Below are 56,916 nucleotides of genomic sequence, written 5' to 3'. Positions count from 1 at the left end.
GGCTCAAGGCCGTCGAGTCCGACGACCTCGGTCTCGTGGACCGCGAGATCGACTGGGTCATCAAGTACAAGCTGATCGAGCGCTACCGCGCAAAGAACGGCCTCTCGCTCGGCGACCCGCGCATCGCCCAGCTCGACCTCGCCTACCACGACATCCACCGCGGTCGCGGCCTCTACTACCTGCTGGAGAAGCGCGGTGCCGTCGCCCGCGTGACGACCGACCTCAAGATCTTCGAGGCCAAGAGCGTCCCGCCGCAGAACACCCGCGCCCGGCTGCGCGGGGAGTTCATCCGCAAGGCGCAGGAGCGCCGACGGGACTTCACGGTCGACTGGGTGCACCTCAAGCTCAACGACCAGGCGCAGCGCACCGTGCTCTGCAAGGACCCGTTCAAGGCCTACGACGAGCGGGTGCAGAGGCTGATCGACGGGATGTAGGGCTCGCTGGATAGGGTGACCCGGCACCGTTCGCGAAACCACCTCGCCTTCGATGCTGTGACCTGAAGACGACTTGATGAGGTTGAACCTGTGTCCCGTGTACGTTCCGCTGCCCTGAGCGGTGTCCTCGCACTCAGCCTGCTCGGGCTCGCCGCCTGCGGCTCCGACTCGAGCGACTCCGACGAGGGGGGCGCGTCGCTGAGCTCGGTCACGATCGAGGGCGACCAGGGCGCTGCCCCGGAGGTCACCTTCGACGGCCGCCTCGACGGCACGAAGACCGAGTCCGAGGTCCTCGTCGAGGGTGACGGCGAGGAGGTCGCCGAGGGCGACACCGTCGAGGCCCAGTGGTGGATCGGCAACGGCTTCACCCAGGAGGAGACGCAGAGCACCTGGGGCGAGGACGGCAAGGGCAAGCCGCAGTCCCTCGAGGTCGGCGCAGACGTGCTCCCGTTCCTGAGCGAGACGATCGTCGGCAACCAGGTGGGCGACCGGATCGTGCTGCTCACGCCGTCGGACAAGGCGTTCGGCGAGGGTGGCGGTGCCCGCTTCAACATCGGCAACCGCGACGCCGCGCTCATCGTCGTCGACATCATGGGTCGCAAGGACACCGTCCCGGCGCTCGAGGGCCCGCAGGGCGAGGAGAAGACGCCTGCGAAGTGGGCGCCCACGTTGATCGAGAAGGACGGCGTCATCACCGGCCTCGACTTCAGCGACGCACGCAAGCCCAGCGGCAACCTGCTCGCCACCACGCTGATCAAGGGTGACGGGGCCAAGGTCACGTCCGGCCAGACCCTGACGGTCGACTACCTCGGCCAGGTCTACGACGCCGACGCGCCCTTCGACGAGTCGTACTCCAAGGAGCCGGCCGAGTTCCCGATCGGCACCGGCAGCGTCATCACGGGCTGGGACGAGCGCCTCGTCGGCCGCACCGTCGGGTCGCGGGTGATCCTCGAGATCCCGCCGGCCGACGGCTACGGCGAGGAGGGCAACGAGGCCGCAGGCATCAAGGGCACCGACACGCTCTACTTCGTGGTCGACATCCTCGGCGCGAGCTGAGTCGCACGGGCCGGTCCACGAGAGGGCAGGGGGAGAGGCATGGCGCAGCCACGGGCTGAACGGCTGATGAACCTGCACATCCTCCTGCTCGGGGCGAAGCGGTTCATCGGCAAGGACGCCATCCGCGACGCCGTCTACCCCGAGCACGCTCGGGGTCCCGCCGGCGACGAGGCCTTCGAGCGCGCCTTCGAGCGCGACAAGGACGCCTTGCGCCAGATCGGCGCGGTGATCGAGGTCGGGAGCGCGGACGCGTTCTTCGACGACGAGATCGGCTACCGCATCCCCACCGAGCAGACCTCGCTCCCCGAGATCCGCTTCGAGTCCGACGAGGCCGCCGTGCTGGGCCTCGCCGCGAAGGTGTGGCAGCAGGCGACGCTCGCGAAGGCGACCGCACGCGCGCTGGCCAAGCTCAAGGGCCAGGGCGTCGAGATCGACCCGGCCCGGCTCGAGGTGGTCGCGCCGGCGATCACCGCCGACGAACCGGCCTTCGAGCCGCTCTGGGACGCGGTCGGCAAGCGTCGTCAGGTGAGCTTCCCCTACCAGCGCGCGAGCGAGTCCGAACCGACCACCCGCCGCGTCCAGCCGTGGGGCCTGGCCCGCTCGTCCGGTCGCTGGTACGTCGTCGGCTTCGACGTCGACCGCGGCGCCGAGCGCGTCTTCCGGCTCTCGCGGATCGTCGGACCGGTGCGCGCGGGCGGCAAGTCGGGTGCGTACGACGTCCCCGCAGGCACCGACGTACGCGCCGTGGCCCGTCGTCTCTCGCCCTCGTTCCCGTCGGTGCGGGCCGAGCTCCGGGTGCGGCAGGGCACGGGCGTCGCCCTGCGTCGTCGCGCGGAGACCGTGACGCCCCATGCCGAGGCGGGCTGGGACACCGTGGTGGTCGAGGGTCCCGTGCACGAGATCTCCGACGAGGTGCTGACCTACGGTGACGGCGTGGTGGTCGAGGGACCGGAGTCGCTGCGCGACGAGGTCGTCGCGCGACTGCGGGCCGTGGCGGCCGGGGACGTCCGGTGACGACGCAGCCCGCCGACACCGCACCCGACCAGGTCGCCCGCCTGCTCGCCCTGGTGCCCTACCTGCTCGCGCGTGGCGAGGTCCGCCTCGACGACGCGGCCGCCCACTTCGGCACCGACGCCGACCAGATCGAGCGCGACCTGCGGCTGCTCTTCATGACGGGCGTCTCGCCCGGACTGCCCGGCGACCTGATCGAGGTCGACCTCGAGGCGCTCGAGGGCGACCGGATCATCCGGGTCGACAACGCCGACTACCTCGCCCGCCCGGTGCGCTTCTCGCCGGCGGAGGCGACCTCGCTGGTGGTGGCGCTCCGGACGATGGTGGAGGCCGCTCCCGAGGAGGCCCGCGACGTCATCCAGCGCACGCTCGCCAAGCTCGAGGAGGCAGCCGGCCAGGACGGCGAGGGGCTGCTCAAGCTGCACGTCGACCCGACCGCGCTCGAGGCGAGCGCCGTCGTGCCGGTGCTGGAGTCGGCGATCGCGCACGGCCACCAGGCGGAGATCGTCTACCACGTGCCGTCGCGCGACGAGGAGTCCCGTCGCGTCGTCGACCCCCGCGGCCTGGCCCGGGTCGAGGACCTGCTCTACCTCGACGCGTGGTGCCACACGGCGCAGGGAGACCGGGCGTTCCGGGTCGACCGGATCGTCGCGGCGACCGAGCTCGAGTCCACGGTCGCCGACCCGGGCGCCCGCGCCCGTGACCTCACCGGCGGCTGGTTCACCGACTCCGAGACCCGCACCGTCACGCTGCGGCTCGCCCCGCCGGCGCGCTGGGTGACCGAGTACTACCAGGTGACCGACCAACGACCCGGCCCCGACGGGACGATCGACGTCGACCTCGAGGTCGCGAGCGAGCAGTGGGTGCGGTCGCTCCTCTTCCGCCTCGCGCCGCACGCGACGCTGCTGGCGCCGGCCGACTACCGCGACGCGTTCACATCCGCAGCACGGGCAACACTCAGCCTCTACGAGGACGACCGCGTAGACTCATAGGCGTCCTTCCAAGGAACGCCTCAACCACGAAGACGGAGCGTCTCATGATCAACCCGATGATCGGCATGCCGCAGGGTGCGGAGTGGCTGGTGATCCTCGCCATCGTCGTGCTCGTCTTCGGTGCCGCGAAGCTCCCCGAGCTCGCCCGCAGCTCGGGCCAGGCCCTGCGCATCTTCAAGACCGAGACCAAGGACCTGCGCGACGGGGACAAGGCCGACAAGAAGGCCACCCCCGAGCAGCGTGAGATCGAGACGCGCAACGAGGCCACGAGCGCCACGACCGACCCCACCACCGGTGAGGTCGTCCACGAGCGGCGCGACGACACCACCGCCTGACCCGGGGTGAGGATCACCTCCCTCGTCGGCCTGTTCCGGGCCGGCCCTCAGCACGCGGTCGGCCCCGACGGGCGGATGGCACTGTCCGACCACTTCCGCGAGTTCCGTGCGCGGTTGCTGCGCTGCGTGCTGGCGTTCATCGTCGTGTTCGCGGTCGGGCTCTACTTCCACCAGCTCCTGCTCGACGTGGTCTTCGGTCCCTACGAGCAGGCGAATGCTCGACTGCCGGAGGGCACCACCGAGGCCACGACCAGTGGTGCCGGTGCCGGACTGACGCTCTGGCTCAAGCTCGCCGGCTTCGGCGCGATCGTCGTGACGGCGCCCTACTGGCTCTACCAGATCTGGGCCTTCGTCCTCCCGGGCCTGTACGCCCAGGAGCGCAAGATGACCCGCATCTTCGTGGCGATCGCCGGACCGCTGTTCCTCGTCGGAGTCGCGCTCGGCTACTACACACTGCCGGTCGCCCTCGAGGTGCTCATCGGGTTCAACCCCGACAACGTCACGAACCTCATCGACTTCGGTGACTACCTGCAGTTCTTCACCCGGACACTGCTGGTCTTCGGTCTCTCGTTCAACATCCCGGTGTTCGTGGTCCTGCTCAACTTCGCCGGCGTCGTCAAGGGCCGACAGCTGGCGGCCTACCGGCCGTGGATCGTCATCGGCACCTTCATCTTCGCGGCGGCCGCCACGCCGTCGACCGACCCCTTCTCGATGTGCCTCATGGCTGTCCCGATGATGGTGCTGTTCTTCGCCTCCGAGGTCATCGCCCGGCTCAACGACCGGCGCCGGGCCAACCGCGCGCCCAACGCCGGGCTGGGGCCCGACGACCTGTCGCCGATCTGATGCGGTCCGTCGGAGCCTGACCGCCTCTGACAGGGTGGGTCTCATGCAGGCCGCGATCACCGACGTCGACCCGTTCGACCTGCCCGAGTGGCTCGGCACCCGTGACGTGGTCTGGCGCGCCGAGGCCGGGCTCCGCACCGGACACCACGTACGGGGTCGGCTGACCACCGGGGACGACGCCGGCGAGCCGGCCGAGATCGTGTGCGACTTCCTCGCAGTCGACGAGGCCTATCCCGCACCGGTGGTCGACGACGCGACCCGGCTGCGCGTGCACCAGGCCTGGCGGCACGGGCAGGTCGTGCTCGGCAACCTGGACACCGCCGACGGTCCGCGGATGGTGCTCGCCGTGCCCGGCACCGGCTTCGGCCCGGACCTCGTCCTGGATGGCCTCGGACGCCTGGCGCGAGCCGTCGGAGCACACGCCGAGCGCTACGCCGCGCTGCTGCGCCTGAGCAGGTAGAACGGCGGGATAGGGTCGCGCCATGCACGACCCGTCAGACCCGGAGGGTTCCGTCCGGGGTCGAGAGATCGCCCTGTTGACCAACCCGACCTCGGGCCGGGGGAAGGGCGCGCGCCACCGGGACGTCGCCCTGGCCCGGCTCCGGGAGAGCGGCTTCGTCGTTCGCAACCTCCAGGGTCGTGACGGTGACGAGGCGCTCGACCTCGCCCGCGCCTGCGTGGCCGACGGCGTCGAGGCGCTCGTCCTCTGCGGTGGCGACGGGCTGGTGCACCTCGGTGTGCAGGCGGTCGCCGGCACCGGCGTACCCCTCGGGCTCATCCCCAGCGGCACCGGCAACGACGTCGCCCGCTACCTCGGCCTGCCGCGCACCGACCCGGTCGCCGCCGCCGACCGCGTGATCGCCTCGCGCCGCCGCACCATCGACCTCGCCAGGAGCGGCGACCGCTGGTTCGTCACCGTCATGGCTGCCGGGTTCGACGCCATCGTCAACGAGCGGGCCAACGCGATGACGTGGCCCAAGGGGCAGATGCGCTACAACCTCGCGACGCTGGCCGAGCTGCGCACCTTCCGGCCGCTGCCCTACACGTTGCAGCTGGACGACGGTTCCGGGCCCGAGACGGTCGAGCACGAGGCGATGCTCGTTGCGGTCGGCAACGGTCCGTCGTTCGGCGGTGGGCTCCGGATCACCGAGGGCGCCTTGCTCGATGATGGTTTGCTCGACGTCGTGGTCATCACCCGGATGAGCAAGCCCAAGCTGGTGCGCTCCTACCCCCGCCTGTTCACCGGCAAGATCGATGGTGTCGCCGAGTACGTGCACCGGCGGGTGCGCTCGGTCACCGTCGCCGCCCCCGGCATCGTGTCGTACGCCGACGGCGAGCGCTTCGGCCCGCTGCCGCTCACCGTCACCTGCGACGCCGGCGCACTGCAGGTGATTGCATGAGTGCGCCCGGCGAGGAGCTGTCGCCCGCCGAGCGCTACGCGGCGTTTCAGCGCGAGAAGCCGTACCCGATGCTCAAGGACTTCGCCGGGCTCTACGGCTTCGAGCTCGACGACTTCCAGGTGCGCGCGTGCCAGGAGATCGAGGAGGGTCGGGGCGTGCTCGTCGCCGCGCCCACCGGGTCCGGCAAGACGATCGTGGGCGAGTTCGCCATCCACCTCGCCCTCCAGACCGGTCGCAAGGCGTTCTACACGACGCCGATCAAGGCGCTGTCCAACCAGAAGTACCACGACCTGGTGAAGCGCTACGGCGCCGACAACGTCGGCCTGTTGACCGGCGACAACGTCGTCAACGGCGAGGCGCCGGTGGTCGTGATGACCACCGAGGTGCTGCGCAACATGCTCTACGCCAGCTCGCGGACGCTGCTCGGGCTCGGCTACGTCGTGATGGACGAGGTGCACTACCTCGCCGACCGGATGCGCGGCGCGGTCTGGGAGGAGGTCATCATCCACCTCCCGGAGTCGGTGACGCTGGTGTCGCTGTCGGCGACCGTCTCCAACGCCGAGGAGTTCGGCGAGTGGCTGGCCACCGTGCGGGGCGAGACGACGACGATCCTCGAGGAGAAGCGGCCGGTCCCGCTCTTCCAGCACGTCATGGTCGGGCGACGGTTGCTCGACCTGTTCGCCTCCTCCGACGTCGACGCGAGCGCCGGCTTCGTCAAGGAGGGCGCACCGGTCAACGACGAGCTGACCCGGATCGCCCGCGACGACTGGGCGAGCACGCGGCTGATGCGCGACCGCAAGTCGCCGCGCAAGGGCAAGCCGGGCTCGTCGAAGAACCCGCGCGCGGTCGGCAACGGCCGCCGGGTGTGGATACCTAGCCGCGTCGAGGTCGTCGAGCGGCTCGACCGCGAGGGGCTGCTGCCCGCGATCATGTTCATCTTCAGCCGGGCCGGGTGCGACGCCGCCGTCACCCAGCTCGTCCAGGCCAACACCCGGCTGACCACGGCCGCGGAGCGCGACGAGATCTTCGCCCGCGTCGAGGAGGCCTCGCGCTCGTTGCCCGAGGAAGACCTGCACGTCCTCGGCTACCACGAGTTCCTCGACGGGCTCACGCGCGGCATCGCCGCCCACCACGCCGGCCTGCTGCCCGCCTTCAAGCAGGTCGTCGAGGAGCTGTTCCAGGAGGGGCTGGTCAAGGTCGTCTTCGCGACCGAGACCCTCGCGCTCGGCATCAACATGCCCGCCCGCACGGTGGTCATCGAGAAGCTGTCCAAGTGGAACGGCGAGACCCACGCCGACCTGACGCCGGGGGAGTACACCCAGCTGACCGGCCGCGCCGGTCGTCGCGGGCTGGACATCGAGGGCCACGGCGTCGTGCTCTACCAGCCCGGGATGAACCCCCGCGAGGTCGCCGGCCTAGCCTCGACCCGTACGTATCCGTTGCGCTCGTCGTTCCGCCCGTCCTACAACATGGCGGTCAACCTCGTGCACCAGTTCGGCCGCGCGCGCTCGCGCGAGCTGCTGGAGCAGTCGTTCGCCCAGTACCAGGCCGACAAGGCCGTCGTCGGGCTCGCACGCCAGGTCCACAAGGCCGAGGAGGCGCTCGAGGGCTACAAGGACGCCGCGCACTGCCACGTCGGCGACTTCATGGAGTACGCCGCCATGCGCCGGAAGATCTCGGACCTCGAGAAGGGTGCCGCGCGCGACCGCCGCCAGGACCGGCGGGCCGAGGCGGTGGCCTCGCTCGGCAAGCTGCGACCGGGCGACGTGATCAAGGTGCCGGCCGGGAAGTTCAGCGGCCTGGCCGTGGTGATCGACCCGGGGCACTCCGGCGACGAGCCGCGGCCCTACGTCGTGACCGCCGACCGGCAGGCCCGGCGCCTCGCACCGATGGACTTCCCGGTCCCGGTGGAGGCGATCGGCCGGATGCGGATCCCGAAGAGCTTCAACGGCCGCAACCCGGCGATGCGGCGTGACCTCGCGACCCAGCTGCGCGCCCGGGCCCGCGACAGCGACGCCCCGGCCCCACGTCGTACGAAGCAGGACTCCTTCAGCGACACTCCGGCCGACCGTGAGATCGGGCGGCTGCGGGCCGACCTCAAGGCACACCCGTGCCACCAGTGCCCCGAGCGCGAGGACCACGCCCGCTGGGCCGAGCGCTACTTCAAGCTCGAGCGCGACACCGAGACCCTCAAGCGCCGCGTCGAGACGCGCACCAACACGGTCGCGCGCACCTTCGACCGGGTCTGCGACGTCCTCACGGCACTGGGCTACCTCGACGGGGACAAGGTGACCGAGGAGGGGTCCCACCTGAGGCGCATCTACACCGACATGGACCTCGTCGCCGCAGAGGCGATCCGGGCCGGCCTGTTCGACGACCTCACGCCGTCCGAGCTGGCCTCGGTGCTGTCGGCACTGGTCTTCGAGGCCCGGCGAGCCGACGACGCATCGTCGCCGAAGATCCCCGGCGGCCAGGTCCGACCGGTCCTCGGCGAGCTCGTCCGCGTGTGGGGCCAGCTCGACGCCCTCGAGCGCGACCACAAGCTCGACTTCCTGCGGGAGCCCGACATGGGCTTCGCATGGGCGGCATGGCGGTGGGCCGAGGGTGACGACCTCGACGACGTGCTCATGGTGACCGGCCTGTCCGCCGGCGACTTCGTCCGCTGGATGAAGCAGCTGCTCGACCTCTGCGGCCAGGTCGCGGACGCCGCGGGCGACAGCCCACTCCGCACGACAGCCCGGCAGGCGGCGAAATCGCTCAAGCGCGGAGTGATCGCCTACAGCGTCCTGGCCGAGTGAGAGGGTCGACCCCATGACGGATCGCCTGATGCTGCTCGACACCGCCTCGCTCTACTTCCGGGCCTTCTTCGGCGTGCCCGACTCGATGAAGGCGCCCGACGGCACGCCGGTCAACGCCGTGCGGGGGCTCATGGACTTCATCAGCCGGCTGGTGGGGGAGTACGACCCGAGCCACCTCGTGTGCTGCTGGGACGACGACTGGCGCCCGCAGTGGCGGGTCGACCTGATCCCGTCCTACAAGGCCCACCGCGTCGTCCAGGCCAAGCCGGGCTCCACCCCGGACGTCGAGGAGGTGCCCGACCCGCTCGAGACGCAGATCCCGATCATCCTGTCGGTCCTCGAGGCCTACGGGATCACCGTCGTGGGCCACCCCGAGATGGAGGCCGACGACGTCATCGGCACGCTCGCGACCGACGCCGGGATGCCCGTCGACATCGTCACCGGCGACCGCGACCTGTTCCAGCTCGTCGACGACGAGGCCGAGGTGCGGGTGCTCTACGTCGCTCGGGGCGTGAGCAAGCACGAGCGCGTCGACAACGCGTGGGTGCGTGACAAGTACGGCGTCGATGCACGCCAGTACGCCGACCTCGCGACCCTTCGTGGCGACACCTCCGACGGCCTGCCCGGCGTCGCCGGCGTGGGCGACAAGACCGCTGCGACGCTGCTCAACCGGTTCGGCACGATCGACGCGGTCGTCGCCGCCGCCAGCGACCCCGACTCCGACATGGGGCCCGGTCCGCGCGGGAAGATCAAGGCAGCGCTCGACTACCTCGACGTCGCGCCGGAGGTGGTCGCCGTACGCCGTGACCTGGACCTCGGGTCGCCCGACATGACGCGACCCCGTACGCCTGCCGACCACGACGCGGTCATGGCGCTCGACGAGAAGTGGGACCTCGGCTCATCAGCCGTGCGCCTGGTGGAGGCCCTCTCGGGCTCGCACTAGTCTGGCGCGGTGAGTGCTTCGGAAGTCGAGTCCAAGGACCGGCAGATCCTGTCCCTGCTGGCCGTCGACGGCCGGATGTCCTACACCGACCTCGGCAAGGCGACCGACCTGTCGACCTCCGCGGTCCACCAGCGGGTCAAGCGTCTCGAGCAGCGCGGCCTGATCACCGGCTACGGCGCCACCGTGGACCACGACCAGCTCGGTCGCCCACTGACCGCGTTCATCTCGATCACCCCCATCGACCCCTCGCAGCCCGACGACTACCCCGACCGGCTCCGCGGCATCCCGGAGATCGAGTCGTGCTGGTCGGTCGCGGGCGACGAGTCCTACATCCTGAAGATCCGCGTCGCGACCCCTCGCGACCTCGAGGACCTGCTCGCCCGCATCCGTGGCGCGGCCAGTGTCTCGACGCGTACGACGATCGTCCTCTCCACGCCCTACGAGAACCGCCCGGTCGACTGATCGAGCGCGGGTTGGTGCATGAGTCCCCGCACGTGCGGGGACTCTGACACCTGTAGGCCGTTGCAAAGGCCTCCCAGTGTTCGACTCGCCCTCCAAGTTCAGGCGCCGGCGATGGCCTCGGCCCCGGCGACGCGCTTCTGGAGCGCCTGCTTGATCCGGCGGGCGAGCACGACAGGGCGCTGGAGGTCGTCCCACGTGATGCGGATGCACGTCCATCCCTTGGCCACGCAGATCTGCTCCTCGCGACGCTTCTCCCGCATGAGATAGTCGGCGAGCGTCTCGCCGGGCTTCTTGTACTGGTCGTACTTGATGCGGCCATCGAACTCGAGGAAGACCCCGAGCTCGGCCCACAGGAAGTCGACGATCCCGAGCAGGTTGCCACCATCGTCGAAGACCTCGACCTGGGGCTCCGGACGTGGGACGCGCTGCTCGTGGAAGAAGTGCCAGGTCCGCGCCTCGGCGACGTTCGTGATGCGAGCGTCGGCACGAGCCAGGACGAGTCGCGTGTTCAGGCTGTGGGGCCAGTGGCGAGCCTCGGCCGCGACAGCGCGGAGGTCGGCGATCGTCGCGAGCTCCAGGTGGAGGACTCCGCACAGCACGACGAGTCCGACCTCCGGTCCGTGAGCCGTGACGACCTCGATGGCGGCGCGGGCGGGTTTCACCAGTGGTACGCCGTCGCGCATCGTCCACCAACGCCTGCCCAGCGTGGCGCGATGGTGCACGACGCCCGCCTCGCGACGCCCCGGCCTGCCGTCGGTCCGTGTCAGGTGGGTCTGGTCGAGCTCGAGGCCCCAGAGCGGGACCTCGTACTCAGCCAGCGAGCACTGGTGGCTCAGCACCGACGTCGGGTGGGCTGTCCGGAGCACTGCGCGCGAGCGGGCGCGCATCATCCCGACGTCCGTCAGGTCCTTGCACAGCTCCGCTTGGACGTACGCGCCGTACCTGAGCTTGATCAGGACCCCGGCTCTCACCTGGTGGTGGATGTCTCGGTCCGTGAGACCTTCGGCGATGAGCTGACGTCGCAGGAGAACGTCCGAGGGTGCGATCTGGAAGTCGGCCATTCCATCGTGGTGCCCGTCGGCAGAGGTGCGCCAAACGGCACTGCCTTGGCCTGTGGAGAACCGAACTGGGAGGGCGAGTCCGACACTTGGAGGGGGTTGCAAAGGCCTCCAGGTGTCAGAGTCCCCGCACGTGCGGGGACTCCGACGACGGGACGACCCTCAGTAGGCCTGGAGGGCGGCGGTGCGGCGGGAGGCCTCGGCCATCTCGGCGGCCTTGAGGGAGGCCTCGTCGAGGCGGCCGTGCTGCTCCCACCACTGCTGGCCGGACTCGGGGAGGGTGTGGATCGGGTCGTAGTACTCGTAGTAGCGCGAGAGCGCCTCGGCGTCGGTGGCCTCGATGGACGTGCGGTAGTTCTTCGTCCAGTAGGAGATGCCGTGCTCGGTGTCGTAGTCGGCGTTCTGGTGCACCCAGCGCTTGCCGACGAACGGCACGTCGCACACGATGCGCGGCGTCGCGAAGCCCGGCAGGTAGCCCATGATGTGGTGCTGGAGCCGCTGGGCGTCGGCGAGCGAGACCCGCCAGTGCTCCGAGAACGGGATCATGTCGCACATGTAGAAGTAGTAGGGCATGATCTGCGCGCCGTCGAGCAGGCGGAAGCACAGGTCGAGGAGCGCGTGCGGGTCGGCGTTGACGCCGTTGAGCAGCACCCCCTGGTTGCGTACGTCGCGCAGCCCGGCGTCGAGCATCGCGCGGGTCGCCTCGGCGACGATCGGCGTCACGGAGTTCGCGTGGTTGGCGTGGGTGTGCATCGCGAGCGAGACGCCGCGCGAGCGGGCGAGGGTCGCGACGCGGTGGACGCCCTCGACCACGTCGGGCTGCAGCCAGTGCTGCGGCAGGCCGATGAGGGCCTTGGTGGCGAGCCGGATGTCGCGGATGTTGTCGATCGAGAGCACCTCGGTGAGGAACGCCTCGAGGCGGGGCCACGGCATGTTGGCCACGTCGCCACCAGAGACCACGACGTCGCGCACGGACGGCGTACGACGCAGGTAGTCCATCATGTCGCCGAGCCGGTCGTTGGGCTTCGCGGCGAACTTGAGCTTCTCGATCACCGGGGTCGAGTTGCCGACCAGGTCCATGCGGGTGCAGTGGCCGCAGTACTGCGGGCAGGTCGGGAGCAGCTCGGCGAGCACCTTGGTGGGGTAGCGGTGGGTGAGGCCCTCGGTGGCCCACATGTCGTGCTCGTGGAGCGAGTCGCGCGCGGCGTGGGGGTGCGAGGGCCAGTCGGTGCGGCGGTCGCTGAAGACTGGCAGCATGTAGTGGCGGACCGGGTCGGCGTAGAACGCCTCGGTCAGCGAGCCGGGGCCGGCAGGCGTCACGTGCGGCACCATCGTGTTCATCATCTGCGGCGGCACGAGCATCGACATCGTGGCGCGCTCGGCCTGGTCGCGCTCGAGGTCGGCGTAGAACCGCTCGTCGACCAGGTCGCCCAGCAGCTCGCGCAGCTGCTTGAGGTTCTTCACGCAGTGCGCACGCTGCCACTGCACGGAGGCCCACTCGTCGGCGGTGACGTCGGCCCAGCCCGGGAACCGCGTCCAGTCGGGCTCGACGAGCTCGACCCGCTGGTAGGGGTAGGGCTGTCCGGTGGCGAGGGCGCCGTCCAGCTGGGTGGCGGTCTCGATGCTCATGGGATCTCCTTGCAGGGCCTGACGGCGCGCCGGTTGTGTGTGCGGCGACACATCTGGAATGCTAAGCGGAGAACGTGCGGCCAGTCCAATGCCACGCCGCAAGATTTGCTGCTCATCTGGTGCTTGACGAGAAGGACTACCTGTTATGAACGCGTCGACGGGCACCCGCACCGGCGATCCCACCGGCCTGCACCGCGTCCTCGACGACGGCGTCGTGCTCCCGCAGGCCGCCCAGCGCCTCGATGCCCGCGCGGAGCTGTGGCCCGACGAGGTGAGGGTGCGCGTCGAGCGGCTCAACCTCGACGCCGCGTCCTTCCGCCAGCTCGAGCGCAAGCACACGACCTACGGCGAGACCGACGGTGCCGCGGTACGCGCCGAGGTCCTCGACATCGTCGCCACCCGCGGCAAGATGCAGAACCCCGTCACCGGCTCCGGCGGGATGCTCGTCGGCACCGTGGAGGAGGTCGGCCCCGAGTCGCCCCTCGGCCTGGCGGTCGGCGACAAGGTCGCCACCCTCGTCAGCCTCACGCTCACCCCGCTGGTCATCGAGGACGGCCTCGCGGGCTGGGACGGTCGCAGCGAGCAGGTGCCGTGCGACGGCTACGCCGTGCTCTTCGGCCGCTCGATCGCCGCCGTCATCCCCGACGACCTCGACCCGGCGCTGTCGCTCAGCGTCATGGACGTCTGCGGCGCACCGGCCCTGACCGCGCGCGTGGTGGGGGAGTACGTCGAGCAGGGCAGGGCCCCTGTCGTCGCGGTCATCGGCGGAGCGGGCAAGTCCGGCTCCCTCAGCCTCGCCGCCGCGCGTGCGGCGGGTGCCGGCCGGACGATCGGCGTCGTGCCCCACGCCGGTGAGCACGAGCTGCTGGCCGGCGCCGGCATCGCCGACGTCGTCGCCATCGCCGACGCCCGCGACCCGATCGCCCTGCGCGACGCCGTCACGGAGGCGGGCGGCCCGGCCGACGTCACCGTCGTCTGCGTCGACGTCCCGGGCTGCGAGGGCGGCGCGATCCTCGCCACCGCCGAGGGCGGCACCGTCATCTTCTTCTCCATGGCCACCAGCTTCAGCGCCGCGGCGCTCGGCGCGGAGGGTCTCGCCGCGGACGTGCGGATGCTTGTCGGCAACGGCTACGTCCCGGGCCACGCGGCCTACGCGATGGAGCTCCTGCGTGCCGACGCAGGAGTCCGTGCACTCTTCGAGCGGAGGCTCTGATGGCACTCACGAAGAAGCGCACCAGCCAGCTCGGCATCGACAAGGCCGACGTCCGCCGCGCACGCACGCTCGCGCGCCAGGTCGGCAAGCCCATCGTCGACCTCGCGACCCGGCACACGACCGTCAGCGTCGAGCGGGCCACGCTGCGCCTGGCGGGCCTCGGCGGCGCCGACCCCGACGGCACGCCGTGGGTCAACCGCCTCGCCGACGCCGTACGTGCCGACGTCGGGCTCGAGCACGGCGTCAGCCTCCCGGTGTGGGACGCGCTGCTGCGCGGCGAGGGCGACGACCTGCTCACCCTGGCCCAGAAGGCCGCCGCCGGCTCGGTCACGTTCCGGATCCCCGCGGGCAGGGACGCCACCCGCGCCCGTACGGCCTCGCGCAAGGCCGTCGCCGCCGGCATCAAGCAGATCGACCGGCAGCGTGCGGCCCGCGAGAGGATGATCGCCAAGGTCGGTGACGCCCCGAGCAAGCCCTGGATCTACCTCATCGTCGCCACCGGCGACATCCACGAGGACATCCCGCAGGCGCAGGCCGCGGCCCGCGAGGGCGCCGACGTGATCGCGGTGATCCGCTCGACGGGTCAGTCGCTGCTCGACTTCGTGCCCGAGGGCGCGACCCGCGAGGGCTTCGCCGGGACCTACGCGACCCAGGAGAACTTCCGCCTGATGCGCGCGGCGCTCGACGAGACGTCGAAGGAGCTCGGCCGCTACGTCCGGCTGACCAACTACGCCTCCGGCCTCTGCATGCCGGAGATCGCCACGCTGGCCGGGCTCGAGCGGCTCGACATGATGCTCAACGACTCGATGTACGGGATCCTCTTCCGCGACATCAACCCGATCCGCACGTTCGTCGACCAGCGCTTCAGCCGCCAGATCCACGCGCGCGCCGGCATCATCATCAACACCGGCGAGGACAACTACCTCACCACCGCCGACGCCGTCGAGGCCGCGCACACGGTGACGACGAGCCAGCTGCTCAACGAGTACTTCGCCAAGGAGGCCGGCCTCGAGGACTGGCAGCTCGGCCTGGGCCACGCGTTCGAGATCGACCCCGAGGTGCCCGACTCGTTCCGCCTCGAGCTCGCCCACGCGATGCTGGCCCGCGAGCTGTTCCCCGACGCGCCGCTCAAGTGGATGCCGCCGACGCGCCACATGACCGGTGACATCTTCAAGGGCTACCTCCTCGACGGCTTCTTCAACCTCGTCGGCGCGATGACCGGCCAGGGCATCCTCCTGGTCGGGATGATGACCGAGGCCGTCGTGACGCCGTGGATCTCCGACCGCGACCTCGCGCTGCAGAACGTCCGCTACGTCATGAACGCCGCCGGCAACCTCCACGAGGACTTCCACCCCTCGCCCGAGGGCTTCATCGCCAGCCGCGCCCGCGAGGTGCTGGGCCTGGCCGTGGACCTGATGGAGGAGATCAAGGCCGACAGGAGCGTCGCCGGCCAGCCCCCGCTGCTGTCGGCGATCGCCGACGGCACCTTCGGCCTGATGAAGCGCCCCGCCGACAAGGGCCGCGGCCTCGACGGGGTCGCGAAGAAGGCGGCCGACTACTACAACCCGGCGACCGAGATCCTCGAGGGGGAGAAGTGAGCGAGCGCAGCGAGCGAACCATCCAACACAGCGCCACTCGTGCCTCATGGGCGCACGGAGCGAAGCGAGTACGTCCATGAGCTTGATCAGGCCGTACGGCGACACCACCGGCGACGGCATGGTGCAGCTGTCCTTCACCCTCCCGATCGCGCACTCCAAGGTGGCCGAGGGCGCCGCGGTGCAGCTCGCCAACAAGATGGGCATGGACCCTGCGCTCGTCGTGCACGCCAAGCCGATGGGGGAGGGCTTCACGTTCTTCGTCGTCTACGGCCGCGTCAACCACCTCGTCGACCCCAGCACCGTCGAGGTCGTCGAGCGCGACTACCCGCTGCTGACGCCCAAGGAGGCCAACGCCGCGATCAAGCGTTCGATGCGCCGGCGGCTGGTCGTCGTGGGCGGCTGCATCGGCACCGACGCCCACACCGTCGGGATCGACGCGATCCTCAACATCAAGGGCTTCGCCGGCGAGAAGGGCCTGGAGTACTACCGCGAGCTCAAGGTGGTCAACCTGGGCGCCCAGGTCTCCGTGCCGCAGCTCGTCGAGGCCGCACGCGAGGAGAAGGCGGACGCCGTCCTCGTCTCCCAGGTCGTCACCCAGCGCGATGCCCACCTGCTCAACACCCGCGAGATGTCCGCGGCCTTCCGAGAGGCCTATCCCGCAGCCAAGCGGCCGCTGCTCGTCGTCGGCGGCCCCCGCTTCGACGAGACCATGGCCGGCGAGCTCGGCGTCGACCGCGTCTTCACCAGGGGTACGACGCCGGGCGAGGTCGCGTCGTTCATCGTCCACCGCCTCACGAACAGGACCGCGTCATGAGCGAGCACCAGACCCGGGTCGGCACCGTGGTGACCCACCGTCGCTACGTCCCCTACTCGCACGCCCACTACGCCGGCAACCTGGTCGACGGCGCCTACAGCCTGGGCCTCTTCGGCGACGTGGCCACGGAGATGTGCATCGTCCTCGACGGCGACGAAGGCCTGTTCGCTTCCTACTCCGACGTCCAGTTCAAGGCCCCCGTCCGGGCCGGTGACGTCCTCGAGATCACCGCCACGCTGGTCCGGGAAGGCACCCGCAGCCGGGTGATGGACTTCGCCGTCCACGTGGTCGGCCGGGGTGCCCCCACCGAAGCCGCGCCGGGTGCCGCCGAGGTCCTCGACCCGCCGGTGGTGGCCACCACGGCGACCGGCACGGTCGTCGTACCACCTGCGTCCTAGGTCGCTGCTCCGGCCCGTTCGCACCCCACATGCACACCGCCTCGGCGTGTCGCCCGCGACACGCCGGGGCGGAGCAGATTTGAACGAAAAAATCGGCCGTGGCATGCACGGCGTTGACCTGCGGTTTCGCGCATCGTCGCAGGTCAGGAGCGTGTTGACACTCCCGGCGACGGGAGGGATCGTTCCGTCGTCCGCCTGTGCAGCTCGTGGGTGGTGCCTTCGGCAGTGGGAGGTCAGACGTGGGGTACGCGACGCCAGCGATGCCCGCCGTCCGACGTCGCGTCGAGTGCGCCCCGCGGGAGCCGGATGCGGGAGGAGCCACGCGGCCGTAGACAACTTCGCGTGATCATCAGCCAGGTGGTCGCGCGTTGGTCCGAAGCCGCGCCGCTCCTCCCGCACCCTGCAGGCACGCGCACGTCGGCTACGGTCTGGGACGTGCCGCTCCGCTGCCTCGTCGCCCTCGTCGGCGGCCTCGTGCTGGCGGCAGCCTTCGAGCCGGTCGGGTTCGCATGGCTGATGCCACCGGCGATCGCCGCCCTCGTGCTGTCGGTGCGCGGCCTGGGCCCACGCAGGGCCTGGCTCCCCACGCTGCTCTTCGGCATCACCTTCACCTATGCCGTCATGGTGTGGATGCGCTCGGTCGGCACCGACGCGTGGATCGCGATGTGCGCGCTCGAGGCGTCGTTCTTCGTGCCGCTCGGCATCGGTCTCGCCTGGGCCAGCCGGTTGCGCGCCTGGCCCGTCTGGACGGCGCTGTGGTGGGTCGGGATCGAGGTCTGGCGCAGCGGGTTCCCCTTCAGCGGGATGCCGTTCGGCCGGCTCGCCTTCGCCACCGCGGACACGCCGTGGGGTGACGCGCTGCCGTGGATCGGGGTGACCGGCGTGAGCCTCCTGGTCGCCCTCACCGGCACGTCGCTGGCCTGGGTGGTGCTGCACCTGCGCGACGCCCGCCGCGCGTCCCTCGCCGTCGTCGCGGGCCTGGCTGTCGTCACCGTAGCGCCCGTGCTCGTGCCGTTCCAGGTCGACGAGACCGGCACGACGACCGTCGCCGCGGTCCAGGGCGACGTGCCCGGCACCGGCCTCGACGTCGTCGCGCACCACCGGGAGGTGACGGCCAACCACGTACGCCTCACCGAGGAGCTCGCGGACGCCGTGGCGGCGGGGCAGGAGCCCCAGCCCGACTTCGTGCTGTGGCCGGAGAACTCGACGGCGGTCGACCCCTTCCTCGACGACGGCGTGCACGCCGGCATCATCGCCGCCTCCGACGCCATCGACGTGCCGATCGTCGTGGGCGGGGTGTCCGGCGACCCGCTCGACGAGACCCGGGTGCTCAACCAGGGCATCGTCTACACACCCGGCGTCGGCGGCGGCGACCGCTACACCAAGCTCCACCCGGTGCCGTACGGCGAGTACATCCCGTTCCGCGGCAGCCTGATCCCCTCCACCTACGGCAAGCTGACGATGGTGCCGCGCGACATGGTCCGCGGCACGAGCTACGAGCCGATCCGGGTGGGCGACGTGATGGTCGCCGACGCGATCTGCTTCGACGTGGCCTACGACGACGGCATCAGCGGCCAGGTGGCGCGTGGCGCGCAGCTGGTCACCGTGCAGACCAGCAACGCGATGTTCAGCCGGACCGGCCAGCTCGCGCAGCAGTTCGAGATCAGCCGGCTGCGTGCGCTGGAGACGGGCCGCTGGGTGGTCGTCGCGGCCGTCAACGGCATCTCGGGCGTCGTACGTCCCGACGGGGAGGTGGTCGCGTCGGTGCCGGCGCGCGGCCAGGAGGTGCTGGTCGAGACCGTCGGGCTCAGCACGTCGATCACCCCTGCGGTGCGGCTGGGCGTGTGGCCGGGACGGGCGGCCCTCGCCTTCCTCGTCCTCCACACGGCGCTCGTCGTGATCACCTATCGTCGTCGGCGACGGGGCGACCGCACCGTCGACACCGGGACTGAACCCACCATCGAGCGGAGTGGCACATCGTGAGCGTCGAGGGCCTCGGGCGGGTCGTCATGGTGATCCCGACCTACAACGAGTCGGAGAACCTCGAGTGGATCGTGGGCCGTCTCCGCGAGGCCCAGCCGGGCGTCGACGTGATGGTCGTCGACGACAACAGCCCCGACGGCACCGGCGCCATCGCCGACTGGATGGCCGCGGAGGACCCGGCGGTGTCGGTGGTCCACCGGACCGAGAAGGCCGGTCTCGGCGCCGCCTACCTCAATGGCTTCGCCGTCGCGCTGGAGGCGGGCTACGACGTGGTCGGGGAGATGGACGCCGACGGCTCCCACCAGCCCGAGCAGCTGCACCGGCTCCTCGACGCCCTCCACACCGCTGACCTCGTGATCGGCTCGCGCTACGTGCCGGGCGGCTCGGTCGTGAACTGGCCGCTCCAGCGCCTCGCCCTGTCCCGGGGCGGCAACCTCTATGTCCGCCTGCTGCTCGGCATCAAGGTCAAGGACGCCACGGCCGGCTTCCGCCTCTTCCGTCGTACGACGTTGGAGGCGATCGACCTTGGCTCGGTGCTGTCTACTGGATACGTGTTCCAGACCGACCTCGCCTACCGCACGGTGACCCGCGGCCTCACGGTCCGCGAGGTCCCGATCGAGTTCATCGAGCGCGTGCGCGGCGACTCCAAGATGAGCGGGCAGGTGGCGAGCGAGTCGCTCAAGCTCATCACCCGCTGGGGCCTGTCGGAGCGACGTGCCCGGTTCCGCGGCCGCCGGAGCCCGTCGTGAGCCAGCCCGCGGCGCCACGCCGCGGACCGGGTCGTACGCCGGCCCGCCGCCGCGCCTGGGTGCGCCCGGCCCTCGTGGTCGCCTTCGTCGTCGTGCCGCTGGTCGAGATCTGGGCGATCCTCCAGGTCGGCCAGCTCGTCGGTCCGTGGTGGACCATCGCCCTGCTGGTCCTCGACTCGATGCTCGGCGCGTGGCTGATCAAGCGCGAGGGCGCCCGTGCGTGGAAGGCGCTGCGCGACGCGCTCCAGGGTGGCCGGATGCCGGCCAGGGAGATCGCCGACGGTGCGCTGATCCTCATCGCCGGCACCTTGATGCTGAGCCCCGGGTTCGTCCTCGACCTCGTCGGGCTCCTGCTGCTCCTGCCCGTCACCCGACCCCTCGCCCGGCGGATCCTGACGACGTTCGTCGAGCGCCGGCTCGTCGTCGGTCCCGGATTAGGCTCGTTCGGCGCGGCTGGTCCGTTCGGCGGCGGCCCGTTCGGACCGGGAAATGACCGACGCCCCGGAGCCGGGCCCGAGGGCCCGGTCGTCCGGGGCGACGTGGTCGACTGACCGAGTCCGTCTGGACAGGTCCAGCCTCAGCTGACCCGCTTCTTGCGGTTCGCGCGGTGCAGGTGTGCGGGACCGATCTCGCCACCGCGGAGCAGCTCGAGGCGCTCCTTGAGGATGTCCTCGAGCTCCTTCTCCGAGCGACGCTCCAGAAGCATGTCCCAGTGCGTGCGAGCGGGCTTCTCGACCTTGGCCTCCGGCTCGATGCCTGCCGTGCTGAGTGCCTCCGCCCCACAACGGGGACACTCCCAGACTGCCGGGATGTCGGCCTCGACCGACATCGTCACCTCGAACTCGTGTCCCTGCTTGCACAGGTAGCCGACCTGCTGACGAGCCGCGAACTCGATCCCGCGCTCGTCCTCAAAGCTCTGGCCACCGAGCCTCGCGCCACGCAGTGTGCGCTCCGCCACCGTGCCCACCTCCAAATGGGTTTGCTGACCCCGTTGTTGTATTCGGGTTGTGAATGAGACGGGCGAACTCGTGGTCCGTGACGCCGAGCGTGTCGGCGCGGCCCGCCTCCGTGATCTTTCAACCGTAGCGGGAGCGCCCACATTCCGCGGATTCGCTGAGCGTGGATCACACGCTCAAGCGCGACTCATTGCACCCCTAGGGGTGCAGCCGCGTGCGGTTACGGCTTCATCCGGACGTGATCCAGATCACACGAGTCAGATGACGCGCGGTACGTCGTTGCCCGCCTCGCGGATGCCGCGCTCGGTGTCGACGCGCAGGAGCAGCAGCCCGCCGAGGACGAAGAAGGCGATGAGGGCGAAGATCGCGGGCCGGTAGGAGTCCGTCAGCTGGTAGACCAGGCCGAAGACGAGCGTCCCGAACCACGACGTACCGCGGTCCATCGCGTGGTAGAAGCTGAAGTACTCCGCCTCCTTGCCACGCGGGATGAGCAGCGAGAAGTAGGACCGGGCCAGCGCCTGCGTGCCGCCCAGCACGATGCCGATCGCGACGCCGAGCAGCAGGAACGGGACCAGGCCCTCCTCGGGCAGGAAGAGGGCGGCGGTCACGATGAGCATCCAAACCACCAGGCCGCCGAGGATGGTGTGCTTGGCACCGAACCGCTTGGCCAGCCTGCCGAAGGCGAGCGCACCGCCGAAGGCGACGAACTGGACCAGCAGGATCGTGCCGATCAGCACCGACTGGCCGAAGCCGAGCTCCTCCGAGCCGTAGGTCGACGCCGACGCGATCACCGTCTGGATCCCGTCGTTGAAGAACAGGTAGGCGAGCAGGAAGTTGAGCGCCACGGGGTACTTCGGGAGCTCGCGCAGCGTCTTGGCGAGCTGGCCGAAGCTCTCGGCGAAGATGCCCTGGTTCCCGCCGGCGCTCTCGGCGAGCGGGATCGGCTCGTGGTCGTTGAGCTTGAGGTAGGGGATCAGGGTGAACGCCGCCCACCAGATGCAGGCCGACAGCATGCTGATCCGCGCGGCCATGCCGGTGCTGAGGCCGAAGGGCAGGATCGTGACCAGCGCGAGGTTCACCGCCAGCAGGAGGCCGCCACCGAGGTAGCCCCAGGCCCAGCCGCGCGACGACACCCGGTCGCGGTTCTCCTCGTCGGAGATCAGCGGCAGGATCGAGTCGTTCACGACCAGCGAGGCGCCGAGGAAGATGTTGGCGAGAAAGAAGCCGACCGCTCCGATCTGCCAGTTGTCGTCGGTGGCGAAGAAGATCAGCGCGCCCGACGCGGCACCGAGCCAGGCGAAGATCGCCAGCAGGCGCTTCTTGTTGGCCGTGCGGTCGGCGATGGGTCCCATCAGTGGCAGCACGATCGCGGAGATGATCGTGGAGATGGTCACGAGGTACGACGGCAGCGAGCCCGGCGCGACCGAGATCCCCAGCAGGGAGATCCGGTTGTCGACCGCGGCCTCCTTGGCGATCGCGATGATGTAGGGCGCGAACAGCACGGTGCTGACGGTGGTCACGTAGGCACTGTTGGCCCAGTCGTACCAGTACCAGGCCTTCTGCTCCCGGGCCTGCTCCAACGGCGCCAGGTTGGCGATCCCGCCATCGACGTGGCTCATGCGTCACCCCTCCACTGTCCGCGCTCGCGGAGCACGTCCCTGAGTATGTCCGTGCGATCGGTCATGATGCCGTCGACACCACGGTCGAGGAGGGTGTTCATCTCAATTGGGTCGTCAATGGTCCAGACGTGCACCTGGACGCCGGCCGCGTGCGCACGGCGTACGAGCGCGGGCGTGACCACCACCAGGCGGCCCTGCCGGTGCGGCACCTGGAGCGCCAGCGGCCTGCCGCGGGTCAGCCACCGCGCCAGCCGACCGCTGGGGCTGAGGACGAAGGCGGCCACCTCGAGCGGGTGCGCGGAGGTCGCGACCCGTCCGGCCGTACGCCGCCGGAAGGCGCCCATCCGGCGCCGCGAGAATGACCCGACCAGCACCCGGTCCCAGGCCTGCCGCTCCTCGATGAAGGCGGCGAGCGCCACCACAGCGCCCTCCGACTTGAGGTCGATGTTGAACCGCGCGCCGGGGAACGCATCGAAGAGCTCGGCCAGCGTCGGCACCGGCTCGCGCCCGCCGATCGAGGCCTGCTGCACCTCGGCGTACGTCGTCTCGGCGATGTTGCCGGTGCGGTCGGTCACCCGGTCCAGGACGGTGTCGTGGAAGGCCAGCAGCACGCCGTCGCTGGTGACGTGGACGTCGGTCTCGAGGTAGGTGTAGCCGAGCTCGACGGCGTGCGCGAACGCGGCCAGCGTGTTCTCCAGGCCCTCGATCTCGGGGTGGTAGGCACCACCTCGGTGCGCGAAGGCGAGGGGGCGGGGGGAGTCGAGGTATCCCGAGGGTGTCGTCACCGGAGAAGTATGGGTCTCGGGAGTACCTTCGGGGGATGGAGAGCATGACGTGTCCCCGGTGCAGCGCGGAGATGGACGAGCGCACCCTGGGTGAGGCCACCGTCCACCAGTGCCCCGAGGGTCACGGCGTCTTCCTGTCGCGCGCCGACCTCGGCGTGCTGATCGAGGCCGAGACCGACTGGCACCGCAACGCCGGCCAGCACACCGCCCCGATGCCGCGGATCACCGCCGACATGACCGCCCCGCCGTCGACCGGCAAGGTGTCGCGCGCCTGGGTGGAGACCCTCTTCGGCTGATCCAGCACTCGGATGGTCGAGGTGCGAGCGCAGCGAGCCTCGACCCGTCACGGTGAGATTTCGACGCACACGTCGCGGCTTCGTCCCTCAGCCGCGGTGCTTGCTCAATCTGGCCACGCGACGCAGTGCGCGCGAGCGCGCCCTGCTGCGTGTCTCAGATGTCCCGGAAGGTCTCGATGTTGGCGCCGAGCTCGTTGAGGCGCTCGGCGAGGTCCTCGTAGCCGCGGTGGATGACGTAGGTCGAGCGCAGCACGCTGCGACCCTTCGAGGCGAGCATCGCGATGAGGAGCACGACAGCCGGGCGCAGCGCGGGAGGGCACACGATCTCCGCGCCGGAGAAGTGCGTCGGTCCCTCGACGAGCACCCGGTGCGGGTCGAGCAGCTTGACCGAGGCGCCGAGCTTGTTGAGCTCGGTGAAGTAGATGGCCCGGTTCTCGTAGACCCAGTCGTGCAACATCGTCTGGCCGTCGGCGACCGCGGCGATGACCGCGAAGAACGGCAGGTTGTCGATGTTGAGGCCGGGGAACGGCATCGGGTGGATCTTGTCGAGCGGCGCGCGCAGCTCGGAGGGATGGGTGGTGATGTCGACCAGGCGCGTCTCGCCGTTGCGGGCGGGGTACTCCTCGGAGCGGTCGTAGCGGAAGCCCATCTCCTCCAGGATCGCCAGCTCGAGCTCGAGGAACTCGATCGGCACCCGACGGATGGTGATCGACGACTTGGTCACGATCGCGGCGGCGAGCAGTGACATCGCCTCGATCGGGTCCTCGGAGGGGGCGTAGTCGACGTCGACGTCGATCGACGACGTGCCGGTGACCGTGAGGGTGGTGGTGCCGATGCCCTCGACACCGACGCCGAGCCGCTGCAGGTAGAAGCAGAGGTCCTGGACCATGTAGTTGGACGAGGCGTTGCGGATGATCGTGGTGCCCGGGTGCAGGGCGGCTGCCATCAGCGCGTTCTCGGTGACCGAGTCGCCACGCTCCGTCAGCACGATGGGGCGCTGCGGCTCGATGGTCCGGTTGACCAGCGCGTGGTAGGCACCGTCGGTCGCCTTGACCTCCAGGCCGAACGGCCGGAGGGCGGTCATGTGGGGCTCGACGGTGCGGGTGCCGAGGTTGCAGCCGCCGGCGTAGGGCAGCTCGAACTCGTCCACGCGGTGCAGCAGCGGGCCGAGGAACATGATCACCGAGCGGGTGCGGCGCGCGGCGCCCTCGTCGATCTGTGACAGGTCGAGCTCGGCGGGCGGGATGATCTCGAGGTCGTTCTCGTCGCCGACCCAGCGGGTCGCGACACCGAGGGAGTTGAGCACCTCGAGGAGCCGGTTGACCTCCTCGATGCGCGCGACCTTGCGCAGCGTCGTACGTCCCTTGTTGAGCAGCGAGGCACACAGCAGCGCGACGCCGGCGTTCTTCGACGTCTTCACGTCGATGGAGCCGGAGAGGGTGGTCGGCCCGTCGACGCGCAGGTGCGTCGGCCCGGCGCCGAGGGCGACGATCTCGGAGTCGAGGGCCGCGCCGATGCGGGCGAGCATCTCGAGCGAGAGGTTCTGGTGCCCCTTCTCGATGCGGTTGATCGCGCTCTGGCTGGTGCCGAGCAGCTCCGCGAGCTGGTGCTGGGTGAGTCCGCGGTGCTTGCGCGCGTCGCGGATCAGGTTCCCGATACGACCCTTGTAGTCAGCCATGCCGACCACGGTATCTCAAATATGAGATAAAGCGAGACAGCCCGTCGACGTGCGTCGCGTCACCGCCGGACGCGCACCACGACGCGGTCCCTGACGCGGGGCGCCAAGCGGTCCCGGTAGGTCACGACGAGCCGGGTGCGACCCGGACGGAGATGGCGGATGCGAAGCCGGGTGCGCCCGTCCGCAGAGGGCCGCAGCCGCGTGGCCTTCAGCACCTTCGCATGGTGCGCACGGCGCACGACGACGCGTCCCGCGGGCGCGGTGCCGTCCGAGCGGCGGGAGCGGATCCGCAGCACCACGGCCTGGTCGCGGGCCACGGGTCGCTTCGGCGCACGGACCCGCAGGGACGCCGTCAGCGGCTTGGTGGTCGGGGGAGCGGTCGTGGGGGGAGCGGTCGCCCCGGCGCCATAGGTGCCGCCGGCGAGGAGGAGCTCGGAGTAGGCGGCCTGGCCCAGGTCGTTGGGGTGGTACCAGAGGCTGAGGTCGGGGCCGCTGAACGCCTCGTTGATCCACGTCTGCGGGTTGGTCGTCTGCGCGTCGGGCTCGTGGCCGGAGAACTTCGTGGTGACGCCGCCGACGAAGGTCATCTGGCCGGGGTGACCGACGTTGGCCGCGGCGGGGACGGTCGCGAGCTCGGCCGTGGCGTCGGTGATGAGGCTCCGCACCGCGTCGCCCGCCGGGTAGGAGCCCGACGGGTCGGGCAGGCTGAAGCCGTTGTCGACCTGGAGCCAGGGATAGCCCAGCTGGACGATCTTCGCGTCCTCGCGCAGGCCGCGGGCGCGCAGCGCCGCCACGTCCGCCAGCAGTGCCTGCTTGATGGCGGGGATGCGCGATCGAGCGGTGTCGACGGCTGCGCGGCACGATGCCGCGGTGCGGGTCAGGACCACGAAGCAGCTCTGGACGATGGTCGTGAAGCCCGCGTCGTTGCCGCCCATGGTGAAGACGACGAGATCGGTGTCCGCGGTGACGAAGTCGGCCTGCGGCCTGAGGTTGCGGGTGCAGTCGTAGGTGATCGCCACCCCGGGGACCACTGCTGTCGCCCGGTAGGTCCAGAACTCTTCGGCCGGGAACGTCCCGGTGTTGCACGGGTCGGTCGCCCGGAGGTGGGCGTCGGCCTGGTCGGTGGTCGTGACGTCCGCCGGCGCCGGGGCGACCTTGTTGGCCTGGGTGTCCATCGCCCGCGGCGTGTGGACGTCGGGCGTCTGGCCGCCGCTGCAGGCGTGGTTGGCGAGGTTGACCGTGAGTCCCTGGGTGCGCAGCCCGGCCGCGTACCTCTCGGCCCAGTTGGTCGTGTTGCGGTAGCAGTCGACCGGGCCGTACGTCGCTCCCGTGGCGCCGTTGCCGGCCGAGTAGGAGTCGCCGATGACCAGCACGTCGAGGGTCTGGCCGGCCGCGGCCGGCGCCGCCTGGGCGGAGGGCACGGCCGCGGCAGCGGTGGCGACGAGCACGAGTGCGGAGAGGATGCGGATCACATCAACAGTCAACGACTCCGCGGCCGCTCCGTCACGACCCCTCAGGGGTGGGTTGCGACCGGGTTCAGGGGCGCTCGCACCGGCGGGTCACCTCGGCGCTGCAGTAGTCGCGTCGACCCTTGCGGCCGTCCGCGCGGTCCCGACCCGGGCCGCCGACGAGCCGGTCACGCTCGCGGTCGTCCGCCGTGCCGAGGAGCACGTCACGACCCGCGCCACCGAGGGCGACCTGCTGGTTGCGGATGCCGGGTGCCTCGTCGAGGTCGGCGGTGCCGCCCAGCTCGAGACGGTCGGCTCCGCCCTGACCGCGGACGACCACGTCGTCCCCGCTCGCGTAGACCCGGTCGGCACCGCCACCGGCGTGCACACGCGCCAGGGAGCTTTCGTCCACCGTCACCTGGTCCCGACCGGCGCCGGCGCGGACGACGACGATGCTGCCGCTCGCCGAGAGCCTGTCCCTGCGGGCCGTGCCGACGACGACGGTGCGGGCTCCCGATGCCGAGCTGCCGTTCGCGTACACCTCGCGGAAGCCCGCGAGCGGTCCGGAGCGGCCGTCGCAGGTGACCGTACGGTCCACGCGGACCTCCAGCTCGATGTGGCAGGTGGTGTCGATCGACAGCCGGTCGCGGCCGCTCCCGCCGTCGGCCGAGCGGGGGATGAAGGCGTTGTTCCACGACTGGACCGAGAGCACGTCGTCGCCGCCGCCGAGGTCCACGTCACCCACGAGGACGTCCGCGAAGACGACGGACTCGGCGGCGTCGGTGCCCACGAAGCCCACCGCCGGCCCCATGACGACCATCCGCCGCGGCTGGCCCAGCGTGAACGACGCCACCTCGCCCGACCACGCCAGGACCGTGTCGGGACCTGCAGTGACCGTCTGCGCCCGGTTGTCGACGACGACGTTGCCGGTGGACGGGACCCCGAGCCGCCCGAGCGAGCGGATCTCCAGGCGCGGCTCGGACGCAGCGGTGAAGTCGAGCAGTCCCTGCGGTCCCACAGGACCGGCCATGACAGCGAGGCCGCCGCGGCTGCCGAACGTGATCCGGTCGGCATTGAGTCCGCCGGTCGGCGATGTGGACCAGACCTCGGCCACCCCCGTCACGACATCGGTCTGTTGCCCGACCAGCTCCGGGTCAGCGGCCTCCGGGTCGTCGGGGAAGTAGCCGACCTCCTTGTCGGTGTAGACCTTCTCGCCGAGGTCGGCGCCGGCGAAGGTGTCGTTGCCGAGGCCGAGGACGACCTGCATGGTGGTGACGGTGGAGCCCGCCGGGGTGAGGTTCACCACCGTGTCATCGCCGCCGCCCGCGTCGAGGACCCCGACGCGGTCGCGGCCGCCGTAGTGGTCGGTGGTGATCTCGGCCGGGAGGGCGAGGCAGACGGTGTCGTTGCCGCCGAGCGCGTCGAACCTCGTCCAGCCGCCCGGCTCCATCGCGACGACGTCGTCGCCCTCGGTGCCGGTCGTGACGGTCGTGGTCGCGACGATGGTGACCGCCTTGCCCTCGCAGGTCGCGGGGGCGGCCGCGTGGGCTGGTGCGGTGACCAGCCAGGACGTCGAGGCGGCAAGGGCCAGAGCCGCGATCACGGCGGGCTGGGAGTGCTTCATGTGGTGTTCCCCCTGGGAGCATGGTGCTGTCGCACCGGGAGACGCACGGGCCGGGGGAAAGGTTGCCCGAGGGCGTGGCAGGATCGCGAACATGCGAGCAACCACGATCCACGCCCCCGGTGACATCCGCTTCGAGGAGGTCCCCGACCCCGTCATCGAGGAGCCGACCGACGCGATCGTCAAGGTGGTCGCGGGCTGCATCTGCGGCTCGGACCTCTGGCCCTACCGCGGTGCCAACGACATCGACGCCGGATCGACGATCGGCCACGAGTGCGTCGGCGTGATCGAGGAGGTCGGCAGTGCGGTCAAGGACTTCAAGCCCGGCGACTTCGTGATCGTGCCGTTCTGCCACTGTGACAACACCTGTGCGCACTGTGTCGCCGGCGTGCAGGCTGCATGCGAGAACCTCGGCTTCACCGCGAGCGGGCAGGGCGAGTACTCCCGCGTCACGCAGGCCGACGGCAGTCTGGTCAAGACCGACGGCATGCCCGACGCCTCGCTCATCCCGTCCCTGCTGACCCTCTCCGACGTGATGGCCACCGGCTGGCACGCTGCTGTCTCGGCGGGGGTGAAGCCCGGCGGGACCACCGTCGTCATCGGCGACGGCGCGGTCGGCCTCTGCGGCGTGCTGGCGGCCGCCCAGCTGGGCGCCGAGCGGGTCGTCGCCATGTCACGCCACGAGCCGCGCCAGGCGATCGCCCGTGCCTTCGGGGCGACCGACATCGTCGCGGAGCGCGGCGACGAGGGCGGCGCGCGCATCGCCGAGCTCACGAAGGGCGTCGGCGCCGACTCGGTCCTCGAGTGCGTCGGCACCGACGAGTCGATGAAGACCGCCTTCGCGATCGCCCGCCCGGGATCGACGGTCGGCTTCGTCGGCGTACCCCACGGGGTCGAGCTGCCGGTCCGCCGGATGTTCCAGAAGAACGTCGGCCTCGCCGGTGGCATGGCGGGCGTGCGCCGCTACCTCCCCGACCTCCTCGAGCGGGTGCTGTCCGGGTCGATCGACCCGGGCAAGGTCTTCGACCTCACCCTGCCGATGGCGCAGTCCGCCGAGGGCTACCGCGCAATGGACGAGCGCCGCGCGATCAAGGTGCTCCTCCAGCCGTGAGTGCGACCGACGACCTCCTGGTCCTGGGTCCGCTGCTGCGCTACGTCGACGACACCTCCGCGTGCGTCTGGGTCGAGACCCGCGGCTCCGCGACGGTGCGGGTGGAGCGGGGCGCGGTGTCGGCCACTGCCCGGACGTTCGTGGTGCACGGCCACCACTACGCGCTGGTCGAGCTCGACGGCCTCGAGCCCGGCACGACCGAGACCTACACGGTGTCCGTGGACGGCGAGCAGGTGTGGCCCGAGCCAAGGTCTCCCTTTCCCGCCCCGGTGATCGCCACTCTCGAGGACGGGCGACCGTTGAGCCTCGCCTTCGGCTCGTGCCGCACCTCGGTCACCCACGACGAGACCGGCAACAGGTCCCACGGCGTGGACGCGCTGCGCGCATGGGCGCTGCGGCTCGCCGACCAGGTCGACCCCGCGGACGCCGACGACCCCGACCTCGCTCCGGAGCGGCTGCCCGACCTCATGCTGTTCCTCGGCGACCAGGTCTACGCCGACGAGACCACGGACGAGATGCGCGCCTTCATCGAGTCACGGCGCGACATCGAGCAGCCGCCGTGGACCGAGCTCCAGGACTACGAGGAGTACGCCCACCTCTACGCGCTGGCGTGGTCGGACCCGGCGAACCGGTGGCTGATGTCGACGGTCCCGAGCGCGATGATCTTCGACGACCACGACATCCGCGACGACTGGAACACCTCGCAGGAGTGGCGTGAGAAGATGGAGGCCACCTCGTGGTGGCACGGTCGCATCGTCGCCGGGCTGGGGTCGTACTGGGTCTACCAGCACCTCGGCAACATGTCGCCGGCCGAACGACGTGCCGACGAGCTCTACGCCGCCGTGCTCGCCCACGAGGGCGACGACGAGCACGACTTCGGGCCGGCCATCGACGCGTTCGCCGAACGGGTCGACCAGCACCCGACGACGTACCGCTGGAGCTACACCCGGGAGTACGACACCCAAGTGCGGCTCGTGGTGGTCGACTCGCGGGCGGCCCGCCAGCTCGACCCCGACGACCGTGCGCTGCTCGACCCCGACGAAGCGGCGTGGCTGGACGAGCAGCTGCGTGGCGACGTCGACCACCTGCTCGTCGGCACGTCCCTGCCGTTCCTGCTGGCTCGCGGGCTGCACCACCTCGAGGCGTTCAGCGAGGCCCTCGCGGGCGGTGCCTGGGGCGAGAGGGGCGGTCGACTCGGCGAGAAGCTGCGCCAGGCCGTCGACCTCGAGCACTGGGGCGCCTTCCAGAAGAGCTTCCAGGAGGTCGCGCGACAGGCGATGGAGGTGGCGGCGGGGGAGCGAGGTCGAGCACCCTCGACGGTCACCTTCCTCTCCGGCGACGTGCACCACAGCTATGTCAGCGAGGCCGAGCCTGTCGACGGTGCTCGCCCACTGCGGTCCACCGTGCTGCAGGCCGTGTGCTCGCCGATCCGCAACCCGCTCTCACGCAACATGCGTTTCGCCACGGCCGTGCTGTCCTACGGCGTCGCCGGACCGGTGGGGCGGCTGGCGTCGAGGTCGGTGCACGTGGCGGACGCCCCGCTCAGCTGGCGCTACGCGGAAGGGCCGTGGTTCGACAACAACCTGGCCTGCCTGCGGGTCGACGGGCCGAGGCTGAAGATGTGGTGGGTGACCGGCGAGGTCGTGGACGACCACGAGCGTCCGCGGCTGGCCAAGGTCGCCAGCTACGAGCTCGACGAGGACGGACGACCTCCGCACCCGGAGAAGGTGCGCGAGCGCTTCGTCCGTGGGGTCAGGCGTCGCTATCGCGACAAGGTCAAGGACCGGGTCAAACAGCGCTGAGCATCCGGTCGTGCGCGCAGGCGCACGTGTCGGAGCACGGCAGGTAGGTGTGCCGGGCGTGCCCGCAGTCGACGCACGGGATGTCGTGCGACAGGTGCACCGAGCCCGGACCGGTGTTGGTCTCGACGGTGTCCCACATGGCCTTGCTCCCTACGTGCTCTTGCTGACGTCCCGAGCGGGGCGCCTCGCCCCACACCTGGTAGACGTCGACGGTGCCACCGCATGACGGAGCACTCGCCCGGATTGACGAGATCTGCCCGATTTCGTGAGGGAATGACCCGATCGGGCCACGCCCGGCATGACCCGATCACCGCAGACTGGTCTATGCCGGCTCCTAGAATCAGTACATGGCGTCGGGGACCGTGCACGAGCTCGCGCCGCGTCAGGCCCGCCGCATCGCCGTACGCGCCCAGCTGCTCGGTGCGCAGCGACCCACCGACGTGCTGGACGTGGTGCGGCACCTCGGCTTCCTCCAGGTCGACCTCACCCGGGTGGTCGCCGAGCACGCCGACCTCGCGCTCTGGACGCGCCTCGGCAACGCGTACGAGCCCGAGGACCTCGAGGAGCTCGTCGGCGACGGTGCTCTCGTCGAGCACAAGGCGCACCTGCTCCCGAGCGAGGACATCGCCCTCGTCGCCGCCGACATGGAGCTGTGGCCGGGCGAGCCGCCGCTGAAGGAGTGGCAGGAGGACCTGCGCGACTGGGTGGCCGCCAACGACGGCTGCCGACGGGACGTGCTGGCCCTGCTGCGTGCCGAGGGGCCGACCGCCGCGCGGGACATCCCGGACACCTGCGACGTGCCCTGGCGCTCGAGCGGGTGGACCAACGACAAGAACGTGATGAAGCTGCTCGAGTGCATGGAGTCGCGTGGCGAGGTCGCGGTGGCGTCGCGCGAGGGACGCGAGCGCCGGTGGGACCTGGCCGAGCGGATCCACCCGGGTGACCGGCCCGTGCCGGTCGCCGAGGCACACCTCGAGCTGGCTCGTCGCCGCCTGCGCGCGCTCGGTGTCGCGCGTCCACGCGCGCTGGAGGCGTGGGAGGAGAAGCACGACGTCCGCGGGGTCGGCGAGGGCGCGCGCATCGAGGGGGTACGCGGGGTGTGGCGCGTCGACCCCGCATACCTCGACGAGGACTTCGAGGGGCGGACCGCGATCCTGTCCCCGCTCGACCGGCTGGTCTTCGACCGCAAGCGGATGGAGGACGTCTTCGGCTTCGACTACCAGCTAGAGATGTACAAGCCGGTCGCCAAGCGGCAGTGGGGCTACTGGGCGATGCCCGTCCTCGACGGCGACGAGCTGGTCGGCAAGGTCGACGCGACGGCCGACCGCCAGGGCGGCGTGCTGATCGTCGACGCGGTCCACGAGGACGGCGACTGGTCGGCCGCGCGCCGCAGGCGGGTCGACGCGGAGCTCGGTGCGCTGGGGGAGTGGCTGGGTCTCGAGGTCGTCAGGTCGTGAGCCTACCGAGGTCGCGAGCCGAGGCGCGGCCGTTGTGCGGTGGCTGTGGTGCGGATGCCGCACCACAGCGACCGCACTGGGGTGGCGGTCACCGGATACCCGGTGCCCGCACCGCCTAGACGTCGTACGAGATGTCGAGCGCGGCGGCGAGCGCCTCGGGGTCGGCAACCGAGAGCGTCGCTCCGGGGTGGGTGATCGTCGCCGTCGGGTCGATCGCCGGGACCGGCTCGTGGAAGCGCAGGCACAGCGCGCGGTCACCGTTGCTCGTGAAGGAGACGCCGCGGTCGCCGAAGGACAGGTGGGGCGGGCCGGCGGTCTTGACGAAGGAGAAGCCACCCGTGACCTGGGCAGAGGCGATGTTGCTGCGCGGCGTGAGCAGTCGCCACGGTCCGTAGCGGACGTGGAGCCACTGGGGGCCGAGCTCGACGCCGGTCGTCTTCGGAGTGATCCCGAACGGGCGGCCGGCGAGGGCGTAGGAACGCGCGAACGCGAAGTCGAAGACCTCGACGTCCTCCTCCTCGCCGCCGAGCCCGCTGCGGTCGCGCACGAGCCCGCGGAGGGCGGCGGCCGCCGGGACGCGGTAGGGCTGGAGCAGGGGAGCGGAGCGACCGGGCACGCGGAGGAAGGCGCGGCTGCCACCTCCGGCAGCGGGTACGACGTGGTGGTCCATCTCGACCTCGGCCGGGCCGCGACCGGCACGCCACGACCACGTGCGCTGCTCGGGGTCGACGGCGGTCACCTCGAAGTCGACGGCGACGCCCGGTGGGCCGTGCACGCGCCCGGTGGTGCCGACGGCCAGCTGGTCGTCGGACGACTCGACCGAGCGGATCAGCGGCGCCCAGATGGACCAGGTGGCGGGCGTGGTGAAGCGGAGCCAGGCCTCATCGGCAGTGGCGATCCCGCGGGCTTCGACGAGCACGGTGTCGAACCTACTCCGGCCTGGTCAGAGGGTGACGATGTCGTTGTCACCCAGGTCGGGCTCGCCGTCCGTGACCAGGCCCTTCGCCACCTGCACCGCGATGGCGACCTTTCCCGGGTTCTCCCAGTACTCCGCGGTGGCGCCGTCGATGCGGAGCAGCAGGTTGTCGGGGTCCTCCGGGCCGCCGGACATGAACGCGCCGGCAGAGGCGTCCCACAGCTCCTCGAGCTTGGCCGTGTCGTCGCTGACGTGGGCCGTGCCGGACAGGGACACCCAGCCGGCCTTGCTGGCGTAGGAGACGTTGACCCGCGGATCGGCCTCGATGGCGCTGACCTTGTCGCTGCTGCGCTGGGTGATGAACCACGTCGTCGCCGGGTCCTCGAAGTCCTGCATGCCCATCGGCATCGAGACGAGGTCACCGGCGAGCGACACGTAGGTCAGCACGGCGGTCCGTGTCTCCTTCATGATCTCGGCAACGGTCCCGCGGTCGTCGTTGGTCGTCATGCGTCGACAGTCGCACGTTGGACGAACCCTCCACCCCATCCCGACGGGGGTGCGACGTCACATCCGAGCACGCAGGTACGTCGTACTGGCAGGATGCGACCGCGGGAACAGGGACAGTCGCCACAGCACAGGGGAGACGCGCAGCAATGACGACCACACACCCAGCCGACGACCACGCACTGATCCGGGTCGAGGGAGCCCGCGAGAACAACCTCAAGGACGTCTCGGTCGACCTCCCGAAGCGCCGGCTGACGGTCTTCACCGGGGTCTCGGGATCGGGCAAGAGCTCGCTGGTCTTCGCCACGATCGCGGCCGAGTCGCAGCGGATGATCAACGAGACCTACAGCGCGTTCGTGCAGGGCTTCATGCCGTCGCTGGCGCGGCCCGACGTCGACCACCTCGAGGGACTGACGACGGCGATCATCGTCGACCAGGAGCGGATGGGCGCCAACCCGCGCTCGACCGTCGGCACCGCGACCGACGCCAACGCGATGCTGCGGATCCTGTTCAGCCGGCTCGGCGACCCCTACGTCGGCCCGCCGACGGCGTACTCCTTCAACGTCCCGACCCGCAAGGCCAGCGGGATGATGACCACCGAGAAGGGCGGGCGCACCGAGCGGCGCATTGCCAAGCAGGAGGTCTACCTCGGCGGCATGTGCCCGCGCTGCGAGGGCATGGGGAAGGTCAACGACATCGACCTGACCGCTCTGTACGACGAGGAGAAGACGCTGTCGGGCGGCGCGCTGACGGTGCCGGGCTACTCGATGGACGGGTGGTACGGCCGGCTGTTCGAGGGCATGGGCCTGCCGATGGACAAGCCGATCAAGTCCTTCACCAAGAAGCAGCTCGAGACGATGCTGTGGTCGGAGCCGACCAAGCTCAAGGTCGAGGGCGTCAACCTGACCTTCACCGGGATGATCCCGCAGATCCAGAAGTCGATCCTGTCCAAGGACCCCGAGGCGATGCAGCCGCACATCCGGCGCTTCGTCGACCGCGCGGTCACCTTCCAGACCTGTCCCGACTGCGAGGGCACCCGGCTCACGGCCGAGGCGCGGGCGTCGAAGATCCGCGGCAAGTCCATCGCCGACCTCTGCACGATGCAGATCAGTGACCTCGCCGGGTGGATCCGGGATCTCGAGGAGCCGTCGGTCGCGCCGCTGCTCAAGGGCCTCCAGCACCTGCTCGACTCGTTCTCCGAGATCGGCCTGGGCTACCTCTCGCTCGACCGTCCGGCCGGCACGCTGTCCGGCGGTGAGGCGCAGCGCACCAAGATGATCCGGCACCTCGGGTCCTCCCTGACCGACGTGACCTACGTCTTCGACGAGCCCACGATTGGCTTGCACCCGCACGACATCGAGCGGATGAACAACCTGCTCCTCCAGCTGCGCGACAAGGGCAACACGGTGCTGGTCGTCGAGCACAAGCCGGAGACGATCGCCATCGCCGACCACGTCGTCGACATCGGCCCTGCCGCGGGCTCCGCCGGTGGCTCGATCTGCTTCGAGGGCGACGTCGAGGGCCTGCGCTCCAGCGGCACGATCACCGGCAAGCACCTCGACGACCGCGCCTCGCTCAAGGACTCGGTGCGCGCGGCGACAGGGCAGATGGAGGTCCGGGGCGCGAGCACGCACAACCTCAAGGACGTCGACGTCGACGTGCCACTCGGACTGCTGACGGTCGTCACCGGTGTCGCCGGGTCGGGCAAGAGCTCGCTGATCCACGGCTCGCTCGCGGGTCGCGACGAGGTCGTCGTGATCGACCAGGGCGCGATCAAGGGCTCGCGACGCAGCAACCCGGCGACGTACACCGGCCTGCTCGAGCCGATCCGCAAGGCCTTTGCCAAGGCCAACGGCGTGAAGCCGGCACTGTTCAGCTCCAACTCGGAGGGTGCCTGCTCGACGTGCAACGGCGCCGGTGTGATCTTCACCGAGCTCGGCCCGATGGCGACCGTCGAGTCGCCGTGCGAGGAGTGCGAGGGCCGCCGCTTCAAGGCCGAGGTCCTCGAGCACACCCTCGGCGGCAAGGACATCGCCGAGGTGCACGAGATGTCGGTCGTGGACGCCCTCGAGCACTTCAGCGGCGGCGAGGCGAAGATCCCGGCCGCGATGAAGATCCTCGAGCGGCTCGCCGACGTGGGCCTCGGCTACCTGTCGCTCGGGCAGCCGCTCACCACGCTGTCCGGCGGCGAGCGGCAGCGGCTCAAGCTCGCGACGCAGATGGGCGAGAAGGGCGACGTCTACATCCTCGACGAGCCCACGACCGGCCTCCACCTCGCCGACGTCGAGAACCTGCTCGGCCTGCTCGACCGGCTCGTGGACTCCGGCAAGTCGGTCATCGTGATCGAGCACCACCAGGCCGTGATGGCGCACGCCGACTGGATCATCGACATCGGCCCCGGCGCCGGCCACGACGGCGGCACGATCGTCTTCGAGGGCCCGCCGGCCGACATGGTCGCGGCGAAGGAGCCGACCCTCACCGGCAAGCACCTCGCGGCGTACGTCGGTCGCTGACCGCGCGTCACGCCTGGCAGACGGGGCACCAGAAGAGCCGGCGCGCTGCGATGGTCGCGTCGAGGACCGGGGTGCCGCAGATCCGGCAGGGCAGGCCGGCACGGCCGTAGACGTAGTAGGCGTCGACCCGACGGGGCCGTCCCGCCGGTCGCTCGCGGTCCTCGGGGTGCGTGGTGACGATCCGCCCGGCACGCACGCCGGCGCGGAGCAGCACCACGAGGTCGTCCCACAGGGCGTGGAGGACGGACGCGTCGTGGTCGCGACCCGGCCGGTAGGGGTCGAGTCGGTGCCGGAACAGCACCTCGGCGCGGTAGACGTTGCCGACGCCCGCGACCACCGACTGGTCCATCAGCAGCGTCGCGATCGGTGCACGGCTGCGCAGCACCCGGTCGACGAACGCCTCCACGTCCGGTCGTCGCCGCAGCGGGTCCGGACCGAGCCGGGTGAGCACGGTCGTGCGCTCAGCGGTGGTGAGCACCTCGCACGCGGTCGGGCCGCGCAGCTCGAGCCAGTTCTCGGCGCCGACGAGGCGCAACCGCAGGGCGCCGCGGGCCGGGGGAGCGGGGAGGACGCCGTCGCGGAACTTCCCGTAGAGCCCGAGGTGCACGTGCAGCCACAGGTCGTCGTAGCGGTGGAAGAGGTGCTTGCCCCACGCGTCGGTCGCACCCAGCACGCGCCCGTCGAGCAACCGGGCGCCGTCCTCGAAGCGGCCCTGCGGGCTGTCGGCTGCGACGCGCTGGCCGACCAGCAGCCGGGCGTGGCGTCGCGCGAGGCGGTGGATCGTGTGTCCCTCTGGCACCCGGCGATCGTCGCCGACGAGACCAAGCGCCGGGCACACCCCTCGGGTGCCAGACTCGTGCCGTGACCCGCACCAGCCTGAGCGACGTGATCGCCGACCGCCCCGTCGTCCTGGACGGCGGGCTCGCCACCCTGCTCGAGCGGCACGGCCACGACCTCTCGTCCGACCTCTGGTCGGCCCGCCTGCTGCGCGACGACCCCGCGGCGATCGAGCGCGCGCACCGCGAGTTCTTCGAGGCCGGCGCCGAGGTGGCCACCACGGCGTCCTACCAGGTCTCGTTCGAGGGCTTCGGCGCCACCGGCGTGGAGCGCGACGAGGTCGAGCAGCTCCTCCGGCGCAGCGTCCGGCTCGCAGCATCCGCACGCGACGAGGTCGCACCGCAGGGCTGGGTGGCGGCGTCCGTCGGGCCGTACGGCGCGGTGCTGGCCGACGGGTCGGAGTACCGCGGCGACTACGACCTGGACGTCGACGGACTGCGCGCCTTCCACCGACCGCGGCTCGACGTGCTCGCCTCGATGGTCGGCGACGGCGCGGACGTGCTGGCGATCGAGACGATCCCGTGCCTCGCCGAGGTCGAGGCCGTGCTGGCCGAGCTCGACGGCACGGGCGTACCTGCCTGGCTGTCGCTGACCGCTGCCGACGGACGTACGCGCCAGGGCGAGCACCTGGGGGAGGCGTTCGCGATGGCCGCCGACGTCGCCGAGATCGTCGCCGTCGGGATCAACTGCACGACGCCGCTCGACGCGCGCGACGCCGTCCCCACGGCTGGCGCCGCCTTCGGCGCCGGCGTCGTCTACCCGAACTCCGGCCAGGCCTGGAACGCGGAGACCCGACAGTGGGAGGGGTCCTCCGCCTTCCGCGCCGAGGACGTGTCCGCCTGGGTCATGGCCGGGGCCCGGCTGGTCGGCGGTTGCTGCCGCGTCGGCCCCGAGGACATCACCGCCCTGCGTGCCACCCTCGGACCACACGGGCCAGCTCGTTCGCACGCCCAGATCCGGTCGTCATGAGATCTCGGGGTTCGGACCCGCAGAACTCATGACGTGAGCACCACCAGCCGCTGCGTGGCGCGGGTCATCGCCACGTAGCGGTCGACCGCCCCCGTCACGCCCTCGCCGAAGAGCTCGGGGTCGACGAGCACGACGAGGTCGAACTCCAGCCCCTTGGCGAGCTCGGGCGTGAGCGAGCGGACCCGCCCGTCGAACCGCCGGTCGGCGAACGACCGGTCGCCGATCACCACCGCCGTACCGTCGGCGTGCTCCGCGAGCCAGCCCCCGAGGATGGCGTCGCGCTCGGCGGCGGGGGAGTGGAGCACCGGGATGCCGCTCTCGCGGATCGAGGTCGGCACGTTGGCCTCCGGCAGTACGGCGCGGATGACCGGCTCGGCCTCGGCCATCACCTCGGCGGGCGTGCGGTAGTTCACCGTCAGGGGAGCGACGATCGCGCCGGGCAGGCCGACGCGCTCGAGCCGTTCGGTCCACGACTCGGCGAAGCCGTGCCGGGCCTGGGCGCGATCGCCGACGATCGTCATGCTGCGCGAGGGGCAGCGACGCAGCAGCATCTGCCACTCGGCGTCGGTGAGCTCCTGCGCCTCGTCGACCACGACGTGTGCGAACGGCCCGGCCAGCAGGTCGACGTCCGCACTCGGCAGCGCCGCGTCGTCGACCAGCGCGGTCCGGAGGTCGTCGTGCACCAGCATCGACACGAGCCCCTCGCCGAACTCGTCCGCGCCCGACTCGCGCGCCGTGGTGCGGAGGTCGTCGATCACCTCGGCCATCCGGGCGCGCTCGCGAGCCTCCGCGGCGTGCGTACGACGTCGGCGCCGAGACGCCTCCGGGTCGCCGAGCCGCAGGCGTGCGGCATCGAGCAGCGGCAGGTCGGCGTACGTCCACGCCTCCGGGTCCGGGCGCCGCAGGGCCTGCACCTGGTCGGGCTCGAGCCACGGCGCGCACCGGCGGAGGTAGGCCGGCACCGTCCAGAGGTCGCCGACGAGGTCGGTGTGCTCGATCAGCGGCCACGCCCGGTCGAAGGTGTCGCGCAGGCCGCGGTGGCGCTCGAGCACCTTCCGGAAGTCGTCGGCCGTCAGCTCGTCGGAGTCGAGCTTGTCGGCCAGGATCGTCAGCACCTCGTCCCACACGTCGTCGCGGGCGAGGTTGTGCGGCGTGCCGGGGTCGGGGGAGTCGAAGGCCTCGGCCCACTCGGCGGCCGTGATCCGGACGTCGCCCCACGGCGTCTCGACGAGCACCGGCTCGGTCGGGGGCTCCTCGTAGAGCGCGACCGCCGGCTCGATCGCGGCGACCATCCGGACGTCGCCCTTGAGGGCGGCGACCTGCTCGTCCTCCTCGGCGACCGCCTTCTCCGGCACCAGGTCGCGGATCGTGCAGGTCTGCACGCCCTCCTCGCCGAGGCTCGGCAGCACGTCGCCGACGTAGGCCAGGTAGGGCTGGTGGGGACCGACGAACAGCACCCCGCCGCGGCGGTGGCCGAGCCGCGGGTCGGCGTAGAGCAGGTAGGCGGTGCGGTGCAGCGCGACGACGGTCTTGCCGGTGCCGGGGCCACCGTCGACGACGAGCGCGCCACGGGAGCCGGCGCGGACGATGGCGTCCTGGTCGGCCTGGATGGTGCCGAGCACGTCGCGCATCCGCTCCGTACGACTGCCGCCGAGCGTCGCGATGAAGGCGGACTGGTCGTCGAGCGCGGCCGTGTGGGTGAGGCCCTCCTCGGTGAAGGCCTCGTCCCAGTAGTCGACGATCCGGCCGGCGGCCCACCGGTAGCGGCGCCGGCTGACGAGGCCGTACGGCTGCGCGTGCGTGGCGGCGAAGAACGGCTCGGCGGCGGGGGAGCGCCAGTCGACCAGCAGTCGACGGCCGTCGGGGTCGGCGAGGCCGAGGCGCCCGATGTAGGTGATGGCGGCGTCGGCGTGGACGATCCGCCCCAGGCAGAGGTCGAGGTCGAACCGGCGCAGGGCACGCAACCGGGCGGTCAGCCGGTGCACCTCCTGGTCGCGCTCGAGGGCCGCTGTCCCGTAGCGGGCGCCGCCCTTCTTCGCCTCGGCGAGGGTCTGCTCCAGCTCGGCGATCGTGTGCTCGAGGCTGGTCGCGGTCGCGGCGAAGTGGGCACGATCGGTGTCGATGAGCGTCGGGTCGTTCTTGGCAGCGAGGGCGTCGGAGAGGGCGAAGGGAGAGGTGTCGAGCGGCATCACGCCGTGCAGTGTGCGGGAGGCACGGGGCCTTGCGGCAAGCCCCCTGATGGCTTATACGTTGAGAGTGGAGGCAGCGGTGGGGTCGGTGCCGATCCTCGCTGCGATGGGCATCCGGCTCGTCGAGGTCGTCCCCGGACGGGCCGTCGCGGAGCTCCCTCCGGAGCCCAACGTCAACCACTTCGGTGTCACCTACGCCGGCTCGCTGTTCAGCGTCGCCGAGATGCTCGGCGGGGTGCTGTGCCTGGCCACCTTCGACCTGGAGGGCGAGCTCGCCGGGTTCGTGCCGCTCGTCAAGGAGTCGACGATCCGGTTCCGGCGACCCGCGGTGGGCGTCGTACGCGCCGAGGCGTCGCTGTCCGACGACGAGGTCGCCCGCATCCTGGACTACGCGCTCGCCACGGGCAAGGGCGAGTTCGTGCTGGAGGCGACCCTCACGGACGCGGCCGGCGAGGTGGTCGCCTCGACGGTCGGCACCTATCAGGTACGTCGCCTCGGCTGAGCGTCAGCGCCAGAGCCAGCGGAGCGCATCGGGGAGCAGGACGCCGCCGTGGTTGCCGTCGTGGCCGCCGTCGCCGACGACGAGGCGTACGTCGTAGCCGCGGCGCAGCAGCGCAGCGCCCACCTCGAGGTTGGCGGCCACCCAGTTGTCGTCGGGCTCGTCCCAGCCGAGGTCGCGGTGCCCGACCTGCAGGAAGATCCGTAGTGGCCTGACCGGCTCGTCCGCGACCAGGCGCGGGTGGTCGACGGCGACCTGCGGGAAGCTCGACGAGAGCCCGACGACCTTGCCGAACGCGTCCGGCCGGTGCCACGCCGCCGTGAATGCTGCGCTGCCGCCGCTGCTGAAGCCACAGAGCGCCCGGTCCTCGGGCCGGGTGCTGATCGGTACGACCTCGGCGACGCGGGGGAGCACCTCGTCGAGGAGGAAGCCGGCGTACGTCCCGTCCGCGGCGTCGTACTCGGCGTTGCGGTTGCCGTCGGCGGGGTCGACGAAGACACCGACGAGCGGCGGGACCGCGCCGGCGGCGACCAGGTTGTCGAGCACGACCGTCGCCCGCATCTCGTCGTCGGGGTCCACGAAGCCGGCGCCGTCCTGGAAGACGACGACCGGAGCCGGTGTGTCGGTCGACGCTGCGGGCTCGTGGACCCACACGCTCCGCGTGGTCCCCGGAAATGCCCGCGGGTCGGTGATCGACAGCTCCGTGGTGCGGCCGCGGGGGACGTCCGGTCGGGGCACCGAGTCCGGTCCGTGGTCGTAGGTCACCTCCGACTGGTCGATCGGCAGCGGTGAGTGCGGCACGCGGTGACCCATGCCCCGAACCTAGACTGCGCGCGTGAGCGACGGCGGGTTCTTCATCTCGCGGTCCTTCTCGTACTACTGGCGGGCCGACGCCGTGTCCGTGCTGGGCACCTACGTCACGCTCTTCGCCCTGCAGGCACTCGTGGTGCTGACCCTGGACGGCACCGCGTCCGACGTCGGCTGGCTCAATGCCTCGCGCTGGCTGCCCTACCTGGTGTTCGGCCTGGTCATCGGTGCGCTCGTCGACGGGCGCCGACGGCTGCCGCTGATGATCGGCACCGACGTGATCCAGGCGGTGCTGCTGCTGACGATCCCGCTGCTGTGGTGGCTCGACGTGCTGTCGCTGGCCGCGCTGCTGGTGATCGTCTTCCTCTACGGCACTGCCGCGGTCGTCAACATGGCAGCGACGATGTCGTTCCTGCCACGCCTCGTGCCACGCGACCGGCTCCAACCGGCGCACGCCCGCATCGACGGTGCGGACGCCGTCGGGTCGATGGCGGGACCGGCCATCGGCGGTGCGCTGGTGAGCGCCGTCGGGGCGCCGCTCGCCGTGCTCGTCGACTCGCTGACCTACCTCTACTCGGCGATCACGCTCCGGCGGATCGACCTCGACGAGCCGCCCGCCCGGACCGGGGTGACGGTGCGCGGCCTGCTCGGCGACATCGTCGAGGGCGTGCGGTGGGCCTACGGCCGGTCGGGGCTACGGACCCTCGCGATCGCGACGCACGTGTGGTTCGTCGGCAACGCTGTCGTCGGCGTCGTGCTGGCGCCGTACGCGTTCCTCGTGCTCGACCTCTCGGCCTTCCAGTTCGGTCTGGTCGGGGCGGTCGGGGGAGTCGGGGCCGTGGTCGGGGCGACGATCACCACGGCGGTCGGACGGCGGCTCGGCACCGGACGCACGATCATCCTGTGCCACTCGATCATCACGACCGGCGTCGTCGTGATGGCGCTGGCGGGGGAGCCGACCTCCCGGGCCGCCACGATCGGTCTGCTGATGCTCGGGCAGGGGCTGTACGGCCTGGCGATGGGCATGAGCAACTCCCACGAGATGAGCTATCGGCAGCTGGTGACGCCCGACGAGCTCCAGGCGCGCACGAACACGACGCTGCGGTCGATCAACCGCGCGGTGATCGTCGTCGTGGCGCCGATCGCCGGCGTGCTCGCCGATGCGGTCGGCGTACGACCGATGCTGGTCGTCGCGGCCGTGACGTTCGCCCTCGTGGCGTCAGGACTGGCGCTCACACCGCTCCCGGTCGCCGAACCACAGGTTGGGCACGCGTCCACCGCCGTCACGGACCTCGTCGCTCGGCGTGCCGCGACCCTGGTCGTCGGGGTTGCCGGTGAGCAGCGCCGCCCAGACCGGCGCGATGACCGCGGAGTCCGGCGTGTCCAGGCCGAGCTCGACTGCCGCCACGGCGCCCGGATCTGCGGCCAGGCCCTGGCCCGCGGCGACCTCGGTGATCCGTCGCGCCAGGTCGATGTCCTGATGGGTGACCCACTCGACGACGTGCTCGGTGCCGTCGTCCTCGCGGTAGATCGCGTCGTCGCTGCTGAGCTTGAGGTCGACGTGGCCGGGACCGATCGAGACCTTCGGGTGGTGGCCGATCTCGTCGCCGGCCTCACCGACCGCCACGACGAACCGTGCAGCAGCACCGAAGTCGTCGACGACGTACCTCGCGTGGATGCCTTGGGCCAGCTTGCGCCAGTCGGTCAGATGGGCCTCGGCGATCCTGTCTCCCCGCAACATGTCCATGCGCTGGAACCTAACTCGTCGGAGCGACACTCTGCGGTCACCTTGGTGCACCATCCACGTCAGGATCACCGCGCAACGCCTGAGAGGGGCTGCCTGAGCGTGGATATATCGCCGATAACTGACATTATGTCAGATTGCCGCGACGGAAACGCAGGTGCACCGCTCGTCGCTCGCGGCGATACTCCCCTGCATGGATCGACACGTGGACCTGGATGCTGCGCGCACGACCTGGCTCGAGGACGGGTACGTCGTGCTGCCGGGCTACCTGCCGGCCGACGAGCTCACGGCGGCCCAGGGCGAGCTCGGACAGCTGTTCCCGTCGGGCGACGACTTCCACGACGGCGTCGACCCCGGTCGCAACGCGAGATTCATCGGCGACGAGTTCGACGGGATCGACGGCTTCCCGTTCGCCAGCCTCGCCCTCAACCGCGTCCCGGTGTCCGACGCCCTGGTGACGCTGGCGACGACGCTGCTCGGCACGGACGCCGTACGCCTCTACTCCGCCGAGGCGTGGGCCAAGTACCAGGGCGCCGCCGACTACGACCAGGACCTCCACCGCGACTACTTGAACCACACGATCCTGGTGCCGTCGAGCGACCCGGCGTTCGCGCAGGTCGAGATGTTCGTCTTCCTCTCTGACGTGACGCCCGACCTGGGAGCACCGCGGATGGTGCGCCGTTCTCCTGCGACCGAGTCGCTCCCGGCGAAGCCGAACTTCTTCCCCCGCGCGGAGGTCGCGGAGGACGACGGCGGCTTCGTCGCCGGCGATGGACGCCCCGACCTCTACGAGGCCGAGGTCCCCGCGACCGGGCCGGCCGGGACGGTGGTGGCCTTCCGACCGGAGACCGTGCACCGCGGTGCGGCCATCACCGAGCCGCGCGGAGCGCGCTTCACGATGCACCTCAACTACCGTCCCGCAGCCGTCGAGTGGGCCCATCGCCACGCCTGGGCCGACCGGAGCCACCAGGACGCCTGGTACGCCTTCGTCGAGCAGGCGACCCCGCGACAGCTGGAGCTGTTCGGCTTCCCTCCCCCGGGCCACGCGTACTGGACCGAGGAGACGCTGGCCGGCGTCGGCCAGCGCTATCCGGGCCTCGACCTGTCGCCGTGGCAGGGCCTGACGCACGATCAGGCGACGGCCTCGACCGGCTCGTCCCGGTAGGCCTCGACCGCGTCCTTCCAGCGCTGGGGGTCCTCGTCGCGCTCGCCTCCGGAGACGTACGCCGCCAGGTCCTCGGCGTGCACCTGCCAGCCGGCGCCGTACGACCGCGCCTGAGCCAGCGGGATCCCCCGCTCCTCGACGACCAGCCGCGTCCGGTCACCTTCCTCGGTCAGAGCGACCTCGATGGTCGACACCTGCTCCGGCGCGTCGTTGTCCCACGTCGACAGCACCAGGCGCGAAGGACGCTCACACACCTCGATCCGTCCCGCACCCTCGAACCCGCTGGTGAAGACGCCGGCGAAGGTGCCGCCCTGCCGCAGCTCCCCCGACACGTCCGCGATCCACCGCGCCAGGCGGTCCGGATCGGTGCACGCCGCCCACAGGTCGTCGATGTCGGTGTCGTAGACGTCCTCCACGCGCACGGCGCCGCGCGTGTCGTCGAGCTGGTGCAGGGTCCCCAAGAGCCTCATGACTCGTCCTTCGTCTCTCGTCGCGCGCGCTTGCCGCGCGCGACCTCGGTGTGGAGCGCGTCGAGGCGGTGCTGCCAGAGCTCCCGGTAGGACTCCAGCCACTCGTCGACCTCGACCAGCGCCTCCGGGCGGAGGCTGTAGATGCGACGTTGCGCGTCCTGCTCGACCGTCACCAGCCCTGCCTCCCGCAGCACCCGCAGGTGGCGCGAGACGCCGGGGCGTGCGATCGGCAGTGCGTCCGCCAGCTCGCCGACGGTGGCCGGGTGGTCACGCAGGATCCCCAGCATCGTGCGTCGGCTGCTGTCCCCCAGCGCTTGCAGTACCGCATCCATGACACGAACGTACCCGATGTGTTACGTAACCGCAAGGGTACGCACAAGCAGATCTAGGCTGGCGGCCGTGGAGCTCCTCACCCTCGCCATCGCCGCGCTGATGGCCATCGTGGTCGCCGCCGTGCTGTCCCGCCGCACCGGCATCGCCACTCCCCTGGTCCTCCTGGTCGTCGGCATCGTCTTCAGCCTCGTGCCGAGCACGCCCGAGTTCACGCTCGAGCCGGACTGGATCCTGCTCGGCGCGCTGCCACCCCTGCTGTACGCCACCGCCGTGCAGGTGCCCGTCATCGACCTGCGGCGCAGCCTCGGCATGATCACCTGGCTGTCGGTCACCCTCGTCGTCGTCTCGGCCCTGGTCGTCGGAGCCGTCGTGCACCTGGTCGTGCCCGAGGTGTCCTTCGCCGCCGGGGTCGCGCTCGGCGCGGTCGTGAGCCCCACCGACGCGGTCGCCGCGACGGCGATCGGCAAGCGGCTCGGACTCCCCCACCGGCTGATGACGGTGCTCGAGGGCGAGAGCCTCTTCAACGACGCGTCGGCCCTCGTCGTGCTGCGTACGGCGTTGCTGGCGATCACCGCCGGCTTCAGCCTCGGCGACGCCGTCGTCGACTTCGCCCGCGCCGTCGTGCTCGCGATCGTGATCGGCTTCGTCGTGGGCCACGCCACCGTGTGGCTGCGGAGCAAGCTCGCCGACCCGGTCCTGATGACGGCCGTCAGTTTCATCGTGCCGTTCCTGGCGTTCCTGCCGGCCGAGGAGGCCGAGGCGTCCGGCGTCGTGGCCGTCGTCGTCGCCGGGCTCGTCACGGGCCACCACGGCTCGCGCCGCTTCACGGCGCGCGAGCGCCTGACCGAGCGCACGAACTGGCTGACCCTGCAGTTCCTCGTCGAGAACGGCGTCTTCCTCCTCATGGGCCTCCAGGTCGAGGGCCTGCTGCGCGACCTCGACGAGTCCAACAGCACGCCGACGGAGGTCGTCGTCGTCGCCGCGCTCGTGCTGGGGGTGCTGCTCGTCCTGCGCACGGCCTTCGTCGCGGTGCAGGTGCTGGCGGCCCGTCGACGGCAGCCCAGGCTCGACGCCATGCGCGAGCGGCTGTCGTCCATCAGCGACCGGGTGGACTCGATGGCCGCGGAGCCGCGGGTGGCGAGCGAGCGCGGCCAGAGGCGGATGTCGCAGTTCCGGCGACGCGTCCAGCGCGGTCAGGCCGACGTCGACTACCAGGAGAGCGAGCCGGTCACAGCACGCGGGGGCGTGGTGCTCTCGTGGGCCGGCATGCGCGGCGTCGTCACGCTCGCCGCCGCACTGACCATCGGCACCGAGGTCGAGGAGCGCACGCTGCTGATCACCGTCGCCTTCGTCGTCGCGGTCACGTCCCTGCTGCTGTACGGCGGCACGTTGCCGCTGCTGATCCGCACCCTCGGCGTCTCGGGTGCCGACCCGGGCGACACCCGGGACGAGGTGATCGACCTGTTCGGCGACATCACGCGCACCGCCTCCCAGGCCCTGGGACCGCTCGACGCCCTCGTCGTCGACGGACAGGCGATCGACCCCGAGGTCGCCACTGAGTCCCTGGCGTGGCTCGACCGGATCGAGGAACGGCGCGGTGACACCACCCCTGAGGCCCTCACCCTGGCGTCGCAGCGGATGCTGCTCCACCGTCACTACATCTCGCTGATGCGGGACGCGCTCCACGAGGAGCAGGCCATCGGCGCCTACAGCACGGCTGCGCTGACACAGGCGTCGGCGTTGATCGACGCGCAGGAGCTGCGCCTCGAGCGATGAGCGTCAGCGACGCACCTCGCACTGCCGCAGCTGCTCGCCGCTGAGGCAGCGGTCCCGGCCGGCACCGCCGACGAGCTGGTCGCGACCCGGGCCACCGACGAGCAGGTCGTTGCGCCCACTGCCGGCGAGGACGTCGGCCCCCCGGTTGCCGTACGCCGTCACCTGGATGGTGCCGGTCACCGAGAAGCGGTCCCGCCCGGCGCCACCGACGTACCTCAGGAAGCCGCTCCGCCCCGAGAACCGGAGGTCCTCGACGGACTCGTAGCGCATCCGCTTCGAGCCGCCGACCGTCACGCGCTTGCGCGGCACGTCGACGACGTACCTCGAGCCCCGGGGGAACTCGGAGCTCGGCACCTGCAGTCGGACGATGTCGCGTCCGCCGCCGCCGTCCACCTCGGTGCGCGTCCGTCGGACCAGGTCCGTCTCGATCTCGTCGTTGCCGCCTCCACCGTGGACGCTGGCGCCGTCGTGGGCGACGAGGAAGTCCTTGCCGCCACCGCCGCCGATGTCGGTCCGCGGTCCCCCGGCCTCCACGTAGTCGTCGCCGTCGTCGCCGTAGAGCCGGTCGCGGCCCCGGTCCGGCGCGAGGATGAAGTCCTCGCCGATACCGCCGCGGACGATGTCGTCGCCGTCCTCGGGCTGGATCTCGTCGTCACCGGCCAGGCCGCGGATCCCGTCGTCACCGGCACCGCCGACCAGGCGGTCCGGACCGCGCGACCCGACGAGGTGGTCGTCGTAGGCCGAGCCGACGATGCCGCCGGAGTAGGCCGGCACGACGATCGTGTCGTTGCCCTCGCCGGTCGCCACGCCGACCGACAGGTCGACGCTGACCGGACCGGGCGCGCCGTCGAACCAGATCGTGTCGTACCGGGCCGGCCGGTCGACGTAGTCGACGTTCGCGGACGCCGGGTCGTCACCCATGTCGATGTAGTCGTCGCCGGGCCCGGGGGTGATGATGTCGCCGTCGTAGCCGTCGTCCGGCACGTACTGACCGTCGAGGCCACCGAACAGCCGGTCGTCGCCCGGCCCGCCGACCAGGGTGTCGCCGCCGCCGAGCCCGCAGATCGTGTCGTTGCCCGCACCGCCGTCGATCCGGTCCGGTGCGATCGTGCCCAGGATGACGTCGTCACCCGGCGTCCCCACGGTCGGCACGCCGGGCGTGACGACGACGGTCGGCACCCTCCCGTCGCAGGTGGTCTCCGCCGTCGCCGGGCCCGCGGTCAGACCCAGGACGCCGAAGGGCGCCAGGGCGATCAGCGAGACGGTGGCAGGGATGTGTCGCATGAAGCTCCTCCGAGTGGGTCGGCCTCCGGTGCGGGCCGTGACACGTGTGACGCACCGACCGGGCCGGAGTTGTGGGTGGTCCGTCCTAGGTTGGGGACATGACCCCGACGTACGACCTCAACGATGCCACCACGATCCCCGCGATCGGATTCGGCACCTATCCGCTGCGCGGCGAGGACGGCACCGCGGCGATGGTGTCCGCCCTCGAGGCGGGCTACCGGATGCTCGACACGGCCGTGAACTACGAGAACGAGGCCGAGGTCGGCGAGGCGTTGCGGCGCTCCGGCCTGCCGCGCGACGAGGTCGTGGTCGCCAGCAAGATCCCCGGCCGGCACCACGCGTACGACGACGCGATCGCGTCGGTCCGCGGCTCGCTCGAACGTCTCGGCGTGGAGCGCACCGATCTGCACCTCATCCACTGGCCCAACCCGTCGCAGGGGAAGTACGTCGAGGCGTGGCGCGCGCTCGTCCGGCTCCAGGCGGACGGGCTGGTCCGCTCGATCGGCGTCTCCAACTTCACCGAGGAGCACCTCACCCGCATCATCGACGACACCGGCGTCGTGCCGGCGGTCAACCAGGTCGAGCTGCACCCGCGCTTCCCGCAGGCCCGGATGCGCGAGGTGCACGACCGGCTCGGCATCCGCACCGAGGCGTGGAGCCCCATGGGCAAGCGGCGGGCGCCGCTCGGGGAGAGCGCCGTCGCCGATGCCGCGGAGGCGCACGGCGTGACTCCCGGCCAGGTCATCCTGAGGTGGCACGTGCAGCTCGGCTCGCTGCCGATCCCCAAGTCCGCCGACCCGCAGCGCCAGCGGCAGAACCTCGACGTCTTCGGCTTCGAGCTCGCCGGCGAGGAGATGGACGCCATCAGCGCGCTGGCCGAGGACGACGGACGTCTGTTCGGCGGCGACCCCGACACCCACGAGGAGATGTGACGGGCCGCTGGTTAGAGTCGTCGGCATGCTGAAGACCACCGCCCTCAAGCGCGGCGCCGCCGTCGCGGCCTGCCTGTCCGTCCTCACGTTCGCCGGCTGCGGCAACGAGAGCGACGGCTCGGACACCGCCGCGGACACCTCGAGCGAGACGCCCTCGGCCTCCGAGTCGGAGTCGGACGCGCCCGCTGCGGGCGGGGCGACGACGACCTGCGAGTACCCCGCCGACGGCCAGGAGCCCGCGCGCGAGGTCGAGGCCCCGCCAGCCGAGGCACCCTCCGAGGGCACCATCAGCGCCACGATGACCACCAACTTCGGAGACATCGGGCTCACCCTCGACGCCGCCGCGACGCCGTGCACGGTCAACTCGTTCGTCTCGCTCGCCGAGCAGGGCTTCTACGACGACACCCCGTGCCCGCGCATCGGCGACCAGGCGGGGTTCGGCATCCTCCAGTGCGGCGACCCGACCGGCACCGGCTCGGGCGGCGCGGGCTACTCCTTCGCCGACGAGCTCACCGGTGACGAGACCTACCCGGCCGGCACGCTCGCGATGGCCAACGCCGGCCCGGACACCAACGGGTCGCAGTTCTTCCTGGTCTTCCGCGACTCGCAGTTCACCCCCGACTACACCGTCTTCGGGACCATCGACGAGGCCGGCCTCGAGGTGATCGAGGCGATCGCGGCCGAGGGCAACGACAACGCCCACCCGGCCGGTGGCGGCACGCCCAACAAGGCGGTCACCATCGAGAAGGTCACCGTCGGCTGACGCCTGCGCCCAGGTTCTCGTAGACCACGTCCGCACCGATCTGCACGGTCCGCGAGACCGTGCAGAGGCGGTCGCGGGACATCTCGATCGCGTCCTGGACGCGCTCGCGGGCGGCGTCGCCCTCCGGGCCACCCGGGAAGGCGATGTCGAAGGTGACCCGCAACCCCGTCAGGTGGTTGCCCTGGTCGTCGCGGACCTTGGTGCCCTCCGCGTGGACGTCGTACGACGTGCTGGTGGTGCGCTTGTGGGTGATCGCCTCGACGTCGAGGGCACTGCACCCGGCGATGGCGGCGAGCAGCAGCTCGACCGGCGTGAAGTCGGGGTCCTCTCCCCCGGTGCCCATGAAGGTCTCGCCGCCGCGGGCATTGGTGGCCTTGAACCGGGCCGGTCCGATGCGGGTGAGCTCGATGCTGCGCAGGTCGCCGTCAGTGGGGGTGTCCATGCACAACACCCTGCCAGAGCATGCTCCGGCAGGGTGTCGGTCCGCGGCGGACTGCCGCGAGCGCCGGGCGTGGGGCCGGGCGCAGGGTCGGGATCAGGGTTCCCGACGACTGACGTGCGTCAGCGGGCGGCGCGGCGCGCGGCACGACGGGCGCGGCGCTCCTCGCGGCGGGCGATCTCCACGTTGCGCAGGAGGGCGCGGTCCTCGGCCGAGTGAGCCCGCGCGTCGACGAGGCTGAAGGCGAGGTGCAGCTGCGTGGTCATGGGAGATCTGTCCTTCCGAGGGCTTTCCGGCCCTCATGCGAGTGGGTCTGTGTAAGAGATAGCCGCTCCTTTGCGGCTCTTACATCTTAGAGAACCGGAAGGGCAGTCCTGACATTCCCGACGACGTGATCTCGGCCACCGGGGTGCCGTGCCGCGGGCTAGGGTCGAGGCGTGACGATCGAGCGCGCGAAGCGACCCGGACCCTCCGTCAGGACGCGTGTCGTCGAGCACGCCGGCGACACGGAGATCCCGCGCGAGGACCGCCTGGTGACGGAGGAGCCGCTCGAGATCCGGGTCCGCGTCGGTGCTCTGGCGCCACGCCGCGCCTGGGTCACCATGCGCACGCCCGGGCATGACTTCGAGCTCGCCGCCGGCTGGCTGGTCCACGAGGGCCTCGCGACGCCGGACACGCTCGCGCAGGTCGCCTACTGCACCGACGACGACCTCGATCCCGAGCAGGAGTTCAACGTCGTCACGGTGACCGTCACCGGGTCCGCCGCGGTTCCGCACCGCCACGTGGCCGCGTCCGCCGGGTCCTCGGCGTGCGGCGTGTGCGGCAAGGACAGCGTGGCGGACGCCCTGGAGGTCCGGTCCGCGACACCGTGGTCGGGCGAGCGCCCCGCCGCGGACGTCGTACGCCGTCTGCCCGAGGCGCTGCGCGAGCGGCAGGAGCTGTTCGCCCGCACGGGCGGTGTGCACGCCGCGGGCCTGGCGACCGCCGACGGGACGCTGCTCGTGGTCCGGGAGGACGTCGGGCGCCACAACGCGGTCGACAAGGTCGTGGGCGCGCGGGTGCTCGCGGGCGAGCCCGCCGCGGCCGCCTGCTTGGTGCTGAGCGGCCGGGTGGGCTTCGAGCTGGTGCAGAAGGCCGCGGCCAGCGGAATCGGGTCGATCGTCGCCGTGGGCGCACCGACGAGCCTCGCCGCGCGGCTGGCGCGGGAGGCCGGGATCGAGCTCTGGGGCTTCACGTCCGCGAGTCGTGCGGTGAACTACTGCTGAGCCTTGATCGAGGCTTGACCGGGGCAGGCGGCGTGGTGGCCCGAGACTGTCGGTGCGTCGTCATACGGTCGCCCCGTGCGCATCCTCCACACCTCCGACTGGCACCTGGGGAGGTCCTTCCACCGCGAGGACCTCCTGGGCCACCAGGGTGCGTTCATCGACCACCTGATCGGTGTCGTGGAGTCGGAGAAGGTCGACGTCGTCGTCGTCTCGGGAGACGTCTACGACCGCGCCCTGCCCCACGTCGACGCGGTGGCGCTGGCCGACGAGACCTTCGCACGGCTGGCCGCCTCCCGCGCCAAGGTCGTGGTCAGCAGCGGCAACCACGACAGCGCCCAGCGGCTCGGCTTCGGCGCCCGGCTGATGGACCACGCCGGCGTCCACGTGCGCACCGACGCGTCGTCCGTCGGCACCCCCGTCGTGCTCAAGGACCGGCACGGCGACGTGGCGATCCACGCCATCCCCTACCTCGACCCGTCCGCGCTCCTCGACCCGTGGAGCCTGGGCCACCGCAGCCACGAGGCGGCGCTGTCGGAGGCGATGCGGCGCGTACGCTCCGACCTCACCGCCCGCGGCCCGAAGGCCCGGTCCGTGGTGCTCGCGCACGCGTTCGTGGCCGGCGCCGAGCCGTCGGAGTCCGAGCGCGACATCAGCGTCGGCGGCGTGTCCCGCGTGGCGACGTGTGTCTTCTCCGGCATCGACTACACCGCCCTCGGCCACCTCCACGGCTCGCACGTCCTCTCCCCCGGCCTGCGCTACTCCGGGTCACCCCTGGCCTACTCCTTCTCCGAGGCCGACCAGGTCAAGGGCACCTGGCTCGTCGAGCTCACCGCGAAGGGTTTCGGCAGCGCCAGCTGGATCGACGCTCCCGTGCCTCGACGGCTGTCGCGGATCACCGGCAAGCTCTCCGAGCTGCTCAAGGACCCGGCCCTCGCCGACCGCGAGGACGACTGGGTGCAGGCCACCCTGACCGACGTGCCGCGGCCGGCACGCGCGATGGAGCAGCTGCGGCGGCGCTTCCCCCACACGCTCGTGCTGCAGTTCCCGCCGTCCGCCGTCGACCCGAAGGCTCCGGCCCGGCCCGCGTCGGGCACGAGCGACCACGCGATCGCCGTCGACTTCGTCCGCCACGTCCGCGGCAGCAAGGCCACCAAGGCCGAGACGGCCCTGCTGCAGGAGGCGGTCGACGGCTGCTGCCACGACCCGGACCAGGACGTGCTCGTGAGCACGTCGGGTGCCTCGGACGGTGAGGGCGGATGAGGCTGCACACCCTCGAGGTCACGGCCTTCGGACCCTTCGCCGAGAGCACCACCGTCGACTTCGACGCGCTCTCCGACGCCGGGCTGTTCCTGCTGAGCGGGCCGACGGGCGCGGGCAAGTCCAGCGTCCTCGACGCCGTCTGCTTCGCCCTCTACGGCGACGTCCCGGGCGACCGTGCGGTCGCCAAGCGACTCCGCTCCGACCACGCCGCCGACGACGTCGTGCCACGCGTCGTGCTCGAGGCGACGCTGTCGGGGCGACGCTTCCGCATCGACCGCTCCCCGGCCTGGACGCGCGCGAAGAAGCGCGGCACCGGCACCACGACCGAGCAGGCGCGCGTGGTCATCTCCGAGCGGCGGACCGGCGACGGCGAGGGCGACGACGCCGAGTGGCAGCCGCTCAGCACGCGTCTCGACGAGACCGGCCACCTCGTCACCCGGTTGGTCGGCATGACGCTCCCGCAGTTCTGCCAGGTGGCCATGCTCCCCCAGGGCCGCTTCCAGGCCTTCCTCCGGTCCCGCTCGGAGGACCGGCACGCGCTGCTCCAGCAGGTCTTCCAGACCGGGCGCTTCGACGACATCGAGCGGTGGCTGCGTGATCGCCGCGTCGAGCTGCGCCGCACGTCCCAGCAGCACGAGGGGGTCGTCGCCGACCTCGTCAGCCGCGTCAGCGAGGTCGCGGGCGCCACGGCTCCCGACGGCTGGCCGGCGGACCCCGAGGGCCTGCGTGCGTGGATCGGCGAGGTCACCACGTCGGCGGTCAACGCCTCCGTCGCCCAGACCCTCCTCGTCGACGCCGCGTCGGCGGCGGAGGTCAAGGCCTCCGAGGACTCTGCGGCCGGCACCGAGCTCGCGGGCCGCCGCTCCACCTACGCCGCGGCCCGACGCGCCCGCGCCGGCCTCGACGCAGCCGGTCCGGAGCACGACACCCGGGTGGACCGCGTCGCGCAGGCCCACCGCGCGGCCGGCGTACGCCCCCTCCACGAGCTCGCCGTCAGTGCCCGCAAGGAGGTGCGCGAGCTCGACCAGCTGGGCCGGGCCGCGCGCGACCGGCTCGCCGAGATGCTCGGGGTCACCTCGCTCGACGACCAGGAGATCGCCGAGCACCAGCGCACCGCGACGAGCACGCTGACCGAGATCGCGCGGGTGCGGCCGTTCCGCAGGCAGGCCTCCGACCTCGAGCGCCAGCTCGGTCGGCTGACCCGCTCGCGCGACGAGGCGAGCGCCGAGCTCCTGCGGGTGCAGACCCGTGCCGAGGAGATCCCCCAGGTCCTCGCCGCCCTCGAGCCCCGGCTCCAGGCGGCGCGCGAGTCGAAGGCCCTCGCGGAGTCCCTCACCGCCGACCTCGAGGTGCTGCGCTCGCGGACCCGCGCCGCCCGCACCGCCGAGTCGCTCGCCACCCAGCTCGCGAGCGCCTCGCAGGAGCTCGCGCAGGCGACCCAGGCGCGCCTGCTCGCGCGCGAGACGCTGGTCGAGATCCGTGAGCAGCGCCTCGACGGGATGGCCGCGGAGATCGCCGGCAAGCTCGCCGTGGGTGCCGACTGTCCCGTGTGCGGCTCGGTCGACCACCCCCACCCCGCCAGGCCCGCGCCCGGCGCACCGGACGAGGCGACCGAGCGCGAGGCCAGGCGCGAGGTCGACGACCTCGAGGCGGTGGTGGAGGCACACGCCCAGCAGGTCCGCGGCCTCGAGACCCAGCGCGCGGCAACACTGGCCGAGTCCGGCGACTCCGTCGAGCACCTGCTCGTCGAGGAGGAGGCCACCCTCGGCAACCTCGAGCGTGCCCGCAGCGAGGCCTCGACCGTCGACGCGTGGGTGGTCCGCGTGGAGGCGCTCACCTCCGAGCAGGACGCCCTGGCGGGCGAGCGCGACGAGCTGACGTCCACCACCACCCGCCTCGACACCGAGATCGCCGTGCTGACCTCGAAGATCGACGGGTTGCGCGAGCAGGTCGGGGCCGTCGTGCCCGACGACGCCGACCTCGACGACCTCACGGCGCACCACCAGGAGGCCGAGCAGCTCGCGCGCGAGTGCCTCGCCCAGACCGCCGAGCTGGCCCGCGCCCGCGCCACGGCCGCGAGCACGCAGGAGGCCGCCGACGGCGTCGCGGCCGCCGCCGGCTTCGACTCCTCCGCCTGGGCGGCGGCGGCGTGGCTCGCCGACGACGAGCTCGCCGACCTCCAGCAGCAGATCGAGCGCCACGAGCGCGAGGCCGCCCGGGTCGACGACCTCCTGGCCGACGAGTCCCTCGTGCTGTCCGCGGCCAGCGACCCGCCCGACCTCGAGGCGCTCGCCCAGGCGCACCACCGGGCCAAGGAGCACGCGGCCCTGGCCCGCCAGACCGACATGCGGCTGCGCGACCGAGGACGCCGCCTGCGCGGCCTGTCCGACGAGCTCGACACCGCGCTGTCCGCCTGGGCGCCGGTGCGCGCCGACTTCGACCTCGTCGCCGACCTCGCCGCCCTCGTCGAGGGCAAGCACGCCGACAACCGCTTCCAGATGCGCCTGTCCGCCTACGTCCTGGCCCACCGGCTCAGCCAGGTCGTCGATGCCGCCAACGTCCGGCTCGCCACGATGAGCGGCCAGCGCTACTCGCTCGTCCACACCGGGGAGCGCGGTGCCGGCGAGACCCGCGGTGGCCTGAGCCTGGTGGTCCGCGACGACTGGACCGGCGACCCACGCGACCCGGCGACCCTGTCCGGCGGTGAGACCTTCGTCGTGTCCCTGGCCCTCGCGCTCGGGCTGGCCGACGTGATCACCGACGAGGCGGGCGGCACCGACCTCGACACCCTCTTCGTCGACGAGGGCTTCGGCTCGCTCGACTCCGAGACGCTCGAGGACGTGATGGACACCCTCGACACGCTGCGCGACGGGGGTCGGGTGGTGGGCGTGGTCAGCCACGTCCCCGAGCTCCAGACCCGGATCCCCACCCAGCTCCGGGTGCACCGTGGCCGCAACGGCAGCCACACCTCGCTCAGCCTCGGCTAGTGGTTGCTAGGTTCGGGCGCATGAGTGCGCCCGGGCTCGACCCGACCTTCAGCGAACTGCCACACCGTCGGCTCGGCGACGTGGCCCTGGCCCGCGCGCAGGAGCTCGGCGCCAGCCATGCGGACTTCCGGTTCGAGCGCAACCGCTACCAGTACCTCGGTGCGCGCGACGGCATCCTCCAGACCGCCAGCGACGCCGAGGACCTCGGCTTCGCCGTACGCGTGGTGCACGACGGCGCCTGGGGCTTCGCGTCCGGTGTCGTGCTCACCGACGACGAGGCACGCCGGGTGGCCGAGACCGCCGTCGCGGTCGCCAAGGTCGCCGCCGCGATGACCACGACCCCGGTCGAGCTGGCTGCCGAGCCCGTCCACGCCGACGTCACCTGGGTGTCGGGCTACGACATCAACCCGCTCGAGGTCCCCACCCGCGAGAAGGCCGCGGTGCTGGTCGACTGGACCGAGCGGCTGCGCACCGGCGCCGTCGCGCACGCCACGGCGTTCCTCCAGCAGGTGCAGGAGAACAAGTACTACGCCGACCTCGCCGGCACCCGCACGACCCAGCAGCGGGTCCGCCTCCAGCCCGGTTTCGAGGCCACCGGTGAGGACTCCGACACCGGCGTCTTCGACTCGATGGCGTCGATCGCGCCGCCCGTCGGCCGCGGCTGGGAGTACCTCGACGGCTCCCACTGGGACTGGGACGCCGAGATCGCCGAGGTGCCCGAGCTCCTCGCCGAGAAGCTCACGGCGCCCAGCGTCGAGGCAGGGGCGTACGACCT

The 56,916-nt window shown here is 71.4% G+C and carries 52 protein-coding genes and 2 pseudogenes (2 of these 54 running past the window's edge); 34 read left to right on the top strand and 20 right to left on the bottom strand.

Features of this window, described 5'->3' with window-relative positions; all coding sequences use genetic code 11:
• The 11 genes from pafA to JI751_RS10205 all read left to right on the top strand — a co-directional run.
• Positions 1-434, top strand: partial view of a Pup--protein ligase gene (gene pafA / locus JI751_RS10255; protein ID WP_201936026.1) — the 3' portion only. 928 nt of this gene lie to the left of the window's left edge; the window shows 434 of its 1,362 coding nt (coding positions 929-1,362); the start codon falls outside the window, past its left edge; it ends in the stop codon at positions 432-434.
• 90 nt (positions 435-524) lie between these two features.
• Entirely contained in the window at positions 525-1,490 is a 966-nt protein-coding gene (locus JI751_RS21800) for an FKBP-type peptidyl-prolyl cis-trans isomerase (protein ID WP_201936024.1), read from the top strand.
• 39 nt (positions 1,491-1,529) lie between these two features.
• Positions 1,530-2,504, top strand: coding sequence for a helix-turn-helix transcriptional regulator (locus JI751_RS10245; RefSeq protein ID WP_201936022.1), 975 nt, complete (start codon positions 1,530-1,532; stop codon positions 2,502-2,504).
• The gene (locus tag JI751_RS21795) at positions 2,501-3,493 is read left to right on the top strand and encodes a helix-turn-helix transcriptional regulator (protein WP_201936020.1); all 993 of its coding nucleotides are present in this window, start codon (positions 2,501-2,503) and stop codon (positions 3,491-3,493) included. The genes JI751_RS10245 and JI751_RS21795 overlap by 4 nt, the downstream gene beginning before the upstream one ends.
• 44 nt (positions 3,494-3,537) lie before the next feature.
• Positions 3,538-3,828: a twin-arginine translocase TatA/TatE family subunit gene (tatA, locus tag JI751_RS10235; protein ID WP_201936018.1), complete on the top strand. Its 291-nt coding sequence runs from the start codon at positions 3,538-3,540 to the stop codon at positions 3,826-3,828.
• 6 nt (positions 3,829-3,834) lie between these two features.
• Positions 3,835-4,671 carry a twin-arginine translocase subunit TatC gene (tatC, locus tag JI751_RS10230; protein ID WP_307814072.1) on the top strand — a complete coding sequence of 279 codons (837 nt, stop codon included), beginning with the start codon at positions 3,835-3,837 and terminating at the stop codon, positions 4,669-4,671.
• A 43-nt stretch (positions 4,672-4,714) separates the two neighbouring features.
• Positions 4,715-5,131, top strand: a complete 417-nt coding sequence (locus JI751_RS10225) for a hypothetical protein (protein WP_201936016.1) — start codon at positions 4,715-4,717, stop codon at positions 5,129-5,131.
• Positions 5,132-5,153: 22 nt separating this feature from the next.
• Positions 5,154-6,071: a diacylglycerol kinase family protein gene (locus JI751_RS10220; protein ID WP_201936015.1), complete on the top strand. Its 918-nt coding sequence runs from the start codon at positions 5,154-5,156 to the stop codon at positions 6,069-6,071.
• A complete protein-coding gene (locus tag JI751_RS10215; protein WP_201936014.1) occupies positions 6,068-8,869 on the top strand; it encodes a DEAD/DEAH box helicase in 2,802 nt (933 codons plus the stop codon). The genes JI751_RS10220 and JI751_RS10215 overlap by 4 nt, the downstream gene beginning before the upstream one ends.
• A 13-nt stretch (positions 8,870-8,882) precedes the next feature.
• Positions 8,883-9,812 carry a 5'-3' exonuclease gene (locus JI751_RS10210; RefSeq protein WP_236666060.1) on the top strand — a complete coding sequence of 310 codons (930 nt, stop codon included), beginning with the start codon at positions 8,883-8,885 and terminating at the stop codon, positions 9,810-9,812.
• A gap of 9 nt (positions 9,813-9,821) precedes the next feature.
• The gene (locus JI751_RS10205) at positions 9,822-10,274 is read left to right on the top strand and encodes an Lrp/AsnC family transcriptional regulator (RefSeq protein WP_307814071.1); all 453 of its coding nucleotides are present in this window, start codon (positions 9,822-9,824) and stop codon (positions 10,272-10,274) included.
• 98 nt (positions 10,275-10,372) lie between these two features.
• On the opposite strand, the gene JI751_RS10200 is transcribed toward JI751_RS10205, so the two are convergent.
• Positions 10,373-11,245, bottom strand: coding sequence for a putative endonuclease domain-containing protein (locus JI751_RS10200; RefSeq protein WP_201936013.1), 873 nt, complete (start codon positions 11,243-11,245; stop codon positions 10,373-10,375).
• Positions 11,246-11,494: 249 nt separating this feature from the next.
• Positions 11,495-12,961 carry a KamA family radical SAM protein gene (locus tag JI751_RS10195; RefSeq protein WP_201936012.1) on the bottom strand — a complete coding sequence of 489 codons (1,467 nt, stop codon included), beginning with the start codon at positions 12,959-12,961 and terminating at the stop codon, positions 11,495-11,497.
• A 145-nt stretch (positions 12,962-13,106) separates the two neighbouring features.
• Here JI751_RS10195 and kdd point away from each other — a divergent pair, with 145 nt between their 5' ends.
• The 7 genes from kdd (at position 13,107) to JI751_RS10160 (ending at position 20,267) form a co-directional block, all read left to right on the top strand.
• Positions 13,107-14,174 (top strand): L-erythro-3,5-diaminohexanoate dehydrogenase, encoded by a 1,068-nt coding sequence (gene kdd / locus JI751_RS10190; protein WP_201936011.1) that lies wholly within the window; start codon positions 13,107-13,109, stop codon positions 14,172-14,174.
• Positions 14,174-15,772, top strand: coding sequence for a lysine 5,6-aminomutase subunit alpha (kamD, locus tag JI751_RS10185; RefSeq protein WP_201936009.1), 1,599 nt, complete (start codon positions 14,174-14,176; stop codon positions 15,770-15,772). Before kdd ends, kamD begins: the two co-directional genes overlap by 1 nt.
• A 76-nt stretch (positions 15,773-15,848) precedes the next feature.
• A complete protein-coding gene (gene kamE, locus JI751_RS10180) occupies positions 15,849-16,586 on the top strand; it encodes a lysine 5,6-aminomutase subunit beta (protein ID WP_201936008.1) in 738 nt (245 codons plus the stop codon).
• Complete coding sequence (gene kal, locus JI751_RS10175; RefSeq protein WP_201936007.1) at positions 16,583-16,984, top strand: 3-aminobutyryl-CoA ammonia lyase; 402 nt, start codon at positions 16,583-16,585, stop codon at positions 16,982-16,984. The genes kamE and kal overlap by 4 nt, the downstream gene beginning before the upstream one ends.
• A 435-nt stretch (positions 16,985-17,419) precedes the next feature.
• The gene (gene lnt, locus JI751_RS10170) at positions 17,420-18,967 is read left to right on the top strand and encodes an apolipoprotein N-acyltransferase (RefSeq protein ID WP_201936006.1); all 1,548 of its coding nucleotides are present in this window, start codon (positions 17,420-17,422) and stop codon (positions 18,965-18,967) included.
• A gap of 26 nt (positions 18,968-18,993) precedes the next feature.
• A complete protein-coding gene (locus JI751_RS10165) occupies positions 18,994-19,716 on the top strand; it encodes a polyprenol monophosphomannose synthase (RefSeq protein WP_201937032.1) in 723 nt (240 codons plus the stop codon).
• Positions 19,713-20,267 carry an FxsA family protein gene (locus tag JI751_RS10160; RefSeq protein ID WP_201936005.1) on the top strand — a complete coding sequence of 185 codons (555 nt, stop codon included), beginning with the start codon at positions 19,713-19,715 and terminating at the stop codon, positions 20,265-20,267. Before JI751_RS10165 ends, JI751_RS10160 begins: the two co-directional genes overlap by 4 nt.
• 26 nt (positions 20,268-20,293) lie before the next feature.
• On the opposite strand, the gene JI751_RS10155 is transcribed toward JI751_RS10160, so the two are convergent.
• From JI751_RS10155 to JI751_RS10145, 3 genes are all read right to left on the bottom strand, one after another.
• Entirely contained in the window at positions 20,294-20,674 is a 381-nt protein-coding gene (locus JI751_RS10155) for an RNA polymerase-binding protein RbpA (protein WP_201936004.1), read from the bottom strand.
• Positions 20,675-20,929: 255 nt separating this feature from the next.
• On the bottom strand, positions 20,930-22,291 hold the full coding sequence (locus JI751_RS10150; protein ID WP_201936003.1) for an MFS transporter: 1,362 nt from the start codon (positions 22,289-22,291) through the stop codon (positions 20,930-20,932).
• Complete coding sequence (locus JI751_RS10145; protein WP_201936001.1) at positions 22,288-23,076, bottom strand: glycerophosphodiester phosphodiesterase family protein; 789 nt, start codon at positions 23,074-23,076, stop codon at positions 22,288-22,290. The genes JI751_RS10150 and JI751_RS10145 overlap by 4 nt, the downstream gene beginning before the upstream one ends.
• Before the next feature lie 44 nt (positions 23,077-23,120).
• Between JI751_RS10145 and JI751_RS10140 the strand changes: the two genes are divergently transcribed.
• Complete coding sequence (locus tag JI751_RS10140; RefSeq protein ID WP_201935999.1) at positions 23,121-23,372, top strand: TFIIB-type zinc ribbon-containing protein; 252 nt, start codon at positions 23,121-23,123, stop codon at positions 23,370-23,372.
• Positions 23,373-23,526: 154 nt separating this feature from the next.
• On the opposite strand, the gene JI751_RS10135 is transcribed toward JI751_RS10140, so the two are convergent.
• The 3 genes from JI751_RS10135 to JI751_RS10125 all read right to left on the bottom strand — a co-directional run bounded on the left by JI751_RS10135 (position 23,527) and on the right by JI751_RS10125 (position 28,122).
• Positions 23,527-25,050 (bottom strand): helix-turn-helix domain-containing protein, encoded by a 1,524-nt coding sequence (locus tag JI751_RS10135; RefSeq protein WP_201935997.1) that lies wholly within the window; start codon positions 25,048-25,050, stop codon positions 23,527-23,529.
• Between the two features lie 59 nt (positions 25,051-25,109).
• Positions 25,110-26,522, bottom strand: coding sequence for an SGNH/GDSL hydrolase family protein (locus tag JI751_RS10130; protein WP_201935995.1), 1,413 nt, complete (start codon positions 26,520-26,522; stop codon positions 25,110-25,112).
• A gap of 64 nt (positions 26,523-26,586) precedes the next feature.
• Positions 26,587-28,122: a hypothetical protein gene (locus JI751_RS10125; protein WP_201935993.1), complete on the bottom strand. Its 1,536-nt coding sequence runs from the start codon at positions 28,120-28,122 to the stop codon at positions 26,587-26,589.
• Positions 28,123-28,213: 91 nt separating this feature from the next.
• Here JI751_RS10125 and JI751_RS10120 point away from each other — a divergent pair, with 91 nt between their 5' ends.
• Together JI751_RS10120 and JI751_RS10115 are read left to right on the top strand one after the other, a co-directional pair.
• Entirely contained in the window at positions 28,214-29,230 is a 1,017-nt protein-coding gene (locus JI751_RS10120; protein WP_201935991.1) for a zinc-dependent alcohol dehydrogenase family protein, read from the top strand.
• Entirely contained in the window at positions 29,227-31,032 is a 1,806-nt protein-coding gene (locus JI751_RS10115) for a DUF7800 domain-containing protein (protein ID WP_201935990.1), read from the top strand. Before JI751_RS10120 ends, JI751_RS10115 begins: the two co-directional genes overlap by 4 nt.
• Here JI751_RS10115 and JI751_RS10110 read toward each other — a convergent pair.
• Positions 31,019-31,171 carry a hypothetical protein gene (locus JI751_RS10110; RefSeq protein WP_201935989.1) on the bottom strand — a complete coding sequence of 51 codons (153 nt, stop codon included), beginning with the start codon at positions 31,169-31,171 and terminating at the stop codon, positions 31,019-31,021. The genes JI751_RS10115 and JI751_RS10110 overlap by 14 nt on opposite strands.
• Positions 31,172-31,379: 208 nt before the next feature.
• Between JI751_RS10110 and JI751_RS10105 the strand changes: the two genes are divergently transcribed.
• Positions 31,380-32,489 (top strand): DNA glycosylase AlkZ-like family protein, encoded by a 1,110-nt coding sequence (locus JI751_RS10105; protein ID WP_201935988.1) that lies wholly within the window; start codon positions 31,380-31,382, stop codon positions 32,487-32,489.
• A gap of 115 nt (positions 32,490-32,604) precedes the next feature.
• On the opposite strand, the gene JI751_RS10100 is transcribed toward JI751_RS10105, so the two are convergent.
• Together JI751_RS10100 and JI751_RS10095 are read right to left on the bottom strand one after the other, a co-directional pair.
• Complete coding sequence (locus JI751_RS10100; protein WP_201935987.1) at positions 32,605-33,408, bottom strand: SRPBCC family protein; 804 nt, start codon at positions 33,406-33,408, stop codon at positions 32,605-32,607.
• A gap of 24 nt (positions 33,409-33,432) precedes the next feature.
• Positions 33,433-33,912 (bottom strand): pyridoxamine 5'-phosphate oxidase family protein, encoded by a 480-nt coding sequence (locus JI751_RS10095; RefSeq protein WP_201935986.1) that lies wholly within the window; start codon positions 33,910-33,912, stop codon positions 33,433-33,435.
• Between the two features lie 146 nt (positions 33,913-34,058).
• On the opposite strand from JI751_RS10095, the gene JI751_RS10090 reads away from it, so the two are divergent.
• Positions 34,059-36,422, top strand: coding sequence for an ATP-binding cassette domain-containing protein (locus JI751_RS10090; protein WP_201935984.1), 2,364 nt, complete (start codon positions 34,059-34,061; stop codon positions 36,420-36,422).
• Positions 36,423-36,429: 7 nt separating this feature from the next.
• Here JI751_RS10090 and JI751_RS10085 read toward each other — a convergent pair whose 3' ends face one another.
• Positions 36,430-37,221, bottom strand: a complete 792-nt coding sequence (locus JI751_RS10085; RefSeq protein WP_201935981.1) for an Fpg/Nei family DNA glycosylase — start codon at positions 37,219-37,221, stop codon at positions 36,430-36,432.
• Between the two features lie 62 nt (positions 37,222-37,283).
• Here JI751_RS10085 and mmuM point away from each other — a divergent pair, with 62 nt between their 5' ends.
• On the top strand, positions 37,284-38,228 hold the full coding sequence (gene mmuM / locus JI751_RS10080) for a homocysteine S-methyltransferase (RefSeq protein ID WP_201935979.1): 945 nt from the start codon (positions 37,284-37,286) through the stop codon (positions 38,226-38,228).
• A gap of 26 nt (positions 38,229-38,254) precedes the next feature.
• On the opposite strand, the gene helR is transcribed toward mmuM, so the two are convergent.
• On the bottom strand, positions 38,255-40,417 hold the full coding sequence (helR, locus tag JI751_RS10075) for an RNA polymerase recycling motor ATPase HelR (protein WP_201937030.1): 2,163 nt from the start codon (positions 40,415-40,417) through the stop codon (positions 38,255-38,257).
• A 67-nt stretch (positions 40,418-40,484) separates the two neighbouring features.
• Between helR and JI751_RS10070 the strand changes: the two genes are divergently transcribed.
• On the top strand, positions 40,485-40,919 hold the full coding sequence (locus JI751_RS10070; protein WP_307814068.1) for a PaaI family thioesterase: 435 nt from the start codon (positions 40,485-40,487) through the stop codon (positions 40,917-40,919).
• A gap of 3 nt (positions 40,920-40,922) precedes the next feature.
• Here JI751_RS10070 and JI751_RS10065 read toward each other — a convergent pair whose 3' ends face one another.
• Positions 40,923-41,729, bottom strand: coding sequence for an alpha/beta hydrolase (locus JI751_RS10065; protein WP_236666059.1), 807 nt, complete (start codon positions 41,727-41,729; stop codon positions 40,923-40,925).
• Between the two features lie 22 nt (positions 41,730-41,751).
• On the opposite strand from JI751_RS10065, the pseudogene JI751_RS10060 reads away from it, so the two are divergent.
• Positions 41,752-43,077 (top strand): annotated as a pseudogene (locus JI751_RS10060) (MFS transporter); the annotation flags it as partial.
• A 105-nt stretch (positions 43,078-43,182) separates the two neighbouring features.
• Here JI751_RS10060 and JI751_RS20965 read toward each other — a convergent pair.
• Positions 43,183-43,464, bottom strand: a pseudogene (locus JI751_RS20965) (4a-hydroxytetrahydrobiopterin dehydratase); the annotation flags it as partial.
• Positions 43,465-43,660: 196 nt separating this feature from the next.
• Between JI751_RS20965 and JI751_RS10050 the strand changes: the two are divergent.
• A complete protein-coding gene (locus JI751_RS10050) occupies positions 43,661-44,632 on the top strand; it encodes a phytanoyl-CoA dioxygenase family protein (RefSeq protein ID WP_201935976.1) in 972 nt (323 codons plus the stop codon).
• On the opposite strand, the gene JI751_RS10045 is transcribed toward JI751_RS10050, so the two are convergent.
• Both JI751_RS10045 and JI751_RS10040 read right to left on the bottom strand, forming a co-directional pair.
• Positions 44,599-45,102, bottom strand: a complete 504-nt coding sequence (locus JI751_RS10045; RefSeq protein ID WP_201935975.1) for an SRPBCC family protein — start codon at positions 45,100-45,102, stop codon at positions 44,599-44,601. The genes JI751_RS10050 and JI751_RS10045 overlap by 34 nt on opposite strands.
• Positions 45,099-45,434 (bottom strand): ArsR/SmtB family transcription factor, encoded by a 336-nt coding sequence (locus tag JI751_RS10040; protein ID WP_201935974.1) that lies wholly within the window; start codon positions 45,432-45,434, stop codon positions 45,099-45,101. Before JI751_RS10040 ends, JI751_RS10045 begins: the two co-directional genes overlap by 4 nt.
• 67 nt (positions 45,435-45,501) lie before the next feature.
• Between JI751_RS10040 and JI751_RS10035 the strand changes: the two genes are divergently transcribed.
• Complete coding sequence (locus tag JI751_RS10035) at positions 45,502-47,211, top strand: cation:proton antiporter (protein WP_307814067.1); 1,710 nt, start codon at positions 45,502-45,504, stop codon at positions 47,209-47,211.
• Between the two features lie 3 nt (positions 47,212-47,214).
• Here JI751_RS10035 and JI751_RS10030 read toward each other — a convergent pair whose 3' ends face one another.
• Positions 47,215-48,495, bottom strand: a complete 1,281-nt coding sequence (locus tag JI751_RS10030) for a calcium-binding protein (protein WP_201935972.1) — start codon at positions 48,493-48,495, stop codon at positions 47,215-47,217.
• Between the two features lie 98 nt (positions 48,496-48,593).
• Here JI751_RS10030 and JI751_RS10025 point away from each other — a divergent pair, with 98 nt between their 5' ends.
• The gene (locus JI751_RS10025) at positions 48,594-49,427 is read left to right on the top strand and encodes an aldo/keto reductase (RefSeq protein ID WP_201935970.1); all 834 of its coding nucleotides are present in this window, start codon (positions 48,594-48,596) and stop codon (positions 49,425-49,427) included.
• 25 nt (positions 49,428-49,452) lie between these two features.
• The gene (locus JI751_RS10020) at positions 49,453-50,190 is read left to right on the top strand and encodes a peptidylprolyl isomerase (RefSeq protein ID WP_201935967.1); all 738 of its coding nucleotides are present in this window, start codon (positions 49,453-49,455) and stop codon (positions 50,188-50,190) included.
• On the opposite strand, the gene JI751_RS10015 is transcribed toward JI751_RS10020, so the two are convergent.
• Both JI751_RS10015 and JI751_RS10010 read right to left on the bottom strand, forming a co-directional pair.
• Positions 50,177-50,632 (bottom strand): OsmC family protein, encoded by a 456-nt coding sequence (locus JI751_RS10015; RefSeq protein ID WP_201935966.1) that lies wholly within the window; start codon positions 50,630-50,632, stop codon positions 50,177-50,179. The genes JI751_RS10020 and JI751_RS10015 overlap by 14 nt on opposite strands.
• A 119-nt stretch (positions 50,633-50,751) precedes the next feature.
• Positions 50,752-50,895 carry a hypothetical protein gene (locus tag JI751_RS10010; protein WP_201935964.1) on the bottom strand — a complete coding sequence of 48 codons (144 nt, stop codon included), beginning with the start codon at positions 50,893-50,895 and terminating at the stop codon, positions 50,752-50,754.
• Positions 50,896-51,066: 171 nt separating this feature from the next.
• Here JI751_RS10010 and JI751_RS10005 point away from each other — a divergent pair, with 171 nt between their 5' ends.
• The 4 genes from JI751_RS10005 to JI751_RS09990 form a co-directional block, all read left to right on the top strand.
• Positions 51,067-51,894, top strand: coding sequence for a formate dehydrogenase accessory sulfurtransferase FdhD (locus tag JI751_RS10005; RefSeq protein WP_307814066.1), 828 nt, complete (start codon positions 51,067-51,069; stop codon positions 51,892-51,894).
• A 75-nt stretch (positions 51,895-51,969) separates the two neighbouring features.
• Positions 51,970-53,154 (top strand): exonuclease SbcCD subunit D, encoded by a 1,185-nt coding sequence (locus tag JI751_RS21790; RefSeq protein ID WP_201935961.1) that lies wholly within the window; start codon positions 51,970-51,972, stop codon positions 53,152-53,154.
• A complete protein-coding gene (locus tag JI751_RS09995) occupies positions 53,151-56,141 on the top strand; it encodes an AAA family ATPase (RefSeq protein WP_201935959.1) in 2,991 nt (996 codons plus the stop codon). The genes JI751_RS21790 and JI751_RS09995 overlap by 4 nt, the downstream gene beginning before the upstream one ends.
• A 20-nt stretch (positions 56,142-56,161) precedes the next feature.
• On the top strand, positions 56,162-56,916 hold the 5' end (the start) of the coding sequence (locus JI751_RS09990) for a TldD/PmbA family protein (protein WP_201935958.1). Its footprint extends 763 nt past the window's final position; only the first 755 of its 1,518 coding nucleotides appear in the window; it begins with the start codon at positions 56,162-56,164; its stop codon lies beyond the right edge, outside the window.

Origin of the sequence: Nocardioides baculatus, assembly GCF_016735675.1 — a bacterium.
GTDB classification, from domain to species: Bacteria; Actinomycetota; Actinomycetes; order Propionibacteriales; family Nocardioidaceae; genus Nocardioides; species Nocardioides baculatus.
The sequence above is the reverse complement of the archived record's forward strand: the minus strand, read 5'-3'. Positions and strand labels throughout refer to the sequence as shown.

What these genes read in the sequence shown, in the direction of transcription:
- kamE (WP_201936008.1), top strand. Translation starts at nt 15,849, where the DNA reads ATGAGCTTGATCAGGCCGTACGGCGACACCACCGGCGACGGCATGGTG.
- helR (WP_201937030.1), bottom strand. Translation starts at nt 40,417, where the DNA reads ATGCCGCTCGACACCTCTCCCTTCGCCCTCTCCGACGCCCTCGCTGCC.
- tatA (WP_201936018.1), top strand. Translation starts at nt 3,538, where the DNA reads ATGATCAACCCGATGATCGGCATGCCGCAGGGTGCGGAGTGGCTGGTG.
- JI751_RS10245 (WP_201936022.1), top strand. Translation starts at nt 1,530, where the DNA reads ATGGCGCAGCCACGGGCTGAACGGCTGATGAACCTGCACATCCTCCTG.
- JI751_RS10010 (WP_201935964.1), bottom strand. Translation starts at nt 50,895, where the DNA reads ATGACCACGCAGCTGCACCTCGCCTTCAGCCTCGTCGACGCGCGGGCT.
- JI751_RS10210 (WP_236666060.1), top strand. Translation starts at nt 8,883, where the DNA reads ATGACGGATCGCCTGATGCTGCTCGACACCGCCTCGCTCTACTTCCGG.
- JI751_RS10065 (WP_236666059.1), bottom strand. Translation starts at nt 41,729, where the DNA reads ATGGGTCACCGCGTGCCGCACTCACCGCTGCCGATCGACCAGTCGGAG.
- JI751_RS10140 (WP_201935999.1), top strand. Translation starts at nt 23,121, where the DNA reads ATGACGTGTCCCCGGTGCAGCGCGGAGATGGACGAGCGCACCCTGGGT.
- kdd (WP_201936011.1), top strand. Translation starts at nt 13,107, where the DNA reads ATGAACGCGTCGACGGGCACCCGCACCGGCGATCCCACCGGCCTGCAC.
- JI751_RS10120 (WP_201935991.1), top strand. Translation starts at nt 28,214, where the DNA reads ATGCGAGCAACCACGATCCACGCCCCCGGTGACATCCGCTTCGAGGAG.
- JI751_RS10045 (WP_201935975.1), bottom strand. Translation starts at nt 45,102, where the DNA reads ATGAGGCTCTTGGGGACCCTGCACCAGCTCGACGACACGCGCGGCGCC.
- JI751_RS09995 (WP_201935959.1), top strand. Translation starts at nt 53,151, where the DNA reads ATGAGGCTGCACACCCTCGAGGTCACGGCCTTCGGACCCTTCGCCGAG.
- JI751_RS10050 (WP_201935976.1), top strand. Translation starts at nt 43,661, where the DNA reads ATGGATCGACACGTGGACCTGGATGCTGCGCGCACGACCTGGCTCGAG.
- kal (WP_201936007.1), top strand. Translation starts at nt 16,583, where the DNA reads ATGAGCGAGCACCAGACCCGGGTCGGCACCGTGGTGACCCACCGTCGC.
- JI751_RS10135 (WP_201935997.1), bottom strand. Translation starts at nt 25,050, where the DNA reads ATGGCTGACTACAAGGGTCGTATCGGGAACCTGATCCGCGACGCGCGC.
- JI751_RS10195 (WP_201936012.1), bottom strand. Translation starts at nt 12,961, where the DNA reads ATGAGCATCGAGACCGCCACCCAGCTGGACGGCGCCCTCGCCACCGGA.
- JI751_RS10225 (WP_201936016.1), top strand. Translation starts at nt 4,715, where the DNA reads ATGCAGGCCGCGATCACCGACGTCGACCCGTTCGACCTGCCCGAGTGG.
- JI751_RS10110 (WP_201935989.1), bottom strand. Translation starts at nt 31,171, where the DNA reads ATGTGGGACACCGTCGAGACCAACACCGGTCCGGGCTCGGTGCACCTG.
- JI751_RS10090 (WP_201935984.1), top strand. Translation starts at nt 34,059, where the DNA reads ATGACGACCACACACCCAGCCGACGACCACGCACTGATCCGGGTCGAG.
- JI751_RS10020 (WP_201935967.1), top strand. Translation starts at nt 49,453, where the DNA reads ATGCTGAAGACCACCGCCCTCAAGCGCGGCGCCGCCGTCGCGGCCTGC.
- JI751_RS10150 (WP_201936003.1), bottom strand. Translation starts at nt 22,291, where the DNA reads ATGAGCCACGTCGATGGCGGGATCGCCAACCTGGCGCCGTTGGAGCAG.
- JI751_RS10015 (WP_201935966.1), bottom strand. Translation starts at nt 50,632, where the DNA reads ATGGACACCCCCACTGACGGCGACCTGCGCAGCATCGAGCTCACCCGC.
- JI751_RS10040 (WP_201935974.1), bottom strand. Translation starts at nt 45,434, where the DNA reads ATGGATGCGGTACTGCAAGCGCTGGGGGACAGCAGCCGACGCACGATG.
- JI751_RS10095 (WP_201935986.1), bottom strand. Translation starts at nt 33,912, where the DNA reads ATGACGACCAACGACGACCGCGGGACCGTTGCCGAGATCATGAAGGAG.
- JI751_RS10025 (WP_201935970.1), top strand. Translation starts at nt 48,594, where the DNA reads ATGACCCCGACGTACGACCTCAACGATGCCACCACGATCCCCGCGATC.
- JI751_RS10165 (WP_201937032.1), top strand. Translation starts at nt 18,994, where the DNA reads ATGGTGATCCCGACCTACAACGAGTCGGAGAACCTCGAGTGGATCGTG.
- JI751_RS10220 (WP_201936015.1), top strand. Translation starts at nt 5,154, where the DNA reads ATGCACGACCCGTCAGACCCGGAGGGTTCCGTCCGGGGTCGAGAGATC.
- kamD (WP_201936009.1), top strand. Translation starts at nt 14,174, where the DNA reads ATGGCACTCACGAAGAAGCGCACCAGCCAGCTCGGCATCGACAAGGCC.
- JI751_RS10030 (WP_201935972.1), bottom strand. Translation starts at nt 48,495, where the DNA reads ATGCGACACATCCCTGCCACCGTCTCGCTGATCGCCCTGGCGCCCTTC.
- JI751_RS10215 (WP_201936014.1), top strand. Translation starts at nt 6,068, where the DNA reads ATGAGTGCGCCCGGCGAGGAGCTGTCGCCCGCCGAGCGCTACGCGGCG.
- JI751_RS10125 (WP_201935993.1), bottom strand. Translation starts at nt 28,122, where the DNA reads ATGAAGCACTCCCAGCCCGCCGTGATCGCGGCTCTGGCCCTTGCCGCC.
- JI751_RS10105 (WP_201935988.1), top strand. Translation starts at nt 31,380, where the DNA reads ATGGCGTCGGGGACCGTGCACGAGCTCGCGCCGCGTCAGGCCCGCCGC.